General features: G+C 41.0%; 68 protein-coding genes and 8 pseudogenes (2 of these 76 only partly in view). 7 read left to right on the top strand and 69 right to left on the bottom strand.

Annotation, left to right across the window (positions count from 1 at the left end):
• Nucleotides 1-68, bottom strand: partial view of a hypothetical protein gene (locus MUB50_RS04165; protein WP_172455309.1) — the 5' end (the start) only. Its footprint begins 124 nt before the window's first position; only the first 68 of its 192 coding nucleotides appear in the window; it begins with the start codon at nt 66-68; its stop codon lies off the left edge, out of view.
• A gap of 533 nt (nt 69-601) precedes the next feature.
• Here MUB50_RS04165 and MUB50_RS04160 point away from each other — a divergent pair.
• On the top strand, nt 602-1,423 hold the full coding sequence (locus MUB50_RS04160; protein ID WP_015540952.1) for a helix-turn-helix domain-containing protein: 822 nt from the start codon (nt 602-604) through the stop codon (nt 1,421-1,423).
• Between the two features lie 45 nt (nt 1,424-1,468).
• Here the strand turns inward: MUB50_RS04160 and MUB50_RS04155 are convergent, their stop codons facing one another.
• From MUB50_RS04155 to MUB50_RS04010, 32 genes and pseudogenes are all read right to left on the bottom strand, one after another.
• Entirely contained in the window at nt 1,469-2,233 is a 765-nt protein-coding gene (locus MUB50_RS04155; RefSeq protein ID WP_015540951.1) for an MBL fold metallo-hydrolase, read from the bottom strand.
• Between the two features lie 34 nt (nt 2,234-2,267).
• Nucleotides 2,268-2,687 carry a nuclear transport factor 2 family protein gene (locus tag MUB50_RS04150; RefSeq protein WP_015540950.1) on the bottom strand — a complete coding sequence of 140 codons (420 nt, stop codon included), beginning with the start codon at nt 2,685-2,687 and terminating at the stop codon, nt 2,268-2,270.
• 18 nt (nt 2,688-2,705) lie between these two features.
• The gene (locus MUB50_RS04145) at nt 2,706-2,930 is read right to left on the bottom strand and encodes a helix-turn-helix domain-containing protein (RefSeq protein ID WP_015540949.1); all 225 of its coding nucleotides are present in this window, start codon (nt 2,928-2,930) and stop codon (nt 2,706-2,708) included.
• Between the two features lie 142 nt (nt 2,931-3,072).
• Nucleotides 3,073-3,171, bottom strand: a pseudogene (locus MUB50_RS17345) (Maff2 family mobile element protein); the annotation flags it as partial.
• Between the two features lie 21 nt (nt 3,172-3,192).
• Nucleotides 3,193-4,803 (bottom strand): recombinase family protein, encoded by a 1,611-nt coding sequence (locus MUB50_RS04140; protein WP_117962491.1) that lies wholly within the window; start codon nt 4,801-4,803, stop codon nt 3,193-3,195.
• 111 nt (nt 4,804-4,914) lie between these two features.
• Nucleotides 4,915-5,103, bottom strand: a complete 189-nt coding sequence (locus tag MUB50_RS04135) for a transposon-encoded TnpW family protein (protein WP_002569233.1) — start codon at nt 5,101-5,103, stop codon at nt 4,915-4,917.
• A complete protein-coding gene (locus MUB50_RS04130; protein ID WP_117962489.1) occupies nt 5,100-5,957 on the bottom strand; it encodes an ATP-binding protein in 858 nt (285 codons plus the stop codon). The genes MUB50_RS04135 and MUB50_RS04130 overlap by 4 nt, the downstream gene beginning before the upstream one ends.
• Nucleotides 5,954-6,703, bottom strand: a complete 750-nt coding sequence (locus tag MUB50_RS04125; RefSeq protein WP_117962487.1) for a phage replisome organizer N-terminal domain-containing protein — start codon at nt 6,701-6,703, stop codon at nt 5,954-5,956. The genes MUB50_RS04130 and MUB50_RS04125 overlap by 4 nt, the downstream gene beginning before the upstream one ends.
• Complete coding sequence (locus tag MUB50_RS04120; RefSeq protein ID WP_087212865.1) at nt 6,693-6,905, bottom strand: hypothetical protein; 213 nt, start codon at nt 6,903-6,905, stop codon at nt 6,693-6,695. Before MUB50_RS04120 ends, MUB50_RS04125 begins: the two co-directional genes overlap by 11 nt.
• 184 nt (nt 6,906-7,089) lie before the next feature.
• Nucleotides 7,090-8,712 (bottom strand): relaxase/mobilization nuclease domain-containing protein, encoded by a 1,623-nt coding sequence (locus tag MUB50_RS04115; protein WP_244802512.1) that lies wholly within the window; start codon nt 8,710-8,712, stop codon nt 7,090-7,092.
• Nucleotides 8,684-9,082 carry a plasmid mobilization protein gene (locus MUB50_RS04110; protein WP_002569238.1) on the bottom strand — a complete coding sequence of 133 codons (399 nt, stop codon included), beginning with the start codon at nt 9,080-9,082 and terminating at the stop codon, nt 8,684-8,686. The genes MUB50_RS04115 and MUB50_RS04110 overlap by 29 nt, the downstream gene beginning before the upstream one ends.
• A gap of 623 nt (nt 9,083-9,705) precedes the next feature.
• Nucleotides 9,706-9,909 (bottom strand): helix-turn-helix domain-containing protein, encoded by a 204-nt coding sequence (locus MUB50_RS04105; protein WP_002602095.1) that lies wholly within the window; start codon nt 9,907-9,909, stop codon nt 9,706-9,708.
• Nucleotides 9,899-10,345, bottom strand: coding sequence for an RNA polymerase sigma factor (locus tag MUB50_RS04100; protein WP_002602096.1), 447 nt, complete (start codon nt 10,343-10,345; stop codon nt 9,899-9,901). The genes MUB50_RS04105 and MUB50_RS04100 overlap by 11 nt, the downstream gene beginning before the upstream one ends.
• 204 nt (nt 10,346-10,549) lie before the next feature.
• Nucleotides 10,550-11,317 (bottom strand): class I SAM-dependent methyltransferase, encoded by a 768-nt coding sequence (locus tag MUB50_RS04095; RefSeq protein WP_002602097.1) that lies wholly within the window; start codon nt 11,315-11,317, stop codon nt 10,550-10,552.
• 213 nt (nt 11,318-11,530) lie between these two features.
• Nucleotides 11,531-11,985, bottom strand: a pseudogene (locus MUB50_RS04090) (helix-turn-helix domain-containing protein).
• 81 nt (nt 11,986-12,066) lie between these two features.
• Entirely contained in the window at nt 12,067-13,986 is a 1,920-nt protein-coding gene (gene tet(32), locus MUB50_RS04085; RefSeq protein ID WP_002602099.1) for a tetracycline resistance ribosomal protection protein Tet(32), read from the bottom strand.
• Nucleotides 13,987-14,821: 835 nt separating this feature from the next.
• Nucleotides 14,822-14,962 (bottom strand): Maff2 family mobile element protein, encoded by a 141-nt coding sequence (locus MUB50_RS04080; RefSeq protein WP_092070311.1) that lies wholly within the window; start codon nt 14,960-14,962, stop codon nt 14,822-14,824.
• A 97-nt stretch (nt 14,963-15,059) separates the two neighbouring features.
• On the bottom strand, nt 15,060-16,049 hold the full coding sequence (locus MUB50_RS04075) for a replication initiator protein A (protein WP_244802511.1): 990 nt from the start codon (nt 16,047-16,049) through the stop codon (nt 15,060-15,062).
• 22 nt (nt 16,050-16,071) lie between these two features.
• Nucleotides 16,072-16,959 (bottom strand): ParB/RepB/Spo0J family partition protein, encoded by an 888-nt coding sequence (locus MUB50_RS04070; RefSeq protein WP_059085507.1) that lies wholly within the window; start codon nt 16,957-16,959, stop codon nt 16,072-16,074.
• The gene (locus MUB50_RS04065) at nt 16,952-17,728 is read right to left on the bottom strand and encodes a ParA family protein (protein WP_005426615.1); all 777 of its coding nucleotides are present in this window, start codon (nt 17,726-17,728) and stop codon (nt 16,952-16,954) included. The genes MUB50_RS04070 and MUB50_RS04065 overlap by 8 nt, the downstream gene beginning before the upstream one ends.
• A gap of 23 nt (nt 17,729-17,751) precedes the next feature.
• Entirely contained in the window at nt 17,752-17,928 is a 177-nt protein-coding gene (locus MUB50_RS04060; protein ID WP_005426617.1) for a hypothetical protein, read from the bottom strand.
• A complete protein-coding gene (locus tag MUB50_RS04055; RefSeq protein ID WP_015541251.1) occupies nt 17,928-18,386 on the bottom strand; it encodes a DUF6075 family protein in 459 nt (152 codons plus the stop codon). The genes MUB50_RS04060 and MUB50_RS04055 overlap by 1 nt, the downstream gene beginning before the upstream one ends.
• A gap of 394 nt (nt 18,387-18,780) precedes the next feature.
• A pseudogene (locus tag MUB50_RS04050) lies at nt 18,781-18,951 on the bottom strand (tyrosine-type recombinase/integrase); the annotation flags it as partial.
• 121 nt (nt 18,952-19,072) lie between these two features.
• Nucleotides 19,073-19,372 carry a hypothetical protein gene (locus MUB50_RS04045; protein ID WP_244802510.1) on the bottom strand — a complete coding sequence of 100 codons (300 nt, stop codon included), beginning with the start codon at nt 19,370-19,372 and terminating at the stop codon, nt 19,073-19,075.
• Nucleotides 19,359-20,594, bottom strand: a complete 1,236-nt coding sequence (locus MUB50_RS04040; protein WP_244802509.1) for a recombinase family protein — start codon at nt 20,592-20,594, stop codon at nt 19,359-19,361. The genes MUB50_RS04045 and MUB50_RS04040 overlap by 14 nt, the downstream gene beginning before the upstream one ends.
• A 1-nt stretch (nt 20,595) precedes the next feature.
• Nucleotides 20,596-22,287, bottom strand: coding sequence for a recombinase family protein (locus tag MUB50_RS04035; protein ID WP_244802508.1), 1,692 nt, complete (start codon nt 22,285-22,287; stop codon nt 20,596-20,598).
• 108 nt (nt 22,288-22,395) lie between these two features.
• On the bottom strand, nt 22,396-22,644 hold the full coding sequence (locus tag MUB50_RS04030) for a DUF6870 family protein (RefSeq protein WP_015568866.1): 249 nt from the start codon (nt 22,642-22,644) through the stop codon (nt 22,396-22,398).
• Nucleotides 22,598-23,005, bottom strand: a complete 408-nt coding sequence (locus tag MUB50_RS04025) for a type II toxin-antitoxin system PemK/MazF family toxin (RefSeq protein ID WP_055039877.1) — start codon at nt 23,003-23,005, stop codon at nt 22,598-22,600. Before MUB50_RS04025 ends, MUB50_RS04030 begins: the two co-directional genes overlap by 47 nt.
• A 579-nt stretch (nt 23,006-23,584) precedes the next feature.
• On the bottom strand, nt 23,585-23,890 hold the full coding sequence (locus MUB50_RS04020) for a sigma-70 family RNA polymerase sigma factor (protein WP_244802507.1): 306 nt from the start codon (nt 23,888-23,890) through the stop codon (nt 23,585-23,587).
• Between the two features lie 34 nt (nt 23,891-23,924).
• On the bottom strand, nt 23,925-24,059 hold the full coding sequence (locus tag MUB50_RS16935) for a hypothetical protein (protein ID WP_280520127.1): 135 nt from the start codon (nt 24,057-24,059) through the stop codon (nt 23,925-23,927).
• Between the two features lie 340 nt (nt 24,060-24,399).
• Complete coding sequence (gene trxB, locus MUB50_RS04015; protein WP_244802506.1) at nt 24,400-25,323, bottom strand: thioredoxin-disulfide reductase; 924 nt, start codon at nt 25,321-25,323, stop codon at nt 24,400-24,402.
• 15 nt (nt 25,324-25,338) lie between these two features.
• A complete protein-coding gene (locus MUB50_RS04010; RefSeq protein ID WP_055057012.1) occupies nt 25,339-25,662 on the bottom strand; it encodes a thioredoxin family protein in 324 nt (107 codons plus the stop codon).
• A gap of 166 nt (nt 25,663-25,828) precedes the next feature.
• Between MUB50_RS04010 and MUB50_RS04005 the strand changes: the two genes are divergently transcribed.
• Nucleotides 25,829-26,512: a Crp/Fnr family transcriptional regulator gene (locus tag MUB50_RS04005; protein ID WP_044924567.1), complete on the top strand. Its 684-nt coding sequence runs from the start codon at nt 25,829-25,831 to the stop codon at nt 26,510-26,512.
• 120 nt (nt 26,513-26,632) lie between these two features.
• Here MUB50_RS04005 and MUB50_RS04000 read toward each other — a convergent pair whose 3' ends face one another.
• The 18 genes and pseudogenes from MUB50_RS04000 to dinB all read right to left on the bottom strand — a co-directional run bounded on the left by MUB50_RS04000 (nt 26,633) and on the right by dinB (nt 36,948).
• A complete protein-coding gene (locus MUB50_RS04000; RefSeq protein WP_118252844.1) occupies nt 26,633-28,324 on the bottom strand; it encodes an FAD-dependent oxidoreductase in 1,692 nt (563 codons plus the stop codon).
• Nucleotide 28,325: 1 nt separating this feature from the next.
• The gene (locus MUB50_RS03995; protein ID WP_138277334.1) at nt 28,326-28,646 is read right to left on the bottom strand and encodes a rhodanese-like domain-containing protein; all 321 of its coding nucleotides are present in this window, start codon (nt 28,644-28,646) and stop codon (nt 28,326-28,328) included.
• Nucleotides 28,647-28,658: 12 nt separating this feature from the next.
• A complete protein-coding gene (gene trxA, locus MUB50_RS03990; protein ID WP_005421612.1) occupies nt 28,659-28,964 on the bottom strand; it encodes a thioredoxin in 306 nt (101 codons plus the stop codon).
• A gap of 92 nt (nt 28,965-29,056) precedes the next feature.
• Complete coding sequence (locus tag MUB50_RS03985) at nt 29,057-29,803, bottom strand: SDR family NAD(P)-dependent oxidoreductase (protein WP_138277333.1); 747 nt, start codon at nt 29,801-29,803, stop codon at nt 29,057-29,059.
• Nucleotides 29,804-29,957: 154 nt separating this feature from the next.
• Entirely contained in the window at nt 29,958-30,116 is a 159-nt protein-coding gene (locus tag MUB50_RS03980) for a rubredoxin (RefSeq protein ID WP_005339874.1), read from the bottom strand.
• Between the two features lie 91 nt (nt 30,117-30,207).
• Complete coding sequence (locus MUB50_RS03975) at nt 30,208-30,582, bottom strand: desulfoferrodoxin family protein (RefSeq protein ID WP_244802505.1); 375 nt, start codon at nt 30,580-30,582, stop codon at nt 30,208-30,210.
• Nucleotides 30,583-30,765: 183 nt separating this feature from the next.
• Nucleotides 30,766-30,966, bottom strand: a pseudogene (locus MUB50_RS03970) (rubrerythrin family protein); the annotation flags it as partial.
• Between the two features lie 89 nt (nt 30,967-31,055).
• The gene (gene yaaA, locus MUB50_RS03965) at nt 31,056-31,802 is read right to left on the bottom strand and encodes a peroxide stress protein YaaA (protein ID WP_244802504.1); all 747 of its coding nucleotides are present in this window, start codon (nt 31,800-31,802) and stop codon (nt 31,056-31,058) included.
• Entirely contained in the window at nt 31,802-32,257 is a 456-nt protein-coding gene (bcp, locus tag MUB50_RS03960; protein WP_005421605.1) for a thioredoxin-dependent thiol peroxidase, read from the bottom strand. Before bcp ends, yaaA begins: the two co-directional genes overlap by 1 nt.
• Before the next feature lie 3 nt (nt 32,258-32,260).
• Nucleotides 32,261-32,473, bottom strand: a complete 213-nt coding sequence (locus MUB50_RS03955) for a DUF6219 family protein (RefSeq protein ID WP_015541210.1) — start codon at nt 32,471-32,473, stop codon at nt 32,261-32,263.
• A 179-nt stretch (nt 32,474-32,652) separates the two neighbouring features.
• On the bottom strand, nt 32,653-32,802 hold the full coding sequence (locus tag MUB50_RS03950; protein WP_015524977.1) for a hypothetical protein: 150 nt from the start codon (nt 32,800-32,802) through the stop codon (nt 32,653-32,655).
• A gap of 263 nt (nt 32,803-33,065) precedes the next feature.
• The gene (locus MUB50_RS03945) at nt 33,066-33,500 is read right to left on the bottom strand and encodes a bacteriohemerythrin (protein ID WP_044924563.1); all 435 of its coding nucleotides are present in this window, start codon (nt 33,498-33,500) and stop codon (nt 33,066-33,068) included.
• Between the two features lie 76 nt (nt 33,501-33,576).
• Nucleotides 33,577-33,741 (bottom strand): rubredoxin, encoded by a 165-nt coding sequence (gene rd, locus MUB50_RS03940; protein WP_118513885.1) that lies wholly within the window; start codon nt 33,739-33,741, stop codon nt 33,577-33,579.
• Between the two features lie 276 nt (nt 33,742-34,017).
• A complete protein-coding gene (locus tag MUB50_RS03935) occupies nt 34,018-34,389 on the bottom strand; it encodes a hypothetical protein (RefSeq protein ID WP_118050740.1) in 372 nt (123 codons plus the stop codon).
• A 9-nt stretch (nt 34,390-34,398) separates the two neighbouring features.
• Nucleotides 34,399-34,971, bottom strand: coding sequence for a hypothetical protein (locus tag MUB50_RS03930; RefSeq protein WP_118050736.1), 573 nt, complete (start codon nt 34,969-34,971; stop codon nt 34,399-34,401).
• A 250-nt stretch (nt 34,972-35,221) separates the two neighbouring features.
• Entirely contained in the window at nt 35,222-35,461 is a 240-nt protein-coding gene (locus MUB50_RS03925; protein ID WP_117846065.1) for a hypothetical protein, read from the bottom strand.
• A 12-nt stretch (nt 35,462-35,473) separates the two neighbouring features.
• Nucleotides 35,474-35,686, bottom strand: coding sequence for a hypothetical protein (locus MUB50_RS03920; RefSeq protein WP_020993357.1), 213 nt, complete (start codon nt 35,684-35,686; stop codon nt 35,474-35,476).
• 14 nt (nt 35,687-35,700) lie between these two features.
• Nucleotides 35,701-36,948: pseudogene (dinB, locus tag MUB50_RS03915) on the bottom strand (DNA polymerase IV).
• Nucleotides 36,949-37,142: 194 nt separating this feature from the next.
• On the opposite strand from dinB, the gene MUB50_RS03910 reads away from it, so the two are divergent.
• Nucleotides 37,143-37,874: a helix-turn-helix domain-containing protein gene (locus MUB50_RS03910; RefSeq protein ID WP_118624543.1), complete on the top strand. Its 732-nt coding sequence runs from the start codon at nt 37,143-37,145 to the stop codon at nt 37,872-37,874.
• Nucleotides 37,875-37,930: 56 nt separating this feature from the next.
• Nucleotides 37,931-38,131 carry a helix-turn-helix transcriptional regulator gene (locus tag MUB50_RS03905; protein ID WP_118624541.1) on the top strand — a complete coding sequence of 67 codons (201 nt, stop codon included), beginning with the start codon at nt 37,931-37,933 and terminating at the stop codon, nt 38,129-38,131.
• Nucleotides 38,132-38,188: 57 nt separating this feature from the next.
• Here MUB50_RS03905 and MUB50_RS03900 read toward each other — a convergent pair whose 3' ends face one another.
• Together MUB50_RS03900 and MUB50_RS03895 are read right to left on the bottom strand one after the other, a co-directional pair.
• A complete protein-coding gene (locus tag MUB50_RS03900; RefSeq protein WP_119247471.1) occupies nt 38,189-38,623 on the bottom strand; it encodes a flavodoxin family protein in 435 nt (144 codons plus the stop codon).
• A complete protein-coding gene (locus tag MUB50_RS03895; protein ID WP_138277330.1) occupies nt 38,620-38,994 on the bottom strand; it encodes an MmcQ/YjbR family DNA-binding protein in 375 nt (124 codons plus the stop codon). Before MUB50_RS03895 ends, MUB50_RS03900 begins: the two co-directional genes overlap by 4 nt.
• 250 nt (nt 38,995-39,244) lie before the next feature.
• Between MUB50_RS03895 and MUB50_RS03890 the strand changes: the two genes are divergently transcribed.
• Nucleotides 39,245-39,568 carry a MobC family plasmid mobilization relaxosome protein gene (locus tag MUB50_RS03890; RefSeq protein ID WP_138277329.1) on the top strand — a complete coding sequence of 108 codons (324 nt, stop codon included), beginning with the start codon at nt 39,245-39,247 and terminating at the stop codon, nt 39,566-39,568.
• Nucleotides 39,535-40,893: a relaxase/mobilization nuclease domain-containing protein gene (locus tag MUB50_RS03885; RefSeq protein WP_244790166.1), complete on the top strand. Its 1,359-nt coding sequence runs from the start codon at nt 39,535-39,537 to the stop codon at nt 40,891-40,893. The genes MUB50_RS03890 and MUB50_RS03885 overlap by 34 nt, the downstream gene beginning before the upstream one ends.
• Here the strand turns inward: MUB50_RS03885 and MUB50_RS03880 are convergent.
• The 7 genes and pseudogenes from MUB50_RS03880 to MUB50_RS03850 all read right to left on the bottom strand — a co-directional run bounded on the left by MUB50_RS03880 (nt 40,882) and on the right by MUB50_RS03850 (nt 45,865).
• Nucleotides 40,882-41,199 (bottom strand): annotated as a pseudogene (locus MUB50_RS03880) (plasmid mobilization protein). The gene MUB50_RS03885 and the pseudogene MUB50_RS03880 sit on opposite strands and share 12 nt — an antisense overlap.
• Before the next feature lie 493 nt (nt 41,200-41,692).
• Nucleotides 41,693-41,944 carry a DUF4313 domain-containing protein gene (locus MUB50_RS03875; protein WP_118624517.1) on the bottom strand — a complete coding sequence of 84 codons (252 nt, stop codon included), beginning with the start codon at nt 41,942-41,944 and terminating at the stop codon, nt 41,693-41,695.
• A 15-nt stretch (nt 41,945-41,959) separates the two neighbouring features.
• Nucleotides 41,960-42,481, bottom strand: a pseudogene (locus tag MUB50_RS03870) (hypothetical protein); the annotation flags it as partial.
• A gap of 275 nt (nt 42,482-42,756) precedes the next feature.
• Nucleotides 42,757-43,095 carry a helix-turn-helix domain-containing protein gene (locus tag MUB50_RS03865; protein WP_118624515.1) on the bottom strand — a complete coding sequence of 113 codons (339 nt, stop codon included), beginning with the start codon at nt 43,093-43,095 and terminating at the stop codon, nt 42,757-42,759.
• A gap of 23 nt (nt 43,096-43,118) precedes the next feature.
• A complete protein-coding gene (locus MUB50_RS03860) occupies nt 43,119-44,372 on the bottom strand; it encodes an ATP-binding protein (RefSeq protein WP_118513281.1) in 1,254 nt (417 codons plus the stop codon).
• Between the two features lie 777 nt (nt 44,373-45,149).
• Nucleotides 45,150-45,371: a hypothetical protein gene (locus MUB50_RS03855; RefSeq protein ID WP_244790158.1), complete on the bottom strand. Its 222-nt coding sequence runs from the start codon at nt 45,369-45,371 to the stop codon at nt 45,150-45,152.
• A 14-nt stretch (nt 45,372-45,385) separates the two neighbouring features.
• Nucleotides 45,386-45,865 (bottom strand): hypothetical protein, encoded by a 480-nt coding sequence (locus MUB50_RS03850; RefSeq protein ID WP_147419217.1) that lies wholly within the window; start codon nt 45,863-45,865, stop codon nt 45,386-45,388.
• 107 nt (nt 45,866-45,972) lie between these two features.
• On the opposite strand from MUB50_RS03850, the gene MUB50_RS03845 reads away from it, so the two are divergent.
• Complete coding sequence (locus tag MUB50_RS03845) at nt 45,973-46,944, top strand: restriction endonuclease subunit S (RefSeq protein WP_244790157.1); 972 nt, start codon at nt 45,973-45,975, stop codon at nt 46,942-46,944.
• A 73-nt stretch (nt 46,945-47,017) separates the two neighbouring features.
• Here the strand turns inward: MUB50_RS03845 and MUB50_RS03840 are convergent, their stop codons facing one another.
• From MUB50_RS03840 to yfcC, 9 genes and pseudogenes are all read right to left on the bottom strand, one after another.
• Nucleotides 47,018-47,344, bottom strand: a complete 327-nt coding sequence (locus MUB50_RS03840) for a hypothetical protein (RefSeq protein WP_244790155.1) — start codon at nt 47,342-47,344, stop codon at nt 47,018-47,020.
• A gap of 156 nt (nt 47,345-47,500) precedes the next feature.
• Nucleotides 47,501-48,469: a TlpA family protein disulfide reductase gene (locus MUB50_RS03835; RefSeq protein ID WP_118513285.1), complete on the bottom strand. Its 969-nt coding sequence runs from the start codon at nt 48,467-48,469 to the stop codon at nt 47,501-47,503.
• A gap of 13 nt (nt 48,470-48,482) precedes the next feature.
• Nucleotides 48,483-49,451: a 4Fe-4S binding protein gene (locus tag MUB50_RS03830; protein WP_118063000.1), complete on the bottom strand. Its 969-nt coding sequence runs from the start codon at nt 49,449-49,451 to the stop codon at nt 48,483-48,485.
• Entirely contained in the window at nt 49,444-49,608 is a 165-nt protein-coding gene (locus tag MUB50_RS03825; RefSeq protein WP_173753209.1) for a CD1871A family CXXC motif-containing protein, read from the bottom strand. Before MUB50_RS03825 ends, MUB50_RS03830 begins: the two co-directional genes overlap by 8 nt.
• A gap of 180 nt (nt 49,609-49,788) precedes the next feature.
• Nucleotides 49,789-50,212, bottom strand: a pseudogene (locus MUB50_RS17140) (IS1634 family transposase); the annotation flags it as partial.
• Between the two features lie 84 nt (nt 50,213-50,296).
• Nucleotides 50,297-50,680, bottom strand: coding sequence for a winged helix-turn-helix domain-containing protein (locus MUB50_RS03815; RefSeq protein ID WP_244790153.1), 384 nt, complete (start codon nt 50,678-50,680; stop codon nt 50,297-50,299).
• A 158-nt stretch (nt 50,681-50,838) separates the two neighbouring features.
• Nucleotides 50,839-51,873, bottom strand: coding sequence for an alcohol dehydrogenase (locus tag MUB50_RS03810; protein ID WP_118513286.1), 1,035 nt, complete (start codon nt 51,871-51,873; stop codon nt 50,839-50,841).
• An 84-nt stretch (nt 51,874-51,957) separates the two neighbouring features.
• The gene (gene iadA / locus MUB50_RS03805) at nt 51,958-53,106 is read right to left on the bottom strand and encodes a beta-aspartyl-peptidase (protein WP_118513287.1); all 1,149 of its coding nucleotides are present in this window, start codon (nt 53,104-53,106) and stop codon (nt 51,958-51,960) included.
• Between the two features lie 32 nt (nt 53,107-53,138).
• On the bottom strand, nt 53,139-54,385 hold the 3' portion of the coding sequence (gene yfcC, locus MUB50_RS03800; protein ID WP_118513288.1) for a putative basic amino acid antiporter YfcC. 274 nt of this gene lie beyond the right edge of the window; 1,247 of the gene's 1,521 nt are visible here — the last part of the coding sequence; the start codon falls outside the window, past its right edge; it ends in the stop codon at nt 53,139-53,141.

The raw sequence follows: 54,385 nt of genomic DNA, 5'->3' as shown, positions 1-54,385 counted from the left end.
GTTACCCGCCCCCGTTCATTGAGGAAGAAAGACAGTTCCAGCTTCCTCTTTTTCGGCATTCTCGGCATGGTGCCTCCTTAAACAAAAATCCGCCCATTTCAGCCGTAACAGCCGCAATAGACGGATAGCAGATTTTAGTGTCGTGTTTCGGGGCGATTTTCAGGGAAAAAGCGGCCATAGAACCGCCCGAAAATCCCCCGCAGTATTACGGATAGGGTAGACTATGCCCTATCGGATTGTTGTGTTTCGGTATCAATTCGGTGTTCATTTTCGCCGGTTCTCCCTGATGTCGTTCCTGCCCCTGGCTCTCACAACGGCGTTTCGCTCCCTTTGGTACGCTCGTTGCGGTCATGGTTCCTCCATTTCCCTGCCGCAAGTCATTGCGCTACATCGCCGGGGAGCATATCCCATACAGGCCGGTCATTCGATTGGAATAATCCATCGATGAACTAAGCCCATTATGGCACATTTTTGAGCCTTCTCCCGTATATCCACAAAGTAGGAAAACCGCCCCGAAATCGAAAATTTCCACGATTGCGGAACGGGTATGGTATAATGGAATTGACGGCGGCAGCCAGCCGCAGGAAGGAGCGATGTATCTATGAAAACCCGCATTTCCGTACAGGAACGCCTGAAAGATTTACGGGTAGAACGGGGCTTAAATCTGGAAGAACTGGCGCAGGAAACCGGCATTTCAAAATCAGCCCTCGGCAGCTATGAAAACGACAATGATGAATACAAGGAAATCAATCACGGCAGCCTGCTGAAGCTGGCAGACTTCTATAAAGTGTCCGTTGACTATCTGCTCGGCCTTACCAACAATCGGAAATATGAAAACACACCGATAGAAGAACTGCATTTGAGTGATGAAGTCGTAGAACTGCTGAAAAGTGAACGCTTCAACAACCGGCTGCTGTGTGAGATTATCTCCCATGAAAAATTCAAGGAACTGCTGGCAGACGCAGAAATCTATGTGGATGGGATAGCAACCATGCACTTCCATGACACAAACAGCTCACTGGCTGCTTTACGGGCTATGATACTGGAAGAACATCCCGAAGCTACGGCAGACCGGGCAATCAAAATATTGGAAGCCTGTCAGGTAGAGGAAGAAGATTTCTTCTGCCATGTGACGCACAAAACATGGGACGTTATTCTCCACGACATACGCAAGGCGCACGAAAATGACAATGAAAGTGCGCCGGATACCACTCCCGCCGATGAACTGATACGGGAAGTACAAAAGGCCATGCAATCGCCGGGGGACAGGGTTCAGCAATTCACGGAGATGTTCTGTAAGGCGTTCCAGCTTAAATATAAGCGGCTCTCACAAGAGGAACGAAGCCTTTTGAAGAAACTGTTCAAGAAATCCCCGCTGATAAAACAGTCCGGTATGAACTTCCGGCGCAGGCCGTGGAAATGAAAACTGCCGTTGTGGGAATGGTTGTTCCTGCAACGGCAGCTTTGATTATATATGAATTTGGAAATCCTGAAACTTAAACAATCCATTTCCCTGTTTGAGTTTTCCGGCTCTCTCTAATTGTGCAAATCCGGCTTCAATATCGGCTATCAAAGAAACGGGAATATCCAACTGATGGTGTCCGGGCAGAACTTTTTTTATATTGTATTTCCGTATTCGCCTTATAGATTGATAGAATAGCTTCGGGTCGGTAGTTGGGTAAAATGCGTCCAGGCTTCCCTTGTATATCAAATCCCCGGAATACAAATAGTTTCGTTCTGGTTCGTAAAAGCAACAATGTCCGGGAGAATGTCCCGGCGTGTGAACAACTTGAATTTCCCGCCCGCCTAAATTTAGAAAATCGCCATCGTGTAAAATTCTTTGTGGGATACCTTGAAAAATCTGATAAGCGTTAATATCAAAATCTCTTGGAAAATCACAAGGAAGCCTTGTCAAATTATTCTTCACAACTTGCAATGGTATCGGAAACCTGACCGATAGCCAGTCCTTTTCCGCTTCATGTACGGCGATATTATCAAAATACTTATGCCCGCCAATGTGATCCCAATGAACATGAGTTGTAACTGTCATAACAGGCAGCTTTGTCAGAGAGTCCACAATTTTTCTGATGTTGGAAACGCCTAAACCTGTATCAATGAGAATAGCATATTTTTCCCCACATAATAGATAACAATGTGTTTCTTCCCAGTGCTTGTATTCGCTAATAGAGAATGTATCACGGTCTATTTGCTCAATGGTAAACCAATTATCCATTCCGTATAATTACCTCCAGCAACTGAATTTCCAGTTAAAACCACTTTGCATTTTCATCTCTGAAATGTGGTATATTGCCATCTTTATAAGGGTCATACCGATTTTCGTTACAACCAAATTCTTTTAAGAGAGCAATCTTGCCATCTGGCGTCCATTCTATCAGTGACATTCCATCAAACGCTTCTACGTTACCGGCGTCCATCTTATTTTTGAAATACCATTCAACAATGGTTTGATTGCCTTTATGGAAAAATTGCTTGATGTCCCATTGCAAGACAGTTCCACGGGTATTCCATTCCTCAAACCAAAGTTTTATTTTCTTGGAGCCGTGGTACTCTGGCCCCCAACTTTCAATATATACGGCATTATCAGAAAATACATTAAATATACCCAAATCTTTTTTTGCAAGCCACATATCAAACCAAAGTCTGATAATTCTTTCTCTATTGTCCATTTCGCAGCGCCTTCCTTGTCAATTTAATTTTTCAGCGTCTTTGTCCTGCTCTAATTCAATTACATCCAAAATGCCACAATTCAGGGCTTCGCAGATACGAACCAGCGTTTCCATGCTGATGTTTTTGCCTTTACCCATGTTGGCAATCATATTTGTGGTAAGACCGGCGGCAATCCGCAAGTCCTCTTTCCTCATGTTGCGCTCAACCAGCGTGTGCCAGAGGGGTTTATAGCTTATGTGCATTTATCCTCCTGCCTTTCTCCCGGTTTCGGGGTTCCTGTTCCCATTATATCAAAATTCTTGCTAACTCACAAACATTTCTTGACGCAACCGCCGGTTCCGTCTGGATTGTGCTTTTCCTTTCTTCTCTTGATTACATCTACTTAGCCATAAGCTGTTTTATTCCTTGTGACTTTACTGATGTGCGATAAAGAAGTAATAGAAGTGTAAAAAATTTTGCCGTTCCTATCCGGCACTTGCGCATTGTGTCGGATAGGTCGGGCGGTTATTCGGGCAAGTCCACCTTGCCAACAAAAGAATAATAAATCTCAATGTCCTGTCTGCGGGTCTTGTTCTCGTCATAGCTGCACTCATGCACAACGATTTTCTCTACAAACTCCCGCAGCAGAGTAGGGGTAAGTTCTTCAAAGCTGGTATGCCGCCGGACAACATTCATAAACTTTTCTGCGTTCACGGTGGCTTCCTGTGCTTTGGAAAGCTCCGCTTGGATAGCAGCGGCTCTTTCTTTCAGCTCCCGTTGTTCTGCTTCATAGTCTGCCGACAGTTCTGTGAAACGCTCGTCTGATATGCGCCCGGTCACGCTGTCCTCATACAGCCGCTTGAAGATAGCGGATAACTCGGCTATGCGTTTCTCGGCGGCTTCCAGTTCCTTTTTCTTGGCGGCGTTCCTGCGTTTGCCCCCGTCCTCGTTCTGCTCAATCAAGAGTTTCATAAACCGGGCTTCATGCTTTGCCGCATAGCTGGTCACTTTCCGCAGATTGGAGAGTACACCAGCGGTCAAGAGGTCGGTGCGGATAAAGTGCGCCGTACAGTCATGGGTGCGTTTCTTGTAGTTGCCGCAGATATAACAGTCCTGCTTGCGCTTGTCCGTCTGGTATCGCTGCTGATACATCACGCTGCCGCAGTCCGCACAGAACAGTATGCCGGAGAACAAACCCACTTCATCATAGCGGTTTGGGCGTTTGCGCTGTTTGCGAAGCTCCTGCACCCGTTCCCATGTCTGGGTGTCTATGATAGGCTCGTGGTGGTTCTCGAAAATCACTTGCTTTTCCGGGGGATTTTCTACACTGTGCTTGACTTTGTAAGAAAGTTTTTCTGTCTTGAAATTTACCAGACAGCCTGTGTATTCCCGGTTTTCAAGGATATGCACTACGGTATTGGTCGCCCACTTGCACTCATAGCCGGGGTGGTAGCGGCGGGTGCTGCCCGTCCTGCGGTATTCAAGCGTTCCCGGCGTGGGGATTTGCTGCTCTGTGAGCATACGGGCTATCTTGGTCGGACCATTCCCGGCAAGACAGAGGTTGTATATCTGCTTGACTACGGGTGCAGCTTCCTCGTCAATGATGAAATTTTCGTCCTCGTCCATGAGGTAGCCATACACAGGCTTGCTTGTGATGGGCTTGCCACTCATGCCTTTTGAGCGTTTTACCGCCCGTATTTTCTTGCTCGTATCTCTCACCAGCCATTCGTTAAAGATATTCCGCAGCGGGGCAAAGTCATTGTCGCCCTGTGCGCTGTCCACTCCGTCATTGATAGCGATGAAGCGGACGCCTTTCTGTGGGAAAATCATTTCCGTGTACATTCCCACTTGCAGGTAGTTTCGCCCTAACCTCGACATATCCTTTACGATAACTGTCCCGACTTTTCCGGCTTCAATGTCCGCAAGCATGGCTTGAAAACCGGGTCTTTGAAAGTTCGCACCAGAATAACCGTCGTCCGTGTACCAGCGCAGATTGGAAAAGCCGTTCTGCTTCGCATAGGTTTCAAGGATACGCTTCTGATTGGAAATGGAATTGCTCTCGCCTTGCAGCTCGTCCTCATGGGAAAGTCTTGGGTAAAGGGCGGTAATTGGTTGTTGGTTGGTCTGTCTTAACATAAAATCCTCCGTTTCCGACAGCCAGCCCCACTATTCCGTACCTTGATTGTACCACATGGGGCGGCTGTCTGTATAGCGGCAAAAGCGTCAAATCTGCTTCTTTATGGTCTGTCAAATCGCCGTTTTTTGTGTAGCAGCTTCCGCTTCCAGCACTTTCATCATCTTGTCGGCTGCGGTGTCGGTTGCGCCCTGCTTGAAGAAGCCGGAAACGGTAAGGACGGAGTTGCCCATGCGGATTTCCGTTACACAGTCCGGGCGGCGGTCTGTTTTGGTGGTGCTTGTCTGTTTGGTTTCTGTCATAGGCTCTCCTTTCGCTGCTTTATCAGTTGCTTTAATCGTTCCAGCTTTTCCTGTGCGGTTTCCTTTCGGAAGTTGCTGCCCGTGAAGCGGACGGGGGCGCACATGGAAGTCAGCCTGTCATAGATACGGGCGTGGGGCGTGTCCTGCGGGTGCTGCAATTCCTCCAGCGTGAGGTTGGTCGTGGCGATCAGCGGCTTGCCGCTTCGGTAACGGCTGTCAATCACGCTGTAAACCTGTTCCAGCCCGTACTCTGTCCCTCGCTCCATACCAAAATCATCAAGTATCAGCAGAGGGTAGCTGCAAAGGCGGGAAATATATTCGTTCCTGCCCTCAAAGCTGGCGGCAAGGTCACCCAGTATCGTTGCAAAATTTGTCATGCGAACGGCAACCTCTTTTTCCATAAGGGCGTTGGCGATACAGGCGGCAAGGTAGCTTTTTCCTGTCCCCACGCCGCCCCAAAACAGGTAGCCGATATTTTCAGCCTGCATGGTTTCCCAACTCTCCACATAAAAGCGGGCGGTTTCGGTCTGTGGGTTTCTGCCGTTGTCATGCTCAAATGTCCAGTTCCGCATAGCGGGGTCGGTAAAGCCCCGGCGTTTCAAGTCCTCCACTGTTTCAAGGTGCTTCTGTCGGCTTTCAGCGGCTTCCCGCTTTTCACGGGCTGCCCGGTGGCAGTCGCACTCTGCCGGGTGTCGGTCATGCCCTAACCATTGGGCGGTTTCTTTTGAAAAGTATGCTTCTTTTGGCGTATGGCACTTGCCGCAGTATAAAAGCCCGTCCTCGCCTGTGTAGTCCTCTGCTTCGGCGGTAGTGGCTGTAATGTCCGTAATCATAGCTTCAATCTCGTTTTTCATAAGCTCTCGCCCTCCTTGCATGAATAATCGGGTATGCCCTGTTTCGGGGCAGCCTTGCCTTTGGCAGCGTCCTCCTGCGCCCACTTGTAAATGGTGGCTGCATGGCTGTGGTACTGCTTCCCGGTGGAAGCGATATGGCAGGAAAGCCGGTCAATATAATACTCCCACTTGTCGGGCAGCTCTGTTTTCAGCCCGGAAAGCTCTGTATCGGTCAGTATCACATTGTTGTATCTGCCATAAGCGGCGGGGGCGGGGTATCCCGTTTCTCCCTCTCTCTCTTTTTCTATCTCTATCTCTTTCTCTAACTCTATCTCTATCTCTGGTGGACGAATGTCGGACAAATGTCCGCCTTTTGTCCGGGGCGGTAAAAGTGCCTTGTTTTCCAGCCTTGCAGCCCGTTTCCTCTCGGCTTCGGTAGAGGACTGTCCTATCATCAGCTCAATGTCGGTCATATAGAAAGCCCCGCTGTCAAGCTGCTCCACAAGCCCCAACTGCCGGAAAATCTCTAAAGCCCTCTCAACTGTCCCTATCTGGTGGCGGGTCAGTGTCGCTATCATCTGCGCTGTGTAGGGGATATGCTCGTCAAGCTGCAACTTCCCGCCGTTTTTCAGCGATTTTAAGTACAGCTTCAAGAGAATATTGGAATATAAAATCCCGTCTTTCATATCTTCCAGCAGTACAATGGAGTCGCTGTCAAAAAAGTTCTCTTTCAGCTTGAGGTAGTAATACTTGCGGTTATCTGCCATTGTCCCTGTCCTCCTTTTTCCGGCGTTTGGAGTAGTAGCGGGGGCAGAGTATGATAACCGCCCGGAAGCTCTGCTTGCAGCTATGGGTACAGCTCCGGCAGAGGTCGTTGTATGTGATACGGTCGCAGGTGGCATTCCCGACTTTCACTTGCCGCAGGAAAAAAGACCATTCCAGCCGCCGTTTCTTGCTCATTCTTGGCATGGGTGCGCTCCTTTCTGCCGTTTCCGCTGGTGTGGCGGTATCGGCGGTAATTCTGTATCATCTCGGTATCATTTTCGGGGTTTTTCTGCCCTGTAAGCCCGTTAAAAAATCCTTTGGTATTGGGGATAGGGTACGGGGCAGCCCCCTTGTTCTGTATGGGTTCAGGTACATTTTGGGGTGGTTTTTATCGCTCCTGTTCCTGCCTTTTCACAGGCTTGCGCTCCCGGCGTAAAATCTGGTCGATATTGCCCTTGACGGTCTGTAAGCGGCGGTATTCCTCCCGTTTTGCCCGGTAATCGTTGTAGCCGCTGTTTTTCTCTTTGATAAGGGTTTCAATCTCTGCTTGCAGGGCTTTATAGCTTGGCAGCTTGGAAATGCCGTTCTCCCTAAAATAACGGGCGGCTGCGTCTGCTATGATAAAGTCGCTTTCGTGCTTCTGTCGGTAGGCTGCTTTTGCTTTGGCGTTTTTCTGCTGTTTCAGCCCGTCCCGGACAGGGCGGGTCTTGGAATAGGCAAGCACCTGCCGTTGCAGCTCCTTTTTCCCGTCCAGCGTCTTTTCCACCTGCCTCAGCTCTGTAAGGCTTTCCCGCATGGCGGTATAGGCGGCAGAACAGGCTTCGTCCAGTTCCTCCGGGGAAGAAAAGCCGTACTGCTGGTAGGCGGTAACGGTAGCCGCCATTTGCTTTAGATTGTACTTTGCCGCCCAGCGGTCATAGCCCACGCCCTTGCCCTCGGCTCGCTTGGCTTCCCGGTCAACCATGCGCTGCAAGGTGTTGTCTGCCGGGGTGGTTTTTGTGGTTTTTTCCCCTTGTGACGGCTTTTTAACTGCGGCAGGGTATTCGGGTATGGCTTTGGTCTGTTCGGCGGCTCTGCGGGCGTTCTGTGTAAGCAGGGCAAGGACAGTAGCCTTGTCAAAATCGTCCCCCAGCTTCCGGGCTGTGATAGGCTTTGTCCTGTCCGGCGTGAGGTAGGAAAGCCGCCCCCGACTCTCCTTGACAGTCACACCCTCACGCAGCAAAAGGGAAGAAAACTCGTCAAAGCTGGTAGCTTGGGAAAGTGCCTGCCGTATCGTCCGGCGCAGCTTCGCCTTGTCCGTTTCAAACTTGGTGGGCTTGGTCGGCTGTCCGGCGGCTTCTCTGGCGGCGTTCTCTTTATCAAGGGCAAGCTGCCCTTTCTTTGCCGCCCAGTATTCCCGTTCCGTTATCCGTTCCTTGCTGCCGCTTAGGAGGTCGATTTGGTAAAGCCCCTCCCGGTGGCACATCTCCATGACTTCACTCTTGAAATATTCCATAGCGGCGTTGGTGCAGCGGTGCTTGCAGCCCTCCCGTGTATCGGCTGGTCTGTCCATGTAGGGCAGAAGCGGGACTTCATAAATCCGCAGGGAGTTGATGACGATATGCACATGGATATTGCCGCTGTGGTTATGCCCGTCCGGGTGGGTGCATACAAGGGCTTGGTGTCCGGGGAAATGCTCTTTACAGAACTGCTCGCCCAGCTCCTGCGCCCGGTCTACGGTCAAGCCGTTGTCTGTCCCGTCCCGTGGGTCAAAGCTGATGATATAGTGGTGGCTTTTCACATCTTCCCGTTTTTGGTTTTTCTCATAGCGGAGATTGGCTCGCATACAGGCAACAGCGAAATCTTCGCCCCCACAGTTAAGGGAAGAAATGCGGTAATCCTCCCTCGGTATCAGCCGCCCGTTTTCATCAAGGGTGGGCTTCATGGTAAACTCGTCATGCTCAAATGTGAGGTAGGCTTCCGCTGCGCCATAGTCGGCATTTTTAGAGCTGATATGTTTGAATGTTGCCAACAGCGTCACCCACTTTCTGCAAGACTTCAAACTTTAGGGCAGCAAGGTCGGAAACCGCCGCCCGCACCTCCCCGGCAAGCTGCGGGTAGGGGCTGTGCCACTCGTTCAGCGTCCGGGCTATCTGGTTTAAGTTGCCGCCGATCCTGCCGTATTCGGCGGTCAGTTTCCCGACAGCGGCAAGCAGCTCGTCATTGACAGGAGAAACGGTTATGATGGGGCGTATGGCTGCCCCGGTTATGGCTTGCCGGATAAACTCGGCTTGGCTCATGTTGTAAGCAGAAAGCCTTTCCGCAAACTCGGCGTATTCTTCCTCGGTCATGCGTGTCTTGACTACCCGGCTGCGGTGCGGTGTGTTGTATCGTTTTCGCATGGTAAAACCTCCTTTCTGTGCGTGGTGTCCTCTCACTAATAGGAGAAAAACGGGGTGTGAAGCGGAACTGTTTTTGAAAAATCCGAAAAAATATTTTGAGGGATTTTTAAGCGGCGCAAGCCGCATAAGCAGGGTTTGGGGAAGGCACTCCCCAACAAGATTCCCGCAGGGGCAAAATGAGCGAAAAGCGAATTTTGGTACTGCGGTAGAATCTTGCTCTGAAAAACTCCGGCGTTCCCCGGCTCCCGTCCTTTCCGCTAACAAAACGTTTCAAAAGGGCTTTGCTACCCGCTATTCCGGCTTATCTTGAAAATTTTCCTTTCACTACCTACAACACCACGCAAAGCAAAATGGACGGAGATTTTTAGAATTTCCCCTCTATTCCCTACAACACCACGCAAGCCGGAATAGGCGGACAATGGCAGTATTTTTTTCTTTGATACCCTCTACGGATAAGTAAGGGATTTTGCCAACTGCGGCGGCTATTTTCCCTTTTGTTTTTTCATACTGGGGATTTTCAAAAATGCCAAACAGGAACGAAAAAAAGCAGCAAATCTGTTGAATAGATTTACTGCTTTCTGGTTGCCGGCGAAGCGGCGGTTATTCAGTTGTAGGCGGTAGGGCTATCTCCCAAAGCGGAACTTGAAAATAGCTGTGAGAAGCGTCTGGGTGATGTAGTCCTCTGTATCTTGGTCTACCCGTCCATTCACACGGGCGGCACATTGTATGCGGCGGCGGTAATACTGCAATACAGTTCCCACCGCTTCCGGCTCCCCGCTGGCGGCTTGGACGATTGTTTCATAGGGGAGAAGCCTATTATTTCTCATATGCCATTCCCTCCATTTCCGCTTGGAGCTGCCGTAGGGCTTTTCGGATATGGTAGCCCGCTGTGCTGCGGCTGCGCCCGTACTGTCTGCCAATTTCGTGCTGTGGAATACGCTTGAAAAAGGACAGGTAAATCATTTCCCGCTCCCGTTCGTCCAGCCGTGACAGGGCTTCCGCAAGTAAACCGCTGCTGAAAATGACCGTATCGCCGCAAAGGGTAAGTATGTATTCCTCGTCCGGCTCCGGGGCTTGGAAATATTCATCTGTCGTGCCTAAAGGGTAGTGCTTTTCGTCTGTGAGGTATTCAAGGGATATTTCTCTTTTGTGCTTCCTGCTCCGTGTCCTCGCTGCGTTGATCGTTGCATTTCGGATAACGACTTTGCAAAAGGCATGGAAAGTGTACTCGATATGTTCCCGATATTCTTCTGTACAGGTCATGGAAAATCCCCCTTTCCTCCCAAAAGGGCTGTGGCTGGTTAGTAGTTGCTTTTTATGATAGTAAGGGGCGGCAGCACTTTAGGCTGTCGCTCCTTGACTGCCTAACTGCAAAACCGGGCGGGGCTGTCAACGGCGGGCGAAGCCCGTTCATCTTGACCGTTGACTGGCTCGGCCGGGTTTGCTATTTATCCGGCAAACTTGAATTTATTTTAAGCTATCACGTTTTACCTTTTTAAGCCTTACTATCATTACCATAGGAATTTCTTTATTGTTTTTGAAACATTCTTCATAAAATCCATCAATGACAAATCCAGCTCTGAAACAAAGGTTAAAAATATCTTGTATGGAACGATGATAATAAATCTGCTCCTCCGGCTGCCCTTCGATCGCTATATCATAGTAACTGTGCGGTGTCATATATTTTTCAGTCAATGTGATAAAACAAGGGTGCTGCGTTGCAAAGACAAAAATCCCGTTTTCCTCCAATAGTTCATAAACAGCCATAAAAAGCGGTTCAATATCCGTAATATCCATAATTGCCATATTAGAAACTGCTTTCGTAAAGGCTCGATTTCTTTTTAATCCTAATAAGCTTTCTCTATTGGTCGCATCCGCTACGCAAAACTCAATTTGTTTTGCATATTGTGATCGCCGTCTTTTAGCCAATTCTATCATTTTTTTGCTGTAATCAAAAGCGACGACCGAAGCGCCTCTCTGTGCAAGATACGAAGAATAATTTCCATTGCCGCACGCAATATCCAAAATGTAATCCGAAGGATCAGGAGAGAGAAGTTCCGTTACTTTGGGACGTACTACCTCTCTGTGAAATTCATTGGATTCGTCACCCATTGCATCATCCCAAAATTGTGCGTTTTTCTCCCAGATCTTTTTGCTTTCCTCTGTTCCCATGTTCTCTCCCACTCCCAAAATTTGCCTTTTTGCTTCCATTAAATCTTCCTTACTATATTCCATTGTTACCCTCCATAACTTCTGATTGTTGCCGTCTTGACTATTATGTATCTTTTCTTTCCAAAATGGTATAGGCTTTTATTTTTATAATGCTGCAAAACTTTTCTTCTGTAAGGTATTCAAAGGATATTTCCCTTTGCCGCCGCTATTGGAAAGCCAAAAGCAGCGGCTTTTTTACGCGATATGACCGAAAAGACTAGAAAGCAGGATATGTCATCATTTGTCATTTCTTCTCAATGTAATAACTGCATGGCATATCAAGCCAAATACAAGAGAAAAACAGCCACCGCCAAATAGTGATGCTCCCCACCCTGCACCCGACATTGTCATAAAACCGCCAACAAAGAAAATACCAATGCCAAGAAATATCCCGACACCATAAAAAAGTCCAATTGCCATATCATACTTATTAAATTGTCGTTTCTCTTTTTTTCACATGTTTCCATTTTTGTTATTACCTCCTTCGCAAAATCGTCCATGTGGACTCCAAAAAGAAAACAAATTTTTTTCAACGTATTTAAATCGGGTTCATTAACATCTCTCTCCCAATTCGATAGCGCCTGCCGGGTAACATTCAATTTCCCAGCCAGTTCTTCCTGTGTCATTCCCGATTGTGTTCGCAGATGACGTATTTGCTTTCCTGTTGTAATATCCGTCTGTTTCTGGTTCAAAATGGTTCCTCCTCTCTGATGCTGATTTTATCAATGATATTTCGCAATAGCCAGCAATGAACGTTTGCATTGCGCAAGATGTTACATTATCTTCTGAAACATATGCCGGATCTTGTCTAAACGGCTGTTCGGGCGGCGTGGCTGAAACACAGGCTCGCCGGAAGTTTCCTGATACCCTTTTAATTCTGTAATGCAGACACTTCTTCCATTTGTATAAAAATTCAAATCATTTCTATATTCACCAATACAACGGGCAGGGATTTCCCCCTTAAAAATAACTTCATCTTTTTCAAGTCTGGTTGATTCAATGATTGCGCAATACTTTGGTGCGTCATTATAAGCCCGTGAAAGATATTCCTGCGGTGCAAAAAGGGTAAAGGAAAGGTATGGTTCCAACAGTTGTGTTCCTGCTTTTTTCAATGCCTGCTCCAACACGACAGGCGCAAGAAAACGAAAATCAGCGGGGGTGCTGACCGGGCTGTAATAAACTCCATAATCAAAACAAATTTGGCAGTCTGTCACTCCCCAGCCATATAAGCCCTGCTCCATTCCATAACGCACACCCTCCATGACGGCATTTTGAAAACTTTGGTTTAAATAGCCGAGAGATACCTCGCTTTTATATTGTGTTCCGCTTCCAACAGGAAGCGGTGTTACAGTCAAACCAATAGATGCCCAAAACGGATTCGGCGGCACTTCAATATGAATCGTGTAGCTCGCTTTTTTTTGCGGTCTTTCCAGATAAATAACCGAAGGCTCTTTCATAGCCACGCCCACATGATATTTTTCTTCTAATAGCGAACAAATAACTTCTAACTGTACTTTTCCCAAAAAAGATAATATAATCTCATGTGTAACAGTATCAATGTCAAAATGCAAAAGAGGGTCTGTATCAGCAATCTCTGTGAGGGCATTTAACAGGGCTTCCCTTTGCTCCGGCTTTTGCGGCTCTACCGTTGTCCGAAGTAATGGCATGGGATTATCAATCCGTGTTTTGTGAGGCAGGAGTTTTTCATTTCCCAGAATGTCGTTCAGTTTCAAAGTATCATCAGCTAAAATAACAATTTCTCCCGGACAGGCATGGTCAACCGGGACGATTTCACCATTTGACGGAATACACATTTCTGTAATCTTTATTTTTTCCTTTTTTGACAGCAGCAGGGTATCCCGTAAATGGAGCGTCCCATGATACAGGCGTAAATAAGAAAGCCGTTTTTTCCGCTCTGTATACTCAACCTTAAAAACATATCCACATAATTCAGACTGAATATCGTCTGTTTCTGTAATGAAAGTTTCTGTAATCGCTTCAATCAGTTTTTCTGTTCCTAAATTGTCTTTTGCACTCCCATGATAAACAGGAAACAAAGAGCAGCATCTGGTTCTTTTGCACTTTTCATATTGTAATTCCTGTATATCCAAAGAATCCTCTGCAACATATCGTTCTAATAGTTCATCGCTTCCGGAAATAATCATATCCCATTTGTCCAAATCAGAAATATCGGTCATGGTTATCTTTGGCGACAGGGAAACCTCCTGCATGACAATCATATCACTGGTAAGTTTATCTTTAATGCTTTGGTAAACACGCCGCAGGTCGATCCCATTTTGGTCTATCTTATTTATAAAGATAATTGTCGGAATGTCCATTTTCTGAAGCGCATGGAATAATATACGGGTTTGTGCCTGTACGCCGTCTTTTGCCGAAATGACTAAAACAGCTCCGTCAAGGACAGATAAAGAGCGGTATGCTTCGGTTAAAAAATCCATATGACCGGGAGTGTCCACGATATTGATTTTATAATCATTCCAGCAAAAAGAAGTAACCGCTGTCTGAATGGTAATTCCGCGCTGCCGTTCCAAAATCATAGTGTCTGTTCTTGTAGTTCCTTTATCCACGTTTCCTTGTTCCGCAATCGCTCCACTGGTGTACAGCAGGCTTTCCGTCAATGTTGTTTTTCCTGCGTCTACATGGGCGAGAATTCCAATATTGATTATTTTCATGTGATTGTCCTCCTTTTACAGCCCCAAAAGGGCATAAAAATCCCCAGCAGTAAAATACTTTTACCACTGGGGATTATAATTTGCGGACATACACATATACAGCATACACCTGTTTGTGATTGCTGTTTTTCGGATATGTCAAAATTGATAAGGCAAAAGTATTTTTAAATTGGGTACAAAAAACCAAGCCCCCACAAAAGGGACTATCATAATCCTTTGTTCCCACTATTTGATTATAGTTTTATTTAAGAATACCTTGCCGCATATTTTTTACTCCTTTTTTGGAATGATGCTATTATATCACATTAGTTTTAGGAAAGAAAGTACCTAAAAGAAATTTTTCTTCCCCTTATATGTAACAATCATACCGACTTTCTGGCGTTCAGAATGGTTTCTGCTGTCTGCTGTGGTGTTTGGTTGGAATTGTCCAGCCAAAAGCCGATCCGTGGTGTTGTCTGCATAAATGTATCGTATAAGGTTTCAACCGTAAAGCCGGAATAGCCTGTTTTCTCCCTGTATCGTTCCCTTCCTTTTATTGTTTCCACATCTGGACAAAGAACGACAACCTCAACAGGGTATTTATGCGGCACAAAAAATATGTACATGTAACTAATTCAACACATTTATAATTTGAATAGGGACATTATAGCATTTACTAAATACAAATTCAATGTATACGGAAATAAAGATATAAGGAGTGGGAAGGATTCCGCCGTAGTCGGCATTGTAGGAAAATCCAAAAGTTTAGATTTTCCCACAATGCTTATCTTTTGGTCTTTGGTTCGGAATAGTGTAGTGCTGGCGGTCTATCTCTTGTTTTCGGTTGCTTGCTTCCTTACCGTACATGAGCATTTGCACCCGGATTGTCCGTTCCATATCCTTCCAGCAGATTGATCACTCCCCAGGCTGCAAGTCCGGCTCCGATCGCACAAACCAATGTTTTTAAGGTCGTAATTGCCGTTGTAAAAAATGCCATAAGTGTACCTTTGGAAAACTTACATTTTCCAGTCCTTTCTTAGATTTTTTCCAGAAAGGGAAGAAAACACTATATAAACCCTGCCTTTTGTGCTACACTACGCTTTTATGTTCTTTACTTCCCTGGTATTCTCATGCAGACAGTCAAGTACATACTCTATGTGGCTTTCTTCCAGCAACAATAATCTGCTTTTTACGAACTGATATGGGTATTTCACTCCACTGATCGTAATATTCTCCCGTTCTATGCTGATTGTTTCCACAATTAGTGCCACAATTTCATCCAACTGTTGCTGTTCCCCCAGTCTGCATCGTTGTACAAGACAGTCATATTCAATATTTCTTTTTACAAGTGCAGTATTCATCTGGAATAACTCCATCTCTTCCATCAAATCCATTGACTGCTGTTCGGAAGAATCTGAAAGATTGATAAGATCAGTATTACTTCTGTCAGTATTACTAATATCAGTATAATTATAATTAGTATTATTAGGGTCGGTTTTTCCGACTTCTGTAGTTCTGATTTTTCGACCACGATAAGTCGTATTTTCCGACCTCTTGAAGTCGGTTTTTCCGACCCCTTGAAGTCGATTTTTCCGACCACGATAAGTCGATTTTTCCGACTCCGATAAGTCGACTTCTTCGACCTCTCGATTTTGTTGAATACTCTCTTCGGATTCATCATTGTTTTTAACATCTTTTGATGTCCTTAAAATAAAGTTCTTTACATAAATAATATCCGGTTTACCAAATCCTTGTTTGACTCTTTCAATTAATCCGATTCCCTTTTTGGTATCCAGTTCTGCAAGCGTTTTCATTGCTTTATCTCTTCCACAATTCATATACTGAATAACCTGTTCAACAGTAAAAATAATATAAACCTTGCCCTCTTCATCAAACCACTGATGTCTGATAGATAAAGCCATTCTGTCCAGCATCAGCCCATAAAGAACCTTTGCATCGCTGGACAGATTACGGAAATATTCATCTGTGAATAATACTTTGGGAATACGGTAAAAAGCAAACTGTTCCGATTCATAATCGTGAAAATAACCAAACTCTATTTTTGTGCTTTCGGATTTTGCCATTTTGCTTTCCCTCCTTCCCTCGTTATTGGCTTTTCTTCCAGTTATCAAGCAGTTCATAGATAACCTGTTCAATCTGTTCTCTGTTATATTCCTTTGGAAAATACTTTCGTATTTTCTTTTCAGTTAAAGTAACTTTTCCTGTCTCTGTTTTCTTTTCATTCAGAATAAGCTGTACCGCTAATTCTGTCAGATTACCTTCATCGCTGTATTGCTTCAGTTTTGTTGCCATTGAACCTGTAACAGAGCTTGCTCCAGACACTATGCAGTCTTTCACCCAAATCTGCTCCGTTTCTGATAAATAGGTTAATGAAACACCTACTGTAAAATTAATCTTTCCTTCATCCAACAATTTCAGCAATTCCGGAATAAGACAGGTCAAGCGTATATAACGCTGAACGGTTCTTCCACTGTCACCGGCAGCCTGTCCAACCAGATCTGCACTGTCAACAGAAGCTGCGTTTTCGTCTTTTATGCCCTGATGTTTTACTGCATCCATCTTCATCTTATAAGCATATGCCTTTTCGCTTGGAAGCAAATTTTCTCTCTGTATATTAGAATCCACCATAACGATTACGGCTTCATCATCGGTATAGTTCCGTATGAGTACTGGCATTTTACTTTTTCCAGCCAGTTCGCAACCACGTTTTCTCCTGTGACCAGCAATCAGTTCATATCCTCCCTCTGCGCGAGGACGTACCAATGCAGGATTTAAGATGCCATAATTCTTGATACTTTCTACTGTTTCAGCCATTTTTTCATCATCATTTACATGAAATGGATGATTTCTAAAAGGATGTAACTCATTTAATGGCACTTCAACAATCTGATTAAGAGTATTCTGTTCAGCTTCATTGATTCCAAGCAATTCATCATAAGAAGTAAGCTGAATTTCTTTCTTAGGTTTACGCATGATTCAGCACCTCCTGGACAAGTGCTTGATAACTGTACGCACCTTTTCCTTTTGCATCGTAAGAAAAAATACTGACACCTTCTGATGCAGTTTCGGCAAGAGCTTCTGTTCTTGGAATTGTCTGATCAAAAATTATAATCTCTGCTCCATAAGCATCTCGTACTGCCTGCTTATTTCTCTTTGAATTATTATAATGACTGCTGTCCATTGTAAACAGAATCCCTTCAATCTGTAAATCAGGATTAAATCTCTGATGAATGCCTTTCACAACTTTCAGTAATTCCATGAGGCCATCTGCCGCATAGTATTGAGGCTGCACCGGAATCAAAACGCTATCAGCTGCACTTAACGCATTAATTGTCATCATTCCCAACGAGGGCATACAATCAATCAGGATATAGTCATAATCATTTTCCAAAAGTTCCAGATATTCTTTTAAGACTTTTTCTCTGTCCTCTACCGTAAATAATGACATGTCCATTCCCGAAAGAAGTTTATTAGATGGAATTACATCTATTCCTTCCTCATGGTGTAAAATTGCTTCCCTGGGATCAAATTCTAATCCCATAATGATATTTTCCATCATTGTTTTCAATGTTACCCTTAAGTTCTTTGGAAAACCAAGTCCCATTGTCAAATGTCCCTGTGGATCAGCATCTATCAGCATTACACGTTTTCCAACCTTAGACAGTCCTACTCCAAGATTAATAGTGGTTGTAGTCTTTGCTACTCCACCTTTTTGATTTGCGATTGCGATTATTTTGCACATGATATAATTCTCCTGTTTTTCTACTATTTTTTATTTACATTACTTTTTTCAATTTCAGCATAAGCTCTATAATATTTGCTCGTCCCTTTATTGGAATAAAGTTCCGATAATTCCATAACTTCAATTTTAGGATGACGCTGCAGGATTTTCTGAAACCATGCAATATCATTTTTTGTTCCCATCAGTCTCACTTTCAGCATTAATCTATTCCTCCAAGCATGGCATGTAACTTTTGATTGTACACTACATATTCCGGATAACGGATCTGTACTGCCTGCCAAAAATATGGTGCATATGCACAGCAGAAGATATCCTCTACTGTATACTGTCTGCACTCGTTTACCTGTTCCTCTGCATCTTCATAATCCCAAACGCTTGGCGTGCTGTTACAGTACAGATTAAATGCCATCCTCACTACTTTTAAGCTACCGCTTGTCTGCCATCCTTCATGTAAACATTTCGTTTTAACAGACCCCGTTTTAAAATTATAAATTCTGTCAGCATTTTTTCTGGTATCTCCATTAATACCCAGACAATAACACAATGCCTTATGGTACACATCCTGATACCGTACTTCTTGTAATTTTTCATAGTAGAATTTTTCATGTGCATCACTGATAAAAATAATGTTTTCTGCTCCTAACGCTGTACTTTTCATTTTGAACCTCCTTGAAATAAAAAAGGACCTTACCAATTGTTCTACCAATTAATAAGGTCATACTATATGTTACTTTTCTAAATTCGTGCTAGGGATTCCTCTTTAGTAAAAACTTAGTAAAACATCCCTACTGGTTCAAAAATATACTGTAAAATCAAGGTTTTTCAGAATTTTGCTAAGGTAGTGCCGTGGCAGATGAATAATACTTTTATCATTGTTGCATAACCTCGCATTTCTTAGTTTTTCTTGGTATTTCGGGCTTTGTGAGCCTTTGTAAATTTTTGCTTTCTGGCATAACCTGGTTTATTTTCGCATAATATCGTCCGCAAAAGGTGTAAAATAAGGTGTATGTTTTTCTATTTTACACCTTGCTATTTTCAATTAAAAATCGTAATTACACAACCTGAATCCGGGCAACTTCTTCCCTGGCATCCTCAAGATTTACATACGTATATGTATTCAGCGTTACGCTGATGTCTGAGTGCCCCATCAAATATTGCAATGCTTTTGGATTCATTCCGGATTTTGCCATATTTGAGCAATAGGTATGCCGACATACATGTGGATGTGTCAAGTATAGGATAAAAAAAATTTTATTTTTTTCTGCCGAAGACTATCTGACGCTTCCATCAGGTAGTCCCAGTACCTTTATTATCTTCTGATAAGTCATTCTTGTCCTGCTCAAGTTACCTCTGTTCCGAAAAAATATCGTCAAAATTCCATTCGATTTCAATTTCATCATGACTATGAACACGGATCACTTTGATAATCTCACGCAGCTTCTCTGTATCGAACTTCTGAATTCCCAAGAAATCTTTTAGTTTTATTTTATCAGAAAGTTCATTTTGTTCAAGAAGCTTTTTGCTATTCTCCGCATCTTCTATCTTTCGTTTTATTTCATCCAGCTGTACACTTATCTTTCCAGCTCTCTGCTTATACGAATCACGATCTATACGACCATCTTTGTAATCATCATAGAATTTCATCTTTTCCGAGGTCAACTGTCGGCTCTGTTTTTGCAATTCTGCGGTATTGATCTCTTTGTAGTCGCATTGCCTGTTGCTTTCCTCCGGATTTATGGTTAGTATTGGCTCCGCAGATATAAAAGAATGTGCCATTTCTTTCTCTGGACAACGTCATGCGGTTGCCACAGCCTCCGCACCATATCTTTCCTGTATAGAAATTATGGTTTCTAATAGCCCCATTGTTCTGCTGATGTTTCTTCTTATAAGCTTCCGTATATTCCTGGATTTTAGATTGTACCTGTTGAAACAACTCTCTATCTATAATCCCTTCATGCGTGTTCTCCACATGCACCCAATCACTCTCTGGTCGATTTCTCTGTTTATTTCCCTGGAAAACACTTTGCTGATATTTTCCAAATACAGAATCACCTGTGCAATGAACATCCTGAAGTACTCGCTTCACTTCATAATTGTTCCAGGGTTTTGACTCCGGAAGCGGCTTTTCACCGGTTTTATAGAATTTTCTCTGTAAAGTCGGCGATAAAACTCCATCTTTATTGAGCTGTCTTGCAATATCACTATAGTTCCTGCCATTCATATACATAGAAAATATACTTTTCAGATGGTCTGCAGCTTCTTCATCAACAATCAACTGATGATGGTCTTCTTCTGACTTTCTATAACCATACGGTTCCCAGGCACTTGTAAATTTCCCCTCTTTCCAAAGTGCTTTTTTTGCGCTGCTGCTCTTCTTGGCAAGGTCTTTCGAATAGAACTCATTGATAATATTCTTCAGTGGAACTGTAAGATCCACACCCTCTCTGAAGGAATCGAAATCATCTGTCACAGCCAGGAATCTTACATGGAAAAACGGGAATACTCGTTCAATATAATTGCTGGTTTCGACATAATTTCTTCCAAGTCTGGACAAATCTTTTACAATAACACAATTGATTTTTCCATGCTTGATATCTTCCATCATCTGTACAAATCCAGGACGGTCAAAATTTGTACCTGAATAGTCTGAGTCCCTATAAACTTCCGCAACCGAAATATCTTCCGTATCTGCTACAAAGTTTTTCATCAATTCCACCTGGGTTTCTATCGTTCCTCTTTCCAATGTTTCTTCTGTTTCCATTGAAATTCTGGCATACAATCCTGCCCGGAATGGTCTTCTCACCTCTGTCTGGACGGTTGCACTGCCGACTACTTCCGGAATGTTTTTCCTACTCTTTCGTGCCATTTTATACAACCTCCTTTACCTTGACCTGCAGATTATTATCATCATCTATTACCGTATCAACTCCCATAGCCGGTAATTGATTCAGCAATGTCTGATAACAATCATCAAAATCAAAAGTGATCTCTATATTCTTTTTATCATATACTCTGATTTTCCTGATCAGTTCTACCACCACTGTGCGGGACAGTTCTTCAATATCCTGATATTTCACAAAATAATCCAGCCAGGTATTGGCATTGTCTGCTTTTTCCAGCTCACTATCCATTTCTTTCTGGATTGCACGGAGACTCTCTTCCACATTTCTAAGCCTCTTTCCATAGGCTGCATGAAGCTCTACATAGTCTTCTTTTGATACAATGCCCTCTTTCATATCCGAATAGAGCATCATCCGTAACTCCTTACAACGTTCTGTCTCCTGTTTTTTCTTCTCCAGCCTGTCCTGCAGCTTCTTCATATTGATCTCCTGAAATGGCACAGTACCAATAAATTCCAGGACTCTTTTCAGGTGCAGGATATTCTGGATATGCTGTTTCAGCATCACCAGTACGGCATCTTCCAGATCCTTTTCCGGTATTCTATGACTAGAACAGCGTTTTGTTTCTTTATTTGCGGAACATAGATAATAAGCATATTTTTTCCCTGCCACAGTAGAAACCTTTCTTGTCATAGGTGCACCACAATCCGCACATACAGCAATTCCGGATAACAGATATACTTGCTTTTGGTCAGGCAAAGTACGTGTATCCATGCCCAGAAGTCTCTGAACAATTTCAAAATCACGGTCACTCACCAATGGCTCATGATTTTTCTCAATCCGGATCCAGTCATCTTCCGGTTTCACATAAGTCTGCTTCACTTTATGGTTCGGTGTCGTCCTTTTTCCCTGCACAAGGTTTCCGATATAAACCTCGTTTTCCAGTATCCTGCGGACGGTAACGGAACTCCAAAGTGCCTGTTCTTTCTGCTGGAAGCCTGTTTCATAATGACTACCACTGCTGATTTTATACTCAAATGGGGAAAGAATACCCAGTTCATTTAAACGATTAGCAATCGCATCCTGACTCATTCCCTGCAGCTTCATCTTAAAAATATCCTGTACTACACTGCCTGCAGATGGATCAATCTCTAATTTATGCTTATCTGTCTTTGTCTTCCTGTATCCAAAAGCTACAAACGGAGTCACGCATTCGCCTTTTTTCCTCTTAATCTCAAGATTACTCCTGATCTTAATAGAAATGTCACGGCAATAAGCATCATTGATTAAATTCTTAAATGGGATAATAATTTCGTCTGCCTGATTCTTTCCCTTGAGACTGTCATAATTGTCATTGATGGCAATAAAACGCACACCAAGAGCCGGGAATAATCTCTCGATATACTTCCCGGAATCAATATATTCCCTTCCAAATCGTGATAAATCTTTTACCACTACGCAATCTACAATTCCACGCCGGATATCTTCCAGCATTGCCTGGAATGCAGGACGATCAAAATCAGAGCCTGAGTAGCCATCATCAACTCGGACTGAAACAACTTCTATATCTTTTTTGTCTTTCAGGAAATCCAGAATCAAAGCTTTCTGGTTAGAAATGCTGTTACTTTCCAGTTTTGCTGAACTGGAAATATCGCCATCTTCTTTAGATAATCTGACATAGATGGCGGCATGATAGATTTTATTGATATTCTGATACATATCTTACCTCCTTTTATTACGTCAGAAAATCCATGTAATAAAAGGGGGCTGCATAATTTGTCCTTACCGACATTCTAACACAGTCCCCTCAATCTTGCCAGTACTTTTTCAGACACTCAGAAGCATATTCTCAAATGCCTGCTCCATAGATATACCGTTATTGGCAAATCTGACTTTTACTTTCATATTGCCGATCCGGACCAAATATGGATTTCCTACTTTATTCAGAAAAATATCTCTCCGTTCCTGAAGCGATTTATTTCTGTCTGCTTTTATCATCCGTAGATCAGTCATTTCATTGATATCTACATCACTGAAATCCTGCTCCAGATAGTTTCTGTATTCCTCTGCCGTCATGCCCTTCTCCTTCCATTCCCATCTGAATCTGTACTGCTTTCAGTACCCGATCCAGGCTCCACTTGTTCACTCTTCCGCATTTCTCAATAATACATTTCGTAGAAATGCTCATAACCTGTTCAGCCAGTGCCAGGCTTCCTTTTCGGATTCCCGTCATATCATATTTGCTGATAAATACATGTGTTGGCAAATACCGTTTCTTATAAATTCTTGATGTCAGCGGAACTACCGTTATGACTGAACTGTATGTATTGGCTTTATTATTACTCACTACGATCACCGGTCTTACTCCACCCTGAACAGATGTTGTAGGAAACATACCGAGATCTGCCCATAAAATATCTCCTCTGCGGATTGTCATTTGTCCTCTCTCCAATCTATTATTTTTATTTGTAAAGCATCCATAGCGCTATATTGGCTCCACAGGAATACGGCAGAGTTTCTTTCCCATAAGGAAAGCTCTGCCGCATAACCTCTATAGCCAATTTGATTATTAAACAGTGCTCGCTCGATTCTATTTATCCTCGATACCCCGAATCGTTACTCCCGCATATGAGGAAGGGAATAATAACCTGCCCGGATGCATACTCCGGACCACAACCCGGAAACTCTCGTTTCTAGGCTCCAGCAGTTCATAGGTTTACCAGTTACAGACTTCTCAGGATCTGCAAGTGTATCGCATCTCATACATATCATCGCATCACCAGCCTGCTAGCCGGCTTCGGTCAGTGCTTTTTCGCAGCATTACAGACTGAACTAAAAATCTTTGTTTTGTCTTATAATCCTATAGCGGCATCTTCCTCGTGCTCTTTGCATGAAATGTCACGTCAGTTATTATTGGATATTCAGTTATCATGGTTCATTTTAGGAAGTCCTTTAACTTCCTCTAATTACTAAAGTCAAATGACTTTGGCAGATGCAAAAGATTTTGAAAAATTTTTTAAAAAAATTTATTCATATACATTTCACGCATCTTATTAAGAGTGGATTTCAGCTTGTATGACAGCATCTGTCTGGAAATCCCCATAATTTCCGCCATCTGTGTCTGTGTCTTGTTTTCAAAGAAAATGCCATAAATAATCATGCGTTCCTCTGAGTTCAGTTGATTGATCACTGTGTGAATATCCTGCTGTTCCATTTTTGTCAGTACACAGTGCTCCACATCACAGTTCAGATCTGGAAAATCCTCAATCATGAAGCCTTCTCCATCAATGGACTGACCGCTGTAAGGTACTTCTCTCAGCATCTTATCCACAACCTCACCCAGTTCATTCTTAATCTCAACTTTTTTTTGCCTTGCTGCTTCTGTAAAAATTGTTCATCGCATACGCAACTTCTTTTGTAATCTCGATCATTTCTCCATCAATATTTGCGTAGTACTTTCCTTCATAAAAATATGGGTGTTCAATATACATATCCGTTCCTCCTGAATTTGAAATCTTGTTGCTCGTTTCAAATCCAGAAGGCGGACCTCTGTTTAGGATCATGCCTGCTCCACCTTTATCCTGCCGGGACATCCCCGCAGTTATTGGCCGAGAAATTCAGGCACGAAAAAAAGCCCCAGTAGTTTTTTTCCTAACTACTGAGGCTTTTGTCTCTTTCTTGTATTCAGTTATCTATGCCTTCTTTCATCAGCATAATCATTGTATCAGGATAAAGTTCACAAAGTATCCGCAATACGTTCCCATAAGTTCATGTCATTATTGAAATCGTACATATTTCAGTATAAAAAGTTCACTATTCAAATTCTGATTATTATTTCTCCATATACTCTTCTGCCATATGTACTGCCATAGCACCATCTGCCACTGCTGTTACTATCTGACGAAGTAACTTTGTTCTGACATCTCCTACAGCATAAACACCCGGAATACTCGTTTCAGTGTTTTCACCTGCCACAATATATCCTTTATTATCCAGTTCTATCTGATTATCTAAAAAATCTGTTGTCGGTTTTCTTCCTATACTCACAAACAGGCCGTCACATTCTATAATGTTTTCTTCTCCTGTAACTGTATCTTTCAACCGCACACCAGTCAATCGTTCTCCATAAATCAGTTCATTTACTGTATTGTTCCATCGAAACTCTATATTTTCAGTTTTCATCAGCTGGTCATGGTAGATTTTCGTTGCACGTAATGTATCTCTTCGATGAACAATGATGACTTTCTTAGCAATTCGACTTAAAAGAACAGCATCTGATACAGCAGAATTTCCACCACCAACAACCACCACGATCTTATCTTTATAAAACATACCATCACAGGAGGCACAATAAGCAACCCCATGACCTATCAATTCTTTTTCTTTAGCGAGACCAAGTTCTCTTGGATTTGCTCCAGTAGCAATCACTACTGTTTTCCCAATATAAATTCCCGAACTAGTTTCTACTCTCTTAAGCTTTCCTGTTAAATCCATATTAAAAACTTCAGCATATTCACTTTTAGCGCCAAATTTTTCCGCCTGTTTTTGCATTTTCTCTGCCAATGAAAATCCGTCAATTCCATTTTCAAAACCAGGATAGTTATCAATCTGCCAGGTCAATGACATCTGACCACCTGCAGATAATTTTTCTAAAACAATTGTATCAAATCCTGCTCTGGCTGCGTATAATGCTGAAGTATACCCTCCAGGTCCTCCCCCCACGATAATCATATCGTAAACATGATTTTCATTCATACAGCAGTCCTCCTTTTATTTTTCCAATGCTTCATTAATAAAATTCTCTATCATTATTTTTGATTCAGGTGCAACAATAGAATCTATTGCCTTTCCATTTCGATATAAAACCAGCGTAGGAATCACCTCAATCTTTTCAGCTTCTGCAATCTGTGGTTCTTCATCAATATTCACTTTTCCAGCAATAAGAATATCGCTGTATTCTTCACTTATTTTTTCATAAGCCGCTCCAATTCTACGGCAATAACCACACCAAGGTGCCCAGAAATCAACCAAAACCGGTTTTTCCTTATGAATTAATTGTCCAAACTTTTCTTTATTTATATTTATAGATGTCATATTTTTCAACTCCTTCTCCTATTTGAACTTAATATACCCCAAATAAGTGCTTGCTTCCGTGATGATATCACAGAAAAGATAATTTACTTTATTACACTTCTTTTTATTTCTATTTATGGCATATGCCAGTTATATAATTGACGCATCTAAAAAAAGCAAGTATACTATGTTCGTAAAGGAGATAACGGTTATGAACTTCGAAAATTGTTTTCCACTATGGAATGACTTAAATACAGCACAGAAAAAAATAATTTCAGACAATTTAATCACACAGTATGTAAAAAAAGGGACAATCATTCACAATGGAAACCTGGATTGTACTGGATTATTACTGGTTAAATCCGGGCAGCTTCGAACTTACATACTTTCAGATGAAGGACGGGAGATTACACTTTACCGTCTGTTCGATATGGATATGTGTCTTTTATCCGCCTCATGTATCATGCGGTCTATTCAATTTGAAGTAACCATTGAAGCAGAAAAAGATACGGATCTTTGGATCATCCCTGCTGAAATCTATAAGGGCATCATGAAAGAATCTGCTCCTGTCGCAAATTATACCAATGAGTTAATGGCTACCCGTTTTTCTGATGTCATGTGGCTGATTGAACAGATTATGTGGAAGAGTTTGGATAAGCGTGTTGCTTCATTTCTTTTAGAAGAAACATCCATTGAAGGAACAAATGAACTGAAAATCACTCACGAAACTATCGCAAACCATCTTGGTTCCCACAGGGAGGTTATCACTCGAATGCTTCGATACTTTCAAGGCGAGGGTCTCGTCAAACTCTCCCGTGGCAAAATCACAATCCTTGATCCAAAAAGACTGGAAACACTCCAAAGGTCATAAAATTGTTTTTCTGTAACATATAAAGAAGAATCCTCCATTTATCAGAATTATGAAAGTCATTCTAATAAATGGGGGATCTTTTTATATTACGAGAAAATTATAAAAATATTATGATTATTTTTAATAATCCATACCACATGCATATGCCTTTTCAATCAGCGCACGGTCATTGACAACTGCATCATAGAAGCGGAATCCGCCGGAGAAGTTGTATGTTTCATATCCATTTCCTTCCAGAATACGACTGGCAATATAACTTCGCAGCCCACTCTGGCATATCAGGTAAACAGGCTTTCCCTTCTCAACTTCATTGATACGTTCCCTCAGTTCATCTACAGGAATGTTTTTAAATCCATTAATATGGCCCCTGCTAAATTCACCTACTGTTCTCACATCCAGCAACACAGCATTTTTATCTTTAGAAATCTTATCCATATCTTCCAAATGCCATTGTTTTAAGGTTCCTTTTGCTATATTGTCTATCATGAATCCGGCCATATTTACAGGATCCTTTGCAGAGGAATATGGCGGTGCATATGCGAGATCCAAATCTTTCAACTGGGTTGCCTTCAGTCCTGCATGAATTGCTGTTGCCAGCACATCAATACGTTTATCAACACCTTCATATCCAATAATCTGAGCACCAAGCAAACGATAAGTCTCTTTTTCAAAAACCACCTTCATGGTCATCACTTTTCCACCAGGATAGTAACCGGCATGACTCATAGGAGAAAGAATTACTGTATCTACCTCTAATCCTGACTTTTTGGCATTGGTTTCATTGATACCTGTAGTAGCTGCTGTCATATCAAATACTTTGATAACGGAGCTTCCCTGACTGCCCAGGTAACGACTATCACCGCCACAAATATTATCAGCGATGATTCTGCCCTGTTTATTGGCTGGTCCTGCCAAAGAAATCAGCGCATCATTACCCGTAACATAATGTTTTACCTGAACTGCATCACCTGCAGCATAAATATCCGGTACAGAGGTTTCCATTCTGTCATTCACTACAATACTTTCCTTGATGCCAAGTTCCAGACCGGCTTCTTTTGCTAATACTGTGTCTGGTGTGACTCCGATTGCCAGAACTACCATATCAGCCTGAAGGGATGGATTATCTTTCAACAGGACCTCCACTCCGTTGTCTTTTTCTTTAAATCCTTCTACTGTATAGCCCAGTACCAGTTTTATCCCATGCTTTCTCATTTCATTATGGATCATGGATGCCATATCCGGGTCAAAAGGGTTCATCAGCTGCTTAGGCCTCTGGACAATCGTAACATCCATGCCAAGCTCCCTCAAATTTTCTGCCAGTTCCAGACCAATAAAACCGCCACCTGCCAATACAGCCGATTTTGGATGATTCTTATTTATATATTCCTTTATCCGAAAAGTGTCTTCTACAGTACGAAGTGTAAAAAGTTTATCAATACCTACTCCGGGAAGTCTCGGCTGTGTTGGCTTTGCACCTGGAGAGAGGATCAGCTTATCATATTTTTCTTCAAATATCTCACCATTCTCTAAATTTTTCACTGAAACCGTTTTACGTTCCGGATGTATGGAGATAACTTCATGATGAATTTTCATGTTAATACGGAAGCGTTTAAAAAAACTCTCTGGTGTCTGTAGTGTAAGTTCTTCCGGGTCTGTGATCACGTCTCCAATATAATATGGAAGTCCACAATTTGCATAGGATATGTATCCGGATCTTTCAAACACAGTAATTTCAGCATGTTCATTCAGTCTGCGTATTCTTGCTGCAGCTGTAGCTCCTCCGGCTACACCTCCTACAATTATTACCTTCATCTTATTTTTCCACCTTTCCTGAGTAAGCTGCAATGCCACCGATATTATTTACTTTAGAATATCCCATTCGTTGCAGTATCCCAGCTGCCTGGCGGCTTCGTGAACCTGAATAACAGTATACAAACAGTGGGATATCCTTATTCTTCGCTACAGAAGCAATATTGTCAAGTTGCTGCAACGGCACATTTTTACTTTCTGGTATATGTCCTTCCTGATATTCCTGCGGTGTACGTACATCCAGCAGAACTGCATCATCAGTCCTTTTATATTCTTCTATGCCTTGATTAATATTCGACTGTTTAAAGAGATCAAAAAATCCCATTAGCACACCTCCCTAAAGCATTTCTAAAATCGCATTCTTAGGTCTCGCCCCTGAAACCTGCTGTACAATCTTCCCATTCTTCATAACCACTAAAGTCGGAATGCTCATAATACTGAACTTATTTGCCAGTTCAGGCTCTTCATCTACATTAATCTTTCCAACTTTAATATCTCTACGCTCACTTGCAATCTCCTCTACAATAGGTACTACCATGCGGCAAGGTGCACACCAAGATGCCCAAAAATCTAAAAGAACGGGTTTATCGGAATTCAGTACTTCGTTCTGAAAATTATTTTTATTGATATTAATAGCAGACATTTTATAGTCCTCCTTATCTTTTTCTTTTTGTAGATTTATTATAGTCTTAATTTCATTTATTTTCCGTGATTACATCACCATACCTCATTAACTTAACTTCTTGCCATACCATCTACACTTAATATAACACCTGTAATGTAACTCGCCTCATCTGAAGCAAGAAACACAAACGCATTGGCAATATCTTCTGGCTGTCCAAGACGACGCAATGGAATTCTTTCAATCATAGGTTCGATAACTTCCTTTGGCACGGCCTTCATCATATCAGTTTCTGTAATCCCAGGTGCAACAGCATTAACACGAATACCTTTAGGTCCTAGTTCTCTTGCCAATGAAACAGTTAATCCGTTTACTGCAAACTTCGATGCCGGATAAGCAAACCCACTTGGCTGTCCCGAAATACTCACCATGGAAGAAGTTGAGAGAATGACCCCCTTGCCTCTTGCCACCATACATTCTGCTGCTACACGAGTAGTATTAAATACTCCTTTTACATTTAGATTCATGACTTTATCGAAAGTCTCCTCTGTATAATCCATAAATGAGGTGTTTTCTGAAATCCCTGCATTATTTACCAGTATGTCGACACATCCATATTTTTCAGTTGCCTCTTTAAAAGCCTTTCTGACAGACTCCATGCTTGCCAGATTTGGACTAATTCCAGCAACTATTGCATTGGGATATTTTTCTTTTAATTTATCTACAGCAACATCTGCCGATTCCTGTGAACTTGCTGCCAACACAACTGAAGCACCTTCCTTCAAGAATTTATCAGCTGTAGCAAATCCTATACCACGGCTTCCACCCGTAATGATTGCAACTTTATCTTTTAATCTCATTTAGACTACCTCCTTACTTAGTTTCTAGCTACATTATAAGCAAAAGGTAGATTATTTTCTGTGATATCATCACAAAATATCGCAATAAAAAACCCTGTTGCTCACACAACAGGGTTTTGATTTATCCATCCATATTTAACACAAGATTAGGCTTCTATTCAACTTCTGAAAACTGATCTTTTCCAACATTACATAATGGGCATTCAAAATCTTCCGGAACATCCTCCCACTTTGTTCCTGGTGCAATACCACCTTCAGGATAACCTTCCTCTTCATCATATTCCCATCCGCAAACGTCACATACATATTTCATTAGTTTGTTCCTCCTTATAAATATATTAATACACAGCATATATTACTGTTGTATTTGTGTTGTTCTGTAACCTTAATATGTATAAATGCTTTTAGCATTTCCATAATCCATGCAGGTTACAATATGCATATACTTCTTCTATCTGTTCACCATCGCAAAGACAAAAATCTGCTACCGGCTCCTGCCCTGGATTTAACTGTTTTCTGTATATTCCCTGGTTTGTATTTAATGTAATCCACTCAATAAAATGCTCTTCAAGCATTGGATGTTTTGTCTCTCCGACCACGACATGAACATGACTGCCTTCTACCGTATATACAGGTACATGCTTCTCGACAGCAGCATCTGTCACTCCGGCTTTTAATTCCTGCATAGGTTCTCCGCAACACATTACTGGTACGCCTTGATCCTTTACCATTTCAATAATGTTTCCACAATGATTGCATACAGAATATTTTACTTCCATCTTTTTTATCTTCCTATGTTTAAAATTTAAAATCCAATTGTTTCTATAACTTTTTTCAAAGCATCCGCCGATTCTTAAACTTTAATGCTTCTTTACCAACTGATGCAGAACCAACAAAGCCACAGCCTATCATTACTGCTTTTTTTAATAATCACTTTCTTCTTTGTAATAATCTCCTTCTCTTTAATAGTTCTCTTCACGTATTTCGAAATAACTCTGTGGATGGTTACATACTGGACATATCTCAGGTGCCTTTGTTCCTACCACAACATGTCCACAGTTACGGCATTCCCATACCTTAACTTCACTCTTTTCAAACACCTGTGCAGTTTCAATATTCTTAAGAAGTGCACGATATCTCTCTTCGTGGTGCTTCTCAATCTGTTTATTGTCAATAAATAATAGTAATAATTACTATTATTACAATAATTAATATTACTGATTACCTTTTATTTAAAATAATCATTCAATCATCATTTTTTCCGTTCAAAAACATATTCTGCATCTGATGATAAATCAGAGCGGAATGAATAGCCTAGTCTATCAAATTTCTTAATATCCTCAGGATTTTCAATTCTGTTTTCAGCCATGAACCTAACCATTTCACCACGGGCCATCTTAGCATATGTACCTTTTGTCACCAGTTTATCTCCTGATAACTCACAAAATGTAATCGTAATGTATCTATCCTGTCGTGTCAGATATTTTTCTATGCACTTAGAGTATTCTTTCGATGCCAGATTGATTATAATCCTGCTGTTATCAATCACTGAGCGGTATAATAAATCTCCCCAGTACTCATACAGATTTTTTGTTTCTCCTATTCCAACCTTCGCCTGCATTTCCAAACGATAAGGCGTCACACCATCCCTTGGTTTTAACACACCATAAAATGCAGATATTATTCTCAAATGATTTTGTACATACTCGAACTGACTGTCCTCTAACACGGATGGAGCCATATATTGAAAAGCAATTCCTTCATATGATAAGACAGCTGGGGTAAGTAAATGATAAAGATCCATGTTTTCCAATCTATTGAAGTTCTGTTCTGTAATTTTGTCATTACATTTCCAAATAGTCTTCAGTTCTTCTTTTGACTTACTTTTCAACCAATTTTGTATCTCTGTCGTCTTTTCAATAAATTCAGGCAATCCATCCGGCGCTATGCTGTCAGTATCTGTAATCATCTTTTTAGCAGGGGATAATATTATCTTCATTAATCTAATTCCTTGAGCATATTTTCAGGATCATCTGCAGCCTTGACTTTATCATTTGCCTTTATAATAATCCCCTGTTCATCAATAAGATATGTGGTTCTTACTACTCCCATAGAGACTTTGCCATAATTTTTCTTTTCTTTCCATACATCATATGCTTCAATAACTTTCCGCTCTGGATCTGCTAAAAGTGTAAATGTCAATCCATATTTTTCCTCAAATCTCTTATGAGAGGATACAGAATCCTTACTGACTCCAAGAATAACTGCTCCTTTTTCGGTAAACTGAGGGTATCGCTCAGAAAACCCACATGCCTGTTTCGTGCATCCCGCTGTATTATCCTTGGGATAGAAATATAAGATCACTTTTTTTCCTGTATAATCCGATAATCTATGTATTTTCCCATTTTGATCTGGCAACTCAAAATCCGGTGCCTTAACCCCTACTTCCAACATTATTTATCCCTCCCTTTCTGTATCTTTCTCTTTATTCGCCTTTTTTTTCCTATTCCTGGTAATCATTTTATGACCTGTATATATCGCCATTACCATACATAACATAGAACTTAAAGCAAAGTATTTGTGACTTGATTTTTGCTTTTTATATCCAGTGTAAAAAGTCCCAAGCATTGTGATCAATGCTCCTACTGACCAATATTTATGTGCTTTCATGTAATTCCTCCATTTTTTCAGTGTATTCAATTCTAATTATACGCTACCATATTCCTATGTCAATTTGATAATAGAGCATTCCTATAAATTTTTTCAAAATATCATTGTCAAAACTATGTATTGTTATCCTTTAATTTTTCTTTGAAATAATTGACAAAAAGCTTGCTTTCAGGAGATTACTATTTAATCTCTTTTCCATCTATATATAGTTGAAATTTATCAGGATTATTGACAACATCATAGTCCTTTCCGTATTCTACAGGTCTATATTCGGCTGTCATTACCGATTCCCCGTCTTCAATATCCTCTTTCCATAAATAGATGTTCATATCAATGCTCGTCGCATATCCTCTGTCTGTGGAGAATTTTGTCGAATGAAAAGAGACTTTACAACTTAAAATCGGATAAAAAGGACAACAAAAAAGAAGAGCTGCTTACTCTTCCCATATAGTAGTAGTAAAATAATATGTCATGCCAGCGCAATATATTACCTAGAATATCGCTATAACAGGAAAGGGGCTGCATTGTGACAGCCCCTAGTTTACTTCATCACGTTGTCTACATTCTGAGTGAACTCGTTCCCTGGTTTATTTTAGCATCGATCTGGATTTTGTTTCATAAAGATAAATTTTGCCACAGAGCGGTCGTATGTTTTAATGTGTCCAAACAGCCAGTCGATTACATTTTTCTGTACAAGTTCACTGAACCGATCTGTTGGTCCTTCATACTCCTGAAGGTATTCATGCAGTTCCTGAATTGTCTTTTTAAACTCTTCATGTTTTTCATGATGGTTTTCACGCTCTGGATAACCGGATTTTTCCTGAAGCTTTTCCTCTTCTTTGAAATGAAAGTCAGTATATTCATCCAGATAATCCAGCATTTTGATTGCTTTTACTTTGCTGTCGCCATTTTGACAGGCAGTTACAAAGTTCTGGATACGGTCGATCAATTCTTTATGCTGGGTATCAATTGTTTCATTTCCTGTTACTAAATTGTCATCAAAGGTAATGTTTAAATCGTAAGTCATAATTTGACCTCCATTTCTTTTATATGTTCTCTTAGGATCTTTTAATGTCTGGCAGTTTCGTACCTGCATTTTCTGCTTAGTCTTCTACAGGAACGAAAACATCTTTTCCTAATCCGCAGATTGGGCATGTCCAGTCATCTGGAATATCCTCAAATGCAGTTTCTGGCTCGATACCAGCGTCTGGATCTCCTACTGTCGGATCATAAATATATCCACATGGTTCACATTCATATTTTATCATAGTCATTTTCCCTTTTCAATGTCGATTTATTTTTGTTACCAAGTTCCTAACAATTTTTCTAACACTTTGTTTCTTGTATATCTGTATTATATATGATAATTATTCTTTTGTCAATAATAGTAATTATTATCATTTTTACACTTAGCATAAACTGATATTTGAATTGCACATTTACATATTGTATATATCATGGGAATAGTTGAATAAAAAAATGAACTCTATTCATTAAAGACAGAGTTGCTGGAAATTATTTCTCTACAACAACTTTCTTCGTCTTTAAGTCCTTGAAACACAATACTTTCCAATCAGATTCATCCAACTGTTATATTTATTCTTTTCACACACTTTTCGGCAAATTTCATTTTCCATCAATACACAGAACATCTTATCATAATCAAATGCCCAAACAGCACCATTCACATGGTTTTCCACTGCTTTCTGATCTATGTTCTTTAAACGTGTGACCATTTTTTCAATTTCTCCATTTCTCAAGTTACCGATATTTTTGCAGATAAACCGAAAGAAATTCAACGTTGCATATTCGTCATGCCAATGGAACTCTTCTGGATTGTTTTTAATTTTACTGACTCGCTGCTGTTCTTTGATTATCTGATCAGCTACACCTTTCATCGAATCTTCGTATCTCATATTACTCACCTACTCTTCCTCAACGCCCAGTGACGGTTTAAATCTTTTATCCTTTGCCTGCGGTACCACGATCTCATAAAAATAAAATCCTAAATATCCAAGTGCCTGCTTCTTCATTTTATAAAAAGAAGTCCTGCCTATTCCTAACTCCTGCTGTACTTCCACATCTGTCTTATTATAATGACTGCAAAAACAGGAATGAAGGATCCCACTGAGCATCACACCATTCGGTGCATAGAACTTCACCAGTGTCATTCCACGATAGATCATATCAGACAAGCCATAAATGATCATCAGGTTGTTCATTTCCCGGTGCATCTTTGGCACATTCAGCTGATTGTTATAAATGCTCAGATAACTCAATGCATATGCCATATCTTCATTGATTTTCTCCTGGCACTCCATATCCAGTTCTTCCAATACAACCTGGTTTTCTAAAATCAGTTTTTGGTAGCTTGTCATCAGTTCTTTAATATCAGTATAATGTCTTCCGATTGTAACTTCCAGATAATCCTGTGCATGACTTGCCATCTGGAAGGTGATTTCTTTCATTGATTTAATTGCATAATCTCTGTCTGTCATCAGTTTCAAAATCTCCTTATCATCATCACACTAACTGGCGGTCTTTCAGACCAGTTCGCTTTCCCCATGATTTTGATGGGAAGCAATTACTTACTACAACTTGCAGAAACGGATATCCAAAAGGCATTGTGGGAGCTGCCTTTGCTGACCGGAATCCATCTTCTTATGTAAAACCTGCAGGAATATAAAGGGAAAGTGACTATCCCTGCCGGTTAATAATCCAAATAATATCGTCTATACTACTCTCTCCTTATGCTGTTTTTCTCTCCATAAACCATTTATCCACTTCGTAAAACAAGTGGCTTTCCTGCCCCTGTATCATACAGGTGTACATCATTCCTACACCGCCTGCCTTTCTGCTGGCGCATCGCTCAATTTTCAAAATTCTGTCAATACTATATTTTCTTCCATCCTCCCATGTAAAAAATATGGGAACCAGCCGTCCGTCTTTTCGGAACTCTGCCACTACATCTACATATACTTTGTTCATGCCGACACCTCACTATAAAATCTCGATCGCTCTTGGCGATGCCGGGATTCTGCGGATATATCCATTTTGCTCCAACTGCTTGATTCTGGAAAAAGCAGATGATGTTGATCTTACTCCGATCAGTTTTCCAAATTCCCGAACTGTCGGCGGGTATCCATGCTCCTTCGTATAATTCAAAATACACTGATAACTTTCTTTCTGTTTTCTGGTTAATACTTTTTTCAAATCTATCCCTCCAATTACCCATGAAAATAACTGTGTGGATGGACCGTGTGCGTACCAGCGTCTAAGTGGGATAAGACTTTATCCTGATACATTGTCGCTCGCTGTATACTGAAATAACCAAACCGTCGTCTGATCTCATCTACAGTACGATCCAGCTTCTCTAACTTTTCCTTTTTCTCCTGATTTCCAAATAAATCCAACTGCACGGGAATATCATCTAACACAAGATCCGCAGCTCGGATTCCCAGGCTTCTAATGGGATGTTCCCATTTGTAATTATCTTTAAATAGCTGAAATGCTGCAGTTACAATCTCGTTTGTAATATTCGTTGGCTGTCATAAATGTATCTGTCTGGAAAAACTATACAATCCATTATCTCGAACTGTAATTTCTACTGTTTTGCATTTAAATCCATGTTTCCGCAATCGTGCAGCTACACTTTCTGCCAATGCTATTTGAATGATCCAGACATCCAGATCATTTTCCAGATCTCTCGGTGTTGTAGTGCTATTACCTATCGACTTTACTGGTGCTTCATATCCTTCCTTGCAAACCGGATCTTCATCCCAGCCATTTGCGAAAGCCCATAATACATTTCCTATTTTTCCAAAATGACTCTCTAACAACTTTTCGTCTGATTCCGCAAGTTGCCCGATTGTCCGGATTCCAAGTTTTTGCAATTTCTTATTTGTCTGTCTTCCGACATAAAGCAAATCTGACGCTGGAAGCTGCCATATCCTGTCTTTATAATTTTCTCGATTAAACTCTGTGATTGCATCCGGCTTTTTATAATCTGGACCAAGTTTCGCATAAATCTTATTCCAGGAAATTCCAATACTTACCGTTACACCCAGTTCGTATTTAATCCGATGGCTGATTTCTCTTGCAATCGTCATTCCGCTTCCTTTCAGATTTCTGCTGTCCGATACATCCAGCCAGGCTTCATCAATTCCATATGGCTCGATCTTGTCCGTATACTCCGAATAGATTTCTCTTGCCATCTGTGAAAATCTCAAATACAAATCCATCCGTGGTGGTACAAATATGATTTCCGGACAAATCTGTTTTGCCTGCCATAATGCCATTCCGGTCTTTACACCTTTTTGCTTTGCAATATAATTTGCTGTCAGCACAATCCCATGTCTGGCTTCCGGATCGCCACCGACTGCCAGCGGCATTCCGGCAAATTCCGGATGATGTAACATTTCTACACTGGCGTAAAAACAGTTCATATCACTATGCAGGATCACACGCTCACTCAAACTTTTCACCTCCCAGCTGTTTCCTTAAACATGATGTCTTATCAATTTTTGTATGTTTAGTATATATCGACATTCCGGAGATGGTCAAGCGACATCTTGGTTGTATTTTCTCCATTTTGGAGATTATTATTGATTTTATTTCTAACATACGGTATAATGCATATAGAAAATTCAAATAGAAATGAGGCGAACAAATGCGTGATTTCGGGGAAATATTAGCAGAAAATAGAAAAAAGAAAGGATACTCTCAATCAGATCTGGTAGACCTGCTTTCTCAGGAAGGTATTCAGGTCACTACAAAAGCAATCTCCAAATGGGAGACCAATGCACGAGAACCAGCTTTACATGTTTTCCTGACACTTTGCCAGTTACTTGATATCGAAGATATATATGAATCCTTCTTTGGAGAAAACCCATATAACATTATGAATGGATTGAATGAAGAAGGCAGAAATAAATTGATTGAATTTGCTGATATTTTGAAAGCTTCTAAAAAGTTTTCTCCACTGTCTGCAAAGATTATCCCATTCCATCATCCTATAGACATTACCTGGGAACCTGTTTCTGCTGGTACTGGAAATTATCTGGAAGATTCTGTAAAAGAAACCTATGACGTAGGACATCTTGCTCCTGAGCAGACTGACTTTGGTGTACGGATCTCCGGTGACAGTATGGAGCCACTTTATCACACAGGCGATGTCGCATGGATTCAGAAAAAAGATTCTCTTGCTAATGGTGAAATTGGAATCTTCTATCTCAACGGTAATACTTACATCAAGGAATTACACGATGAGCCAGATGGTGTTTATCTGATTTCTTTAAATCAAAAATATCGTCCTATCCAGGTTTTGGAATCTGACTCTTTTAAGATTTTTGGAAAAGTAATCGGGAAATGCAAAGGTGCAGAAATTCCGGGATTCCATTAGATTTCAACAGCAGGTTCATGATCCTGCTGATAACAATAAGCAAAGGAAGTGATTGAATGGCAATCAATAATACACTAAAAGATATTCGTGAAGAACGTAATCTCATTCAAGCAGATTTGGCTGAAGCCATAGGTTCCTGTAGCCAAACTATAGGCCATATCGAACGTGGAGAACGTAATCCATCTCTTGAGATTACAATCCGGCTGGCACATTACCTGAAAGTGCCTGTAGAAGATATTTTTCAGGTTGAAGACTAAAGCACAACAGCCAGAAAACCGAGGAATAAAATCCCCGGTTTTCCTTTTGCTCCAAAATCAGTGTAATCCTTTTACAAAGTCCGTTGCATTTTTCATATCTTCCTCATTCGGATGGCCTTTAGCAATACCTCCAACCAGTTTAAATGGTCCGAATGTGTCATACCCTTTACAGCCAAATTTTCCAACTACACTGGCATGTTTTTTATCCAAAATCTGCTCTATGGATTTATAATTCGCACTTCCACCATAAGTACAGATCAGAAATATCTTTTTGTCGTCCGGTAGATTCTTCTCTGCAAATTCCAATATCGACTGATGAAACTTTGAAAAATAGATTCCTGATGCAAACCCAATCATATCATAACTGCTCAGATCTGCATCTGGCTGTTTCACAGCATCAATCAAATCCACCTGACATTCTTCTGCGATCCTCTTTACTAATTTTTCTGTATTTCCATGATGCACAGATGCGTATACTATCGCTGTTCTCATTTTTCTTCCTTTCTGTCTGCTCCGTCAATCAGGTCATAGCTCATATCCAAAAAGTCCAATGTCTTCGCTTCACTGACTGAACCATCCAGTAAAATCGTGATCCAGTGCTGTTTATTCATATGGTATCCTGGTAAAAATCCATAAGTCTGAATAATCATGCTGGTCATTTCTGGATCGCACTTTACGTCCATGATGTCAACCAGATCATTTCCCTCTAATCCCAGTTTCGATTTTTCAACCGTCATGATCACTGCATACCATTTTCTATTTTTATGTCGGAGTATTGCACTGTCCGGTAGTTTACTCCATAAATATTCCGGAACTGTGCCATACTGTTTCTGCACATATTCAAAAATTTCTTCTTTGTTCACAATCTATTCAACTCCTGATTCTTCTGATATCCTGCTCATAATCATACCACATTTTCGTATCCCGTACTACCTGCCAAATTCTTTTGCATTTTCCCGGTTCTCCTGACTTTAACTAATAGAGGGGTAAAACAGCAAGGACAGGAAGTGAGGATACACTTCCGGGAAATCCCAATTTAGGGAACCCTGCCCTAAATTGAAAAAACGCTGAAAGCAACGATACTACTGTCCTCTCAGAAAGGAGAACCCGCCAATGGCTGAAAGAAAGAGAAACAAAGAAAGCCATTTCTATGTAACCGAAGAAGAACGAAAGTTAATCCGCAGGAAGATGATAGAATCAAAGACAAAAAACATGGGAGCTTATCTGCGCAAAATGGCAATCGACGGTTACATCGTCAACACAGATACCACTCCACTTAAGAAACAGTATGAGGAAATGCACAAGATTGGTGTAAATATCAATCAGATTGCAAAAAAGGTAAATACCACCGGAGATCTACATCCGGAAGAAATGCAAGAATTGAAAGAGATGGTAAAAGAAATATGGCATATCTTAAAATCTTCCCCATTAAAGTAACAGACAAGAAAGCTCTAGACTATATTACAAATCCAGATAAGACAGATGAAAAACTGTTAGTTTCCAGTTTTGGCTGTTCCCCGGAAACTGCAGATCTTGAATTTTCTATGACAAGAGAAATGGCAAAAAAGAATGGAATGGACAAGGGCGATAACCTGGCATTTCATCTGATCCAGTCATTTAAGCCTGGAGAAGTTGATGCCGAAAATGCCCATCGCTTAGGGCAGCAATTTGCTGACGAAGTACTGAAAGGAAAATATGAATATGTGATCAGTACCCATGTTGACAAAAATCATATCCATAACCACATCATCTTCAACGCTGCAAGCTTTGTTGATCATCACAAGTATGTTTCCAATAAGCGGAGCTACCATAAAATCTGCCGGATCAGTAATCGCATTTGCCATGAAAACGGACTTGCCACCAGTATGCCAACCGGAGAAAAAAGTAAAAGCTATAAAGAGAATATGGAATATCATCGTGGCACCAGTTGGAAAGCCAAGCTACGTGTTGCAGTTGATAAGGCAATCTGGACTTCCATCAACTATGAGGAATTTCTACAAAAAATGCAGTTAGCCGGATATGAAATCCGGCAGGGAAAGCACCTGTCATTCCGTGCACCGGGACAGCAGAACTTCACTTATATGAAATCTCTCGGAAGCTATTATTCCGAAGAAAATGTTCGCATCCGTCTAGCTAAAAATCGTAGCAAAGTAAAAACTCCAAGACATCTGTCCAGAGAAGCTCGCTTGTATATCAATATCTCCACTTATGTCACAACTGGAAATCGAGAGGGATTTGAACGATGGGCAAAGCTCAATAATCTAAAAGAGGCAGCCCGCACCTTCAACTATCTTTCCGAAAATAACTTGCTGAATTATGACGATTTCAGGCAGCATGTATCTGACATTGAAGCTTCTGTGAAAGTTGCCGACCAAAGAATAGCACAAATCAACAGTGAGCTGAGCACGCAGAAAGTCATTCAGAAACACTGCGATTCTTACCGGCTTTGTCGAAAAGTGATTGAGGATTGCAAATCTGCTAAAAATCCAAAAGATTACCGTACCAAGCATCAGGCAGAATACCAGCTCCACGATTCACTAAGAAAAGAGCTTCAGGATCTCGGCGTTACCAAAATCCCAAGCTCTGACAAAATCCAGAAGCAAATTGAAAATCTTGAATCTAAACAGGCTGCTACCGTCCGGGAAAAACAGGAATTACAGAAAAAGCAAAAGACACTTGATATCATTCGGCAGAACTTCACATCACTGCTTAATGCTCCAGAGATGCAAGTTCCCGTATCAGGAAAAGAGCTAGCTCTTTAAAAAGAAGAGGTACCTACTTAACGGTGCCTCTTCCCGGATTTCCTCCATATCCGCCTGATAGGGGGAGCCCCCTGCATTGATCCGCTTGGCGATCTGATTGATATTCCGTCAGATGGCGGAAAGCTCCGCGGTGAACGCTTTGATATCCGCCGTATCGGTGTAAATGATATATCCGTCAATCGCCATCTTGCAGAGGTAGGCACCATAGCGCCTTGTGGGGAGCTGTGCCATCTTCTCGTCAATGAGCCATTTTTCTTCCTCCGTGATATAAAATTTCATTTGAACGCTCCGCTTCCGGTTTGCCATGCTCCGCCTCCGTTTCTCATAAGGGTCTGGGATATCCCAGCAAGCATTTTTCATTTTCGGGCAAGGGACCTGAAAATCCGAAAAATCGCAAGCGGGTACTCGCTTGCTGTGCTTGCTATCGAAACCCTATCTTTGTTTTTCTAAAATGTAGCCAGTTCCCCTCATGCGTTGATTTTACTGGGTTTAACTGTATACAAAACTGTGTTTACTGTTACTATCTTTCATTCTTTTCCAAAATAGCTTTGAAGCATAGGCCACATTATTTTCATATATGACACAAAGCTCAGCTCTACTTGTGCTTCATTAAACCATCCAACCATAAAGCTATTTATCTCTTCAAATAATACTTTTGAAAGTTTCTGAATAATAATTGTGTTATCCACTTCTTCAGTATAATCTTTCGCATACATTTTACATATAGAACGCACTCCAAAATAATTATATAGCACACTCCTTGGACTTTGCGATACTCTGCTTGAAAGTAAGCTCGTCCTCATCCAAAGACGTCTGTGATAAACTTCTCTATATCCGGCATGTCATTCACATTCAGATATCCACAATAATTCGGTGCTGCAACAGATAAATTCACTGTCACATCACCAAAAGGCTCTTCCTGTCCGTCCTCATTGCACATAAGTCCGATATACATTGACTTGTTATTCATATACTGCTGGATATCCAGTGTCACCAGTGTATCTCCTGTATAACTTGAGTTGTAAGTCACCTGTCTGTTTTCATTCTCCATGTTCCAGCCTCCCTTCTATAATCCAAATGCCTTGCTTGTAAGTGTCTGTGCACCTTTCACGCTTCCGACAGTCATCGCTATTGTGAATGTCATCTCACACAGATAAATAAGTGTCTGTGCCCAGTCTGCATAGCTTCCTGTAAATGATGGCAGTCCTGCATTAATAAATGCGTTACATACCACGATTGCCAGAGCCATTGTTACTGCTTCAAACACACACGACAGGAAATACTTGCAGTAAGTTGACATTGTATGACTCACCATTCTGTTTCCTGCCATCGTAGAACATGCAATCGCTCCAAGTGGCACAATAATCAGAATCTTTAGGAATCTAAAATACACTGTGTATATGATGAAAAAGCCACAGATAATAATGATGATTGCAAGCAATGCCGTAAGAATCAGCATCACAAGGCTTTCACCGAATCCTAGTCCTTTGATTACATCAGCCTGTGTACTGTCAATAGCAAGCTGTGTTGTGGTTCCTGCCGATATTAGCCCGACCATATTGCCTATGGAAGTAAAAAATGCTTTCATGTGTTCAGACACAGGAGCATTTACCTTCGGAAAACACACATACCGGAATAGAATAACCGGTATAAAAGTGCGCCCTTAGTTCCTAAGGGGAATTTATTTACCACCTGTTGCAGTAGATATTGATTGTTAGTTTCCATCTCTTACATCTTCCATTTTAATTTCAGAAACAAAAAAATCCATGGACTTGTACGCTGGGTCATGCGCCCTCTGAGTCCATAGACATAAAAATACCGCAGTGTTTTTATATTCACACTACGGTAATTTTGATATTGATATTATAAATCTTTTTTCATCTGTAGGAGCTCTTCCTTCTTCTCCAACAATTTTTCAATCGTTTGATCTATCTTTTCAATTGCTTCATCAATATCTTTTTTTAATTTTTTATCCTCAACAGCTTCAGTATGAACACCAAACACAAGATAATTTGTTGATACATTGAAAAACTCCGAAATTTCAAGCAGAAAATCAATAGATGGTCTGCGCAGCCCAGATTCAATCTTAGCGATTGTATTCTGACTGACATTTAACTTCTCAGCGAGCTGTTCCTGTGTAAGTTCTCGTTCTTTGCGAAGTTGCTGGATACGTTTTCCGCATTCTTTTAGATGGTGTCTCATGTATGTTTTCCTTCACAATTCAATTACTTAATTATATATTTCGTGCCTCTGCCTTTACCTTCAATTGCTATCACACCTTTTTCGCCCATATCCTTCAGCAACTTTGTTGTCTTTGATTTTCCAAAAGGTATATATGGTGCAATTTCACTTATTGGTTTTAACATAGTTTTACTTAAAAGTTTATAAATCACTTTTTCGTCTTCGGTTAAATTAGCATCCTTTTCAAATAAAGGAAGCACAATTTTTATAGCATTCTCTGAGACTTCAAAGTCCGGCTTCATCAGAGCTTCTGCATACAGTTGCTTTATTCTTGTAATTCCTGTTCCAAATATCTCGACAAATCCTAATCTATAAAACACATTGGCAAGATTTCTATTTCTTAAAACAGAAAGTTTACCTGACAAATATTCTTCTGCTGTTATTCCGGACGGCAATCCACCAGGAGACACAACTTCTATCCTGTCATCAAACATGGAAACTCTGATGTGCGAATCTACATCCCATACCCTATGGATCAGAGCATTTGCAATTGCTTCTCTGAATGCTGCTTCCGGTATCTTCTCCATCTTCTTTCTGTCAGCGCCCTGTATCACTTCATACTGATAATAGTCCTTGTATACAGCAAGTGCCTTTTCATACGCATCTAAAATGGATATGTTTTCAACAGTTGTTCTCTTTTGAATAATACTGATGTTTTCTCCGAACTTAACAATATCAATTCCCGGAAAATGATTTTTATCCGCCAAAAGTCCCGCTGCATTATTAAAACCATTTACATTGTCATACAAGGTCAATGTTCTCAATGTATCCTGATTAAACGTTTTAATCTGAATACTTTCTTTCAGCTTACGCTGTAAAACTTCAAAAGACAGATCCTGATCTTTACAAGGCAATTCTTCAAATCTAATATTTTTCCCATCTAATACAAGTCTTGAAAATCCCAGAGTATCTACCTCTATCGTCGCTGTATCATTTCGTTTGTATGCTTTTGATTTATACAAATACGGCTTCTGAAGGCCACTGGTTACAGTAAGTTTTATCGTCTGCTCATTATTCTGTATTTCAAGTGTATAGTTCGGTTGAGGAGAAATACTGTCATTGATTTTATTTTCAATATCCAGGCACGCCTGCTTTACATCCGACAATCCCTTTACATTTCCATCATCATCTACTCCAAAAAGTATTGTTCCACCATCGTAATTTGAAAAGGCACTGACCGTTTTTAAAAAGGTATTTGTAATCGTTTCCTTGAACTCTAATATTCTCGTTTCACGCATAATAATCGCATCCTTTCCAACTTTATTGATTATATTATATGCATAAATGCGCAAAAAATCAATCACAAAAATTTACGATTGATTTTTTGATTGGTTTTTAACCGTTTTTTCTATTTCGTCCGTTTTGACGATTAAACAGACCCCGATAACAGCAAATCTATGCTCAATTTAACCTTTATATTTCATTTTAACTTTTGAAAAGTTAAAACAAAATGTTTTGAGTTAAGACTGTTATAATTGTTTTGGTGGATTTTATATGTGAATACACGCACAAATTCGGCCGTAAATTTTTACGATTGCTCGAATTTCAATCGTAAAAATGGGCGCACTTGTCCCTACAATACTTCCAAGGTCGTCCATCCGTCACACCATATCCATTCCCTATTTTTGTGCAGATGCACACTTTTAGAGAATGGGATTTGGATTATACGCTTTTCTGGAAAGGATTTTTGCAACCTATAACAGTTTTCCGTTCTAAAGATACCGCTTTCGAAACTTTCAAAAATTTTCATTTTTGAAAGCGGTGGGTTTTTACTTGATTGAATAATCACGAACTCAGAACCATGCAATTACGAGCCTGTCAATGTTTCCTTATAAGACGCTGCGTAACATCTTTGTAATCTGTGGAGTGTTACTGTATGACTGGTGAGTATCTCACAGGTGATTACCATCAGAGACAATAAATACGGTCAGGAAATAAAGACAAGCCCGTAGACGTAGAAATGCCTCACCACTGGATTTAACTCCTGCAGCGAGGCGCTCTTTGTTACTTAAGGCTTAACCTTCGATAATTCCATCATTATCGTCTTCGTCTGAATCGATGGTTTCACCACAGCTGGTGCATTCCCATTCGTCATCCCAATACATGATACCACCACAATTAGGGCAATTCTTAAAGTATCTCTCCCCAGTGTCATCTTCTAATTCACCGGAGCAATAAGGGCATCTGCTATACTCGGATTCGTCGTAAACCTTGTCACAAAACGGGCACATCTGCATAATTTTTTCCTCCTTTACAAATCGTCGATATCATACCCACCGTAATACGCCAAAGCCTGAGCAATGAATAAACATCCTGCTTTCCCATAATTCCTCTCGTGCTGGATCGCTATATCTCCACCGAGGAAGAATGGAGCCGTGTACTTGGCAATAAACTGCGGAGTGATTTTTCCATCAAGTTCCGGTTCCGTGTTATGGCCCACAAGATACTCGTGCAACAGTTTAACAACTCTCTGCACTGTATCGCTGTCGTATCCAAGGTCCTTCATGTCAGAAATAACTTGATAGTAGCCATGAAGGGCGTATGTGTGCATTATTCCTTCAGCATCGAAATTTTCGAACATTTCAAGAATATGCTCCACATCATCAGGACCCCACTCTTGTGGGGCCTTTGAAATAAGCGTGTCTGCCATTTTCATAAACAGCGCTGAACGAGGGTCGTCATAAAAGTTCCAGTTCTCGTGAGCGTACTTCAGAAAATCGTCGAATTTCATACTGCCGATTTTCGATGTAGTAGGAACACGGCCCATAAATTTTATGCTTTTAGCAAACTCCAGATAAATTAGGTTCTCATCATGCTTGCATTATGAGAAGTTCGCTGATGGCTGCCGGAAAAGCGAAGTCTTCTGATCAAATTAAATCGGAACCGTTTGATGGCTGTTATCCTTGCTTTGGTGGTAACGGTATAAGAGGATATGTCGATGAATACAACCAAGAAGGAACATTCAGTATCGTAGGACGCCAAGGGGCTCTTTGTGGCAATATCAATATTGCCTCTGGTAAGTTCTATGCCACTGAACATGCTGTGGTTACAACTTTGTTTAATGGAATAGATTTCAACTGGAGCAATTATACTTTAGGAGCATTAAAGCTAAACGAATATGCAACAGGTGCAGCGCAGCCTGGATTATCCGTCGCTAATGTACTTAACGTATTTGTTCCAGTTCCTCCAACACAAGAACAAAAATATATCGGACATCAAATTTCCAAATCCATAAAAATCATAGAAAATATTACAGATGAAAAAGAAGATTTGCAAACCCTGATTTCTGCAGCAAAATCCAAAACCCTCGATCTTGCCATTCATGGTCAGCTTGTACCGCAGAATCCCGATGATGAACCTGCTTCTGTTCTTCTGGAGCGTATCCGAGCAGAGAAAAAAGAACTCATCAAGCAGGACAAAATCAAACGTGATAAGAAGGAATCCGTCATCTTTAAAGGTGAGGATAACTCTTATTATGAGAAGATTGGTAAAAGTGTTTCTAAAATTGACGCCGAAATACCGTTTGCTCTCCCAGAAGGATGGGAATGGTGTAAACTTGGTAGCCTTTGTTCGTCAATTCAGTATGGATTAAGTAACTCTGCTGAAAGTAGCGGAACCCATAAACTTTTAAGAAGAATTACAGATATTCAAAACGGTTCTGTAAATTGGGATACTGTTCCGTATACAACAACAGAGGATCCAGAAACATTTTGCTGCAGAAATCAGGGTTTGCAAATCTTCTTTTTCATCTGTAATGAGAGTAATTGCATCGTTCATTACAATGTCAACATTTCCATAATCCAGTCGTAAACACTTTTTACATAACTATATTCGTCAACTGGAACACTATATGATTCTTTGGATAGTTTATTCTTAATTGCACTCAATCTAAGAATCCATTGTGTCTTAGCTTCTTTGCCTCCTGCAATCCTTGTTTCCTCCGGTCTAACATCTCTTCAAAGAAAGAAGACCAGTTTTTTCCATTGGTTACAATCGAAACATAATCCGCTAATGAAACAAAATCCCAGACATTAACATCCTCTGCATCGTCACCGCTATTTAACTGAAGATCATATGCTTTCTCATCGGCCAGTTTCTTTGCCTTGGTATAGGTATTTTTAGGAAGGCCTTTAACTAGCCAAGATGTACCAAAATATTCCTGAAGACTACCAGATATAATAGTTTTTAATTTGTTCTCAATCTCGCACAACAATTACCGTATTCAAACAAAACTGACTCCGTTAGAAAAACGAAATCAGTTTGTTGCTTAAAATTTAATTATTCTACCATAGACCTGTTTTTTTGTGCTGTCTGCACAACTTGAGGCAGTTCAATTCGGGAGAGATTATCACTTTATGCTTTATTCTTATTTGACCTGTAAAGCCTGGTCTATGAGTTTTTCAAGTGTCTTTGCTTGATTTTTTTCAGTGATTGCACCAACGATTGGCTCGCCTACAATGTTGCCGTTCTTGTCGACAACATATGTTGTTGGGTAAGAGAAGATACCTGATGTAAACTTGCCTGCATCGCTGTTTGAATCAAACCAGATGTTCTTGTAGGTTACACCTTTCTTTGAAAGGATGTCTTTTGCTTCTGAAATTGCTGTCTTGTCACCATCAAGTGTAAAAGTGTTGATGCCGACAACCTGACCGCCTTTTTCTGCAAGCTTTTTGTTGAGTGCTTCCAATTCGGAAAGTTCGCCGACACAAGGCTTGCAAGTGCTGAACCAGTAGTTAACAACTGTTACATTGCTGTTTGCGAAAAGTTCACTGCTCTTTACATCGTTGCCGTCAAGGTCCTTGCCGTCAAATGACGGAAAACTTGTTGCGTCACTGCTGTTTGAAACAACGCCGTTACTGTCAGCCGGAACGCTGTCGCCGTTGCCCGGAGCCTTTGCACATTCAGGATATTTTTGTTCCAAGATTGTGAGCTTGCCCTCAATTTCCTTGATTTGTTCTGCACCGGCAACGAGTTTTTTGTATTCCTCATCTGTGAATTGGTCCTTTGCACTTTCGATTGTCTTGAGAAGAAAGTCGCCGTAGTTTGTGCCGTCCTCAATCATTGGGGTTTCCTTGTTTGAAGCCATAAATACTTTTTCCCAAAGGGCTTTGTCTGTTGACAAAATTTCGTTTTCTTTTTTCATAAGCTGATTGTAGAGCTTTAAAGCTTCATCAGCATCACTTGGCTCTGTTGCCATCAAGGTTGAAATGCTTGAATCTGTTGATTGTTTTTCGTCTTTGTTGTCCTTTGATGTTGAGCAAGCAATAAGGCTGATTGCCAACACAGAAACTAATAATACTACTGTTAAGATTTTTGAGAGTTTTGAAAACTTCATAATTATTCCTCCGTTATAATTCCTCTTTTGTTTCTTTTTTATTTGTTTTGTTTTCGATTTTTGCGTTTTCGTCTACTGTTTTTCCAAGCATGCCAAAGCCGTATTGAAAGCTGACTGCGTCGGTAGGGCAGGCACTTATACACTTTCCGCATCGGATACATTCGGTGCTGTTAGGCGTTTTTGTAACATCAACATCCATTTTGCACACCTTTGCACATTTTCCGCACGAAACGCATTTGTGCTCGTCTACCTTCATCCCAAACAGCGAAACCTTGTTGAACAGTGCATAGAATGCACCGAGTGGGCAAATCCATTTGCAGAACGGTCTGTAAAACAGCACGCTCAAAACGACTACCGAAATCAGCACAACAAGTTTCCACGAAAACAGTTTTCCCAATGCCGAACGGATACCTTCGTTGACTGCCGAAAGTGGCAACGCACCCTCAAGCACACCTTGCGGACATATATATTTGCAGAAATATGGGTCGCCCATCCCCAAATCATTTACTATGAGCACCGGTAATAAAACAACTGCCAACAACAGTACTGCATATTTGATATATGTCAGTGGCTTGAGTTTTTTTGTTGAAAACTTTTTGGTCGGAACTTTGTGCAACAAATCCTGTAACCAACCAAACGGACACAAAAATCCGCAGATAAAGCGTCCGAGCAGAACTCCCAACAAAATGAGAAATCCTGTTATATAATAGGAAAACTTATATTTTGACGAGCCGACTACCGCCTGAAATGAGCCGATTGGGCAAGCACCCGATGCGGCAGGACAGGAATAGCAGTTCAGACCAGGCACACAAACGGCCTTGCCTTTGCCTTGATAAATTTCGCCTTTAAAAAAGTTTGGCAGATGAATATTTGTCAGCAGAGTTGCTCCTGCCTGAATCCATCCTCGGAATTTGGCTAATTGGTTAGATGCCGAATGTTTTTTCTTATTATGGTTTTTATTCTTTGTTTTCTTTTTATCCAATTCCTACACACTCCAAACAAAGCCTGATTGCCTTGCTCAAAACGGTTTCAACTTCGCCACGCATCGCACCGAAGCCGAGCATAATAGCTCCCGAAATAAGCAGTACTACCTGTGATAAAGCCTTTTTTGCTCTGGTCAATTCAATCACTCCTTTCATTTTCTGGCGTCATTGTAGCACATCGAATATAAAATTTTCGTTAAGAACAGAAATTTAACACAGATTTTCTGTTTTTGTGCTATAATCCTGTCTTTGACAGTTGCTAAACAAAAAAATCGCTGTACCTCTTGAATTTACTGGGGTTCGGCGATTTTTTGTGCCGTTTTGGAATATAGTATTTTATTCCCGGCCTTTGCTTTTTTTCTGAATGTTTTTCATTTGCCTTTTGGTGATAAATTTATAATCCGTTCCAAAGCCGCAAACTGTGTGCAATGCATCGGTTAGCTTGTCTCGTGTGTAAAGTGGAATAAAACCCTGTTTTTGTTTCAAAATCAGTTTTCATTATACGGAAACATTCCTCGATTTCCCAACGACCTTCGCTGACTTTTAAGATATCTTTTACGTCATCGTCTAAGAGGTCTGTAGTTACTGCATACATCCCATCATATAAGGCTTCCTGTTCGATCTTTTCTGTGTCCAGATAATTGTAGATCTTTGCAGTTTCTCCATCTTCAGTTACTGCGACTTTCCCTATGAATCGAGCAGAATCATTCGGATTTCCACGTTCCTTCTTTATCGTACCAGCGCTCCTTAAATCCCTCGCAATTATGAAACTGCACCTCACTTATTAGATAGTATACCATACTGTCTAACAAATGAGGTGCAGTTCCTCTTTCTTAATACTTATTCAAATCAATATTTCCCATTTTCCATATCTTTTTCCGTTCATTCTACGGATATATTCCTTTTTCTGCAAGGACTCCATAATTCGTTTTACGGTGCTGAGCGATTTTCCGGTCTCAGCAACAAGATCCTTCTGCTTAATTGACGGATTCTTGTAAATCAACTCCAAGAACGCCAGCTCCTCTAAAGTACATTCCAAAGTGTCAAATTGAGACTTTGGAGCTTTTGGAGTGACACTTTGGGAATTATCATCCACATAGCCCACGTGCATATCTCTGTTTTTCAGCTCATATTCCGTTCCCAAAATTAAATTGCTGAAGAACATTTCCAAAAACTTTGTTGTGGCATGAACGCTGTTTTGCAGATCGTTATAATTTGCTCTTACCAAAGCGTTGCGGAAATACCAAGAAAGAAAATACAACTACAGCCATGAGCACCTGTTGTACCAGACGCAAAACAATTCAGCCTCATATCCTGTCAGTGTAAAGGGAAAATAGACATCCTTTTCTTTTACAAGTTTACAAAGCAGCCTTCCTTACCTGTTTCTCAGCATTCCACTGCTACTTTAATCACGCCATCTCTCTTATTTTCGAACAATTCATATGCCTCTTCAATCCTGTTTAACGGATATGTATGCGTAATCAGCGGTTCCGTGTTGATCTTACCTTCTGATATCAGCTTCAGAGTTTCTTCGCAATCGCAGCCATCCACTCCACCTGTTTTAAAAGTGAGATTTTTACCATACATATCTGGGAGTGGCAACATCTGTGCTTTATCGTAAAGCGCAACCACTGTCACGATTGCATTTGGTCGGGCACATTCCCACGCCAGTTTAAATGTCGATTCTGCTCCGGCAACTTCAAGGACTGCATCAGCTCCACCATGCTCACTATTAGTCTTAACAAACTCTTTACAGTCTTCCGGTGAAACAGTAAGAGTCTCCGGATAATGCTCCTTAATAAAGCGAATACGTGTTTCGTCCTTTTCACATATAATGATCTTCGCTGGATTTTTCAGCATAACACTAAGTAAAGTACATATTCCTGTTGGACCGGCTCCAATGATCAGTACAGTATCTTCCTCTGTGATTTCAGAAATACGTGCTGCCCAATAACCAGTAGCAAGAACATCTCCTACCAGTAAAGCCTGTCTGTCCGTAACACCTTCCGGGATTTTATTCAATCCCTGATCTGCAAAAGGAACCCGGACATATTCTGCCTGTCCCCCATCGATACGACAGCCAAGTGCCCAGCCACCATTCTTGTCGGTACAATTGTTTACATATCCTTTCTTACAGAAAAAACACTCTCCGCAAAAAGTTTCTACATTTACAGTCACCCGGTCTCCCGGTTTTACATGCGTCACCTTAGAACCGACTGCCTCAACAATACCTACCATCTCATGGCCAACTGTAATTCCCGGGACTGCACGCGGTACACTTCCGTGTTTAATATGCAGGTCACTGGAACAGATGCTGGCCAGTGTCACCTTTACAATGGCATCTCGTTCATGCATGAGCACTGGTTTCGGTTTTTCCATTAGTTCAAATTTTCCCTTTGAAACATATGTATAAGTCAGCATTATTTTGCCCCCATCTATTAGAATATATGCTAATAAAATATCCGGTACGGAACACTTCTGTTCTTATACCGGATATTTCTGATTCTATCTTGTATACACTGTTTTACCTCTTGCTATTACCTCAACAAGCTGCAGGTCCTGATCCAGGATACAAAGATCCGCATCATAGCCCTCTTCAATCTTTCCTTTTCCATTAAGGCGAAGGATTTCTGCCGGATTGGATGTTATTGTTGAAAGTGCAATTTCCAGCGGGATATCCGCTTTAAACACACACTCTTTTACTTCCTTCAGAAGGCAGCTGGACTGTCCAACACCCATTCCAAGGAATTCGCCATCACTGCTGTACATCGGAAGGCTTCCCTGTCCATCAGAAGAAATTGTCATGCGGTCAGGATTTACTCCTGCATCTAACATCCGTTTGATACCATTACATACACGTACCTCATCACAGATAGTTTCCCAATAGTCAATATCTTCATTTCCGGTAAAATCTACTGCTCCGCCCTTCAGCGCATATTCAACTGACTTACAGAAAAGCATCTCATTTCGATTGATATGTGTTGGCAGTATTTGAGAAGTCGGTATCTCTGTCTCATCTACCACTCGTTCAATAAGATCTAAGCATCTCGGACTGTCACCAAGATGAACATTTACAATGCCAGCTTTCCCGGAAAGAACACCACCAAGTCTTGTATCCGCAACGACACGTGCAAATTCCTCAAAAGTCGGCTGTGAAGACCGATGATCAGAAATCGCGATTTCTCCAGTTCCAATGATTTCCTGAATCATCATGATATCTTTCACAATACTGTCAGTCAACGTACGAACCGGAATATGATAACTGCCTGTATAACAGTATGCAGACATTCCCTGCTCATTCAATCCTTTTGTCTTTGCAACCAATGCACATATATCACGACCGATTCCATCTGTTCCAAGGCAGCCAACAACTGTTGTTACTCCAAACTTCGTAAGTCCTTCCATAGTTGCTTCCGGAGTACGATTGGCGAATCCACCTTCGCCACCGCCTCCTAGTACATGAACATGACTATCAATGAATCCCGGAGTTAAAAGTAACCCCTCTCCATTGATCATTTCTGACTCCGCAAGAAATCCATCTGCAGATATAGAACCTGAATCTTTAATCTTAACAATCTTATCATTGATTATAAGTACGTCTTTTTTCCCCAGATGCTGTGGAGCATAAATATCAATATTCTGAATTAATTTCATCATAAATCACTCCAAATTATACAATGCATGTTTTAGAATCCAATTCCAACTGCAATAAGAACTGTAATGATTGCACCAATCATTAAGACGCCAAGGAATTTCCACATGAATTTAATCCAGTTAGACCACTCAATCTTTGCAATTGCAAGAGATCCGATCAGACATCCAGATGTAGGAACAATCAGGTTTGTAAATGCATCACCAAGCTGGAATGCAACTACAGCTGTCTGTCGTGAAACACCTAACAGGTCTGACAGTGGAGCCATAATCGGCATTGTGATCGCAGCCTGTCCTGTTCCGGATACAACAAAGAAGTTGAATACAGACTGGAACAGATACATAAGTACTGCTGCAACTGCTCCGGAAACTCCAGACAATGCATTTGAAATATTATACATAATTGTATTGATAACTGTAGGTGTTGTCGGATCAGATCCACCAAGAACCTGCATGATACCCTGTGCCATAGCAACAACAAGTGCAGCACCAATCAGATCTTTTGCTCCATCTTTGAATGATATTGCGATATCATTCAGTTTCATATCATTCAGTTTAAAGATAACTCCGATCACACCGGAAACAATTCCCATAATAAAGAACTGTGTAGCAATCTCTGGCATGTAGTATCCTTGAATCATAACGCCCCAAACTACCCATACTACTGTAGCAGCCAGTGTCAGAAGAACTAAAATGTGTCCAAGACCAAATGAATGTCCTTCGTCAATTCCTGTTTTTTCATTCTGCTCACGGAAATATGAATCAGTCTTATATGCGATTGAGATTGTCGGAGTCTTTTTGATCTTTGATGCATAGAACATAGTCATTCCACAGCCGAGTGCTGTAAATACTACCCACATTACCATACGGAATCCTGCTCCGGAGAATACGTCAATACCTGCAATACCCTGTGCGATACCTACAGAAAATGGATTCATCCAGGATGAACCAAAACCAATCTGTGTTGCAACATAAGTAACAAGAACTGCAATAACTGAATCATATCCAACTGCTACAAACAACGGACAAAGAATCATAGTAAACGGAAGCGCTTCTTCTCCCATCCCGAAAACTGCTCCACCAAGAGAAAACAGTACGAAAAGTACCGGAATCAATAGTTTTTCTGCTCCCTTTGACTTGCGGATCAATCCGATCAATCCAGATTCAATCGCACCTGTACGGATCATGATACCAAATGCACCACCTACTACCATAAGAAATGCAATAATCTCGATTGCAGAACTATTTACAATTCCGTTATACATATAGTTGAAAAATCCTG

This window comes from Blautia sp. NSJ-140 (genome assembly GCF_022868965.1).
Lineage (GTDB): Bacteria > Bacillota > Clostridia > Lachnospirales > Lachnospiraceae > Blautia_A.
The sequence above is the reverse complement of the archived record's forward strand: the minus strand, read 5'-3'. Positions and strand labels throughout refer to the sequence as shown.

What these genes read in the sequence shown, in the direction of transcription:
- MUB50_RS04160 (WP_015540952.1), top strand. Translation starts at nt 602, where the DNA reads ATGAAAACCCGCATTTCCGTACAGGAACGCCTGAAAGATTTACGGGTA.
- MUB50_RS04155 (WP_015540951.1), bottom strand. Translation starts at nt 2,233, where the DNA reads ATGGATAATTGGTTTACCATTGAGCAAATAGACCGTGATACATTCTCT.
- MUB50_RS04150 (WP_015540950.1), bottom strand. Translation starts at nt 2,687, where the DNA reads ATGGACAATAGAGAAAGAATTATCAGACTTTGGTTTGATATGTGGCTT.
- MUB50_RS04145 (WP_015540949.1), bottom strand. Translation starts at nt 2,930, where the DNA reads ATGCACATAAGCTATAAACCCCTCTGGCACACGCTGGTTGAGCGCAAC.
- MUB50_RS04140 (WP_117962491.1), bottom strand. Translation starts at nt 4,803, where the DNA reads ATGTTAAGACAGACCAACCAACAACCAATTACCGCCCTTTACCCAAGA.
- MUB50_RS04135 (WP_002569233.1), bottom strand. Translation starts at nt 5,103, where the DNA reads ATGACAGAAACCAAACAGACAAGCACCACCAAAACAGACCGCCGCCCG.
- MUB50_RS04130 (WP_117962489.1), bottom strand. Translation starts at nt 5,957, where the DNA reads ATGAAAAACGAGATTGAAGCTATGATTACGGACATTACAGCCACTACC.
- MUB50_RS04125 (WP_117962487.1), bottom strand. Translation starts at nt 6,703, where the DNA reads ATGGCAGATAACCGCAAGTATTACTACCTCAAGCTGAAAGAGAACTTT.
- MUB50_RS04120 (WP_087212865.1), bottom strand. Translation starts at nt 6,905, where the DNA reads ATGCCAAGAATGAGCAAGAAACGGCGGCTGGAATGGTCTTTTTTCCTG.
- MUB50_RS04110 (WP_002569238.1), bottom strand. Translation starts at nt 9,082, where the DNA reads ATGCGAAAACGATACAACACACCGCACCGCAGCCGGGTAGTCAAGACA.
- MUB50_RS04105 (WP_002602095.1), bottom strand. Translation starts at nt 9,909, where the DNA reads ATGAGAAATAATAGGCTTCTCCCCTATGAAACAATCGTCCAAGCCGCC.
- MUB50_RS04100 (WP_002602096.1), bottom strand. Translation starts at nt 10,345, where the DNA reads ATGACCTGTACAGAAGAATATCGGGAACATATCGAGTACACTTTCCAT.
- MUB50_RS04095 (WP_002602097.1), bottom strand. Translation starts at nt 11,317, where the DNA reads ATGGAATATAGTAAGGAAGATTTAATGGAAGCAAAAAGGCAAATTTTG.
- MUB50_RS04080 (WP_092070311.1), bottom strand. Translation starts at nt 14,962, where the DNA reads ATGGCATTTTTTACAACGGCAATTACGACCTTAAAAACATTGGTTTGT.
- MUB50_RS04075 (WP_244802511.1), bottom strand. Translation starts at nt 16,049, where the DNA reads ATGGCAAAATCCGAAAGCACAAAAATAGAGTTTGGTTATTTTCACGAT.
- MUB50_RS04070 (WP_059085507.1), bottom strand. Translation starts at nt 16,959, where the DNA reads ATGCGTAAACCTAAGAAAGAAATTCAGCTTACTTCTTATGATGAATTG.
- MUB50_RS04065 (WP_005426615.1), bottom strand. Translation starts at nt 17,728, where the DNA reads ATGTGCAAAATAATCGCAATCGCAAATCAAAAAGGTGGAGTAGCAAAG.
- MUB50_RS04060 (WP_005426617.1), bottom strand. Translation starts at nt 17,928, where the DNA reads ATGCTGAAAGTGAGACTGATGGGAACAAAAAATGATATTGCATGGTTT.
- MUB50_RS04055 (WP_015541251.1), bottom strand. Translation starts at nt 18,386, where the DNA reads ATGAAAAGTACAGCGTTAGGAGCAGAAAACATTATTTTTATCAGTGAT.
- MUB50_RS04045 (WP_244802510.1), bottom strand. Translation starts at nt 19,372, where the DNA reads ATGAAATTCTATGATGATTACAAAGATGGTCGTATAGATCGTGATTCG.
- MUB50_RS04040 (WP_244802509.1), bottom strand. Translation starts at nt 20,594, where the DNA reads ATGGCACGAAAGAGTAGGAAAAACATTCCGGAAGTAGTCGGCAGTGCA.
- MUB50_RS04035 (WP_244802508.1), bottom strand. Translation starts at nt 22,287, where the DNA reads ATGTATCAGAATATCAATAAAATCTATCATGCCGCCATCTATGTCAGA.
- MUB50_RS04030 (WP_015568866.1), bottom strand. Translation starts at nt 22,644, where the DNA reads ATGACGGCAGAGGAATACAGAAACTATCTGGAGCAGGATTTCAGTGAT.
- MUB50_RS04025 (WP_055039877.1), bottom strand. Translation starts at nt 23,005, where the DNA reads ATGACAATCCGCAGAGGAGATATTTTATGGGCAGATCTCGGTATGTTT.
- MUB50_RS04020 (WP_244802507.1), bottom strand. Translation starts at nt 23,890, where the DNA reads ATGCTGAGAGAAGTACCTTACAGCGGTCAGTCCATTGATGGAGAAGGC.
- MUB50_RS16935 (WP_280520127.1), bottom strand. Translation starts at nt 24,059, where the DNA reads ATGTATATTGAACACCCATATTTTTATGAAGGAAAGTACTACGCAAAT.
- trxB (WP_244802506.1), bottom strand. Translation starts at nt 25,323, where the DNA reads ATGAATGAAAATCATGTTTACGATATGATTATCGTGGGGGGAGGACCT.
- MUB50_RS04010 (WP_055057012.1), bottom strand. Translation starts at nt 25,662, where the DNA reads ATGACATCTATAAATATAAATAAAGAAAAGTTTGGACAATTAATTCAT.
- MUB50_RS04005 (WP_044924567.1), top strand. Translation starts at nt 25,829, where the DNA reads ATGTTCGTAAAGGAGATAACGGTTATGAACTTCGAAAATTGTTTTCCA.
- MUB50_RS04000 (WP_118252844.1), bottom strand. Translation starts at nt 28,324, where the DNA reads ATGAAGGTAATAATTGTAGGAGGTGTAGCCGGAGGAGCTACAGCTGCA.
- MUB50_RS03995 (WP_138277334.1), bottom strand. Translation starts at nt 28,646, where the DNA reads ATGGGATTTTTTGATCTCTTTAAACAGTCGAATATTAATCAAGGCATA.
- trxA (WP_005421612.1), bottom strand. Translation starts at nt 28,964, where the DNA reads ATGTCTGCTATTAATATCAATAAAAATAATTTTCAGAACGAAGTACTG.
- MUB50_RS03985 (WP_138277333.1), bottom strand. Translation starts at nt 29,803, where the DNA reads ATGAGATTAAAAGATAAAGTTGCAATCATTACGGGTGGAAGCCGTGGT.
- MUB50_RS03980 (WP_005339874.1), bottom strand. Translation starts at nt 30,116, where the DNA reads ATGAAATATGTATGTGACGTTTGCGGATGGGAATATGATGAAGAGGAA.
- MUB50_RS03975 (WP_244802505.1), bottom strand. Translation starts at nt 30,582, where the DNA reads ATGGAAGTAAAATATTCTGTATGCAATCATTGTGGAAACATTATTGAA.
- yaaA (WP_244802504.1), bottom strand. Translation starts at nt 31,802, where the DNA reads ATGAAGATAATATTATCCCCTGCTAAAAAGATGATTACAGATACTGAC.
- bcp (WP_005421605.1), bottom strand. Translation starts at nt 32,257, where the DNA reads ATGTTGGAAGTAGGGGTTAAGGCACCGGATTTTGAGTTGCCAGATCAA.
- MUB50_RS03955 (WP_015541210.1), bottom strand. Translation starts at nt 32,473, where the DNA reads ATGAAAGCACATAAATATTGGTCAGTAGGAGCATTGATCACAATGCTT.
- MUB50_RS03950 (WP_015524977.1), bottom strand. Translation starts at nt 32,802, where the DNA reads ATGAACATCTATTTATGGAAAGAGGATATTGAAGACGGGGAATCGGTA.
- MUB50_RS03945 (WP_044924563.1), bottom strand. Translation starts at nt 33,500, where the DNA reads ATGACTTACGATTTAAACATTACCTTTGATGACAATTTAGTAACAGGA.
- rd (WP_118513885.1), bottom strand. Translation starts at nt 33,741, where the DNA reads ATGATAAAATATGAATGTGAACCATGTGGATATATTTATGATCCGACA.
- MUB50_RS03935 (WP_118050740.1), bottom strand. Translation starts at nt 34,389, where the DNA reads ATGAGATACGAAGATTCGATGAAAGGTGTAGCTGATCAGATAATCAAA.
- MUB50_RS03930 (WP_118050736.1), bottom strand. Translation starts at nt 34,971, where the DNA reads ATGACAGACAGAGATTATGCAATTAAATCAATGAAAGAAATCACCTTC.
- MUB50_RS03925 (WP_117846065.1), bottom strand. Translation starts at nt 35,461, where the DNA reads ATGAACAAAGTATATGTAGATGTAGTGGCAGAGTTCCGAAAAGACGGA.
- MUB50_RS03910 (WP_118624543.1), top strand. Translation starts at nt 37,143, where the DNA reads ATGCGTGATTTCGGGGAAATATTAGCAGAAAATAGAAAAAAGAAAGGA.
- MUB50_RS03905 (WP_118624541.1), top strand. Translation starts at nt 37,931, where the DNA reads ATGGCAATCAATAATACACTAAAAGATATTCGTGAAGAACGTAATCTC.
- MUB50_RS03900 (WP_119247471.1), bottom strand. Translation starts at nt 38,623, where the DNA reads ATGAGAACAGCGATAGTATACGCATCTGTGCATCATGGAAATACAGAA.
- MUB50_RS03890 (WP_138277329.1), top strand. Translation starts at nt 39,245, where the DNA reads ATGGCTGAAAGAAAGAGAAACAAAGAAAGCCATTTCTATGTAACCGAA.
- MUB50_RS03885 (WP_244790166.1), top strand. Translation starts at nt 39,535, where the DNA reads ATGGCATATCTTAAAATCTTCCCCATTAAAGTAACAGACAAGAAAGCT.
- MUB50_RS03875 (WP_118624517.1), bottom strand. Translation starts at nt 41,944, where the DNA reads ATGGAGAATGAAAACAGACAGGTGACTTACAACTCAAGTTATACAGGA.
- MUB50_RS03865 (WP_118624515.1), bottom strand. Translation starts at nt 43,095, where the DNA reads ATGAGACACCATCTAAAAGAATGCGGAAAACGTATCCAGCAACTTCGC.
- MUB50_RS03860 (WP_118513281.1), bottom strand. Translation starts at nt 44,372, where the DNA reads ATGCGTGAAACGAGAATATTAGAGTTCAAGGAAACGATTACAAATACC.
- MUB50_RS03855 (WP_244790158.1), bottom strand. Translation starts at nt 45,371, where the DNA reads ATGCAGATGTGCCCGTTTTGTGACAAGGTTTACGACGAATCCGAGTAT.
- MUB50_RS03850 (WP_147419217.1), bottom strand. Translation starts at nt 45,865, where the DNA reads ATGAAATTCGACGATTTTCTGAAGTACGCTCACGAGAACTGGAACTTT.
- MUB50_RS03845 (WP_244790157.1), top strand. Translation starts at nt 45,973, where the DNA reads ATGGCTGCCGGAAAAGCGAAGTCTTCTGATCAAATTAAATCGGAACCG.
- MUB50_RS03835 (WP_118513285.1), bottom strand. Translation starts at nt 48,469, where the DNA reads ATGAAGTTTTCAAAACTCTCAAAAATCTTAACAGTAGTATTATTAGTT.
- MUB50_RS03825 (WP_173753209.1), bottom strand. Translation starts at nt 49,608, where the DNA reads ATGAAAGGAGTGATTGAATTGACCAGAGCAAAAAAGGCTTTATCACAG.
- MUB50_RS03810 (WP_118513286.1), bottom strand. Translation starts at nt 51,873, where the DNA reads ATGCTGACTTATACATATGTTTCAAAGGGAAAATTTGAACTAATGGAA.
- iadA (WP_118513287.1), bottom strand. Translation starts at nt 53,106, where the DNA reads ATGAAATTAATTCAGAATATTGATATTTATGCTCCACAGCATCTGGGG.